General features: G+C 59.8%; 50 protein-coding genes and 1 tRNA gene (2 of these 51 running past the window's edge). 24 read left to right on the top strand and 27 right to left on the bottom strand.

The features are described from left to right. From ACZ0AI_RS04595 to gltA, 7 genes are all read right to left on the bottom strand, one after another. Positions 1 to 783, bottom strand: partial view of a glutathione S-transferase family protein gene (locus ACZ0AI_RS04595; protein WP_463564764.1) — the 5' portion only. The gene continues 219 nt to the left of window position 1, outside the view; only the first 783 of its 1002 coding nucleotides appear in the window; the start codon lies at positions 781 to 783; its stop codon lies beyond the left edge, outside the window. 85 nt (positions 784 to 868) lie between these two features. Then, a complete protein-coding gene (locus ACZ0AI_RS04600) occupies positions 869 to 1852 on the bottom strand; it encodes a glycosyl transferase family protein (protein ID WP_463564765.1) in 984 nt (327 codons plus the stop codon). Next, the gene (locus tag ACZ0AI_RS04605) at positions 1849 to 2184 is read right to left on the bottom strand and encodes a TusE/DsrC/DsvC family sulfur relay protein (RefSeq protein WP_463569956.1); all 336 of its coding nucleotides are present in this window, start codon (positions 2182 to 2184) and stop codon (positions 1849 to 1851) included. Before ACZ0AI_RS04605 ends, ACZ0AI_RS04600 begins: the two co-directional genes overlap by 4 nt. Further along, positions 2181 to 2480 (bottom strand): sulfurtransferase complex subunit TusB, encoded by a 300-nt coding sequence (gene tusB / locus ACZ0AI_RS04610; RefSeq protein ID WP_463564766.1) that lies wholly within the window; start codon positions 2478 to 2480, stop codon positions 2181 to 2183. Before tusB ends, ACZ0AI_RS04605 begins: the two co-directional genes overlap by 4 nt. Further along, positions 2480 to 2833: a sulfurtransferase complex subunit TusC gene (gene tusC, locus ACZ0AI_RS04615; protein ID WP_463564767.1), complete on the bottom strand. Its 354-nt coding sequence runs from the start codon at positions 2831 to 2833 to the stop codon at positions 2480 to 2482. Before tusC ends, tusB begins: the two co-directional genes overlap by 1 nt. 1 nt (position 2834) lies before the next feature. After that, entirely contained in the window at positions 2835 to 3227 is a 393-nt protein-coding gene (gene tusD / locus ACZ0AI_RS04620) for a sulfurtransferase complex subunit TusD (protein ID WP_463564768.1), read from the bottom strand. 120 nt (positions 3228 to 3347) lie between these two features. Further along, complete coding sequence (gltA, locus tag ACZ0AI_RS04625; protein WP_225832616.1) at positions 3348 to 4616, bottom strand: citrate synthase; 1269 nt, start codon at positions 4614 to 4616, stop codon at positions 3348 to 3350. 364 nt (positions 4617 to 4980) lie between these two features. On the opposite strand from gltA, the gene sdhC reads away from it, so the two are divergent. From sdhC to ACZ0AI_RS04685, 12 genes are all read left to right on the top strand, one after another. Beyond that, positions 4981 to 5355 carry a succinate dehydrogenase, cytochrome b556 subunit gene (sdhC, locus tag ACZ0AI_RS04630; RefSeq protein ID WP_225832614.1) on the top strand — a complete coding sequence of 125 codons (375 nt, stop codon included), beginning with the start codon at positions 4981 to 4983 and terminating at the stop codon, positions 5353 to 5355. Beyond that, on the top strand, positions 5349 to 5717 hold the full coding sequence (sdhD, locus tag ACZ0AI_RS04635; protein ID WP_225832612.1) for a succinate dehydrogenase, hydrophobic membrane anchor protein: 369 nt from the start codon (positions 5349 to 5351) through the stop codon (positions 5715 to 5717). Before sdhC ends, sdhD begins: the two co-directional genes overlap by 7 nt. Before the next feature lie 3 nt (positions 5718 to 5720). Continuing rightward, the gene (sdhA, locus tag ACZ0AI_RS04640) at positions 5721 to 7493 is read left to right on the top strand and encodes a succinate dehydrogenase flavoprotein subunit (protein ID WP_463566238.1); all 1773 of its coding nucleotides are present in this window, start codon (positions 5721 to 5723) and stop codon (positions 7491 to 7493) included. 11 nt (positions 7494 to 7504) lie between these two features. Beyond that, positions 7505 to 8224, top strand: coding sequence for a succinate dehydrogenase iron-sulfur subunit (locus ACZ0AI_RS04645; RefSeq protein ID WP_225832609.1), 720 nt, complete (start codon positions 7505 to 7507; stop codon positions 8222 to 8224). Between the two features lie 249 nt (positions 8225 to 8473). Further along, positions 8474 to 11305 (top strand): 2-oxoglutarate dehydrogenase E1 component, encoded by a 2832-nt coding sequence (locus ACZ0AI_RS04650; protein WP_225832607.1) that lies wholly within the window; start codon positions 8474 to 8476, stop codon positions 11303 to 11305. 72 nt (positions 11306 to 11377) lie between these two features. Continuing rightward, positions 11378 to 12604 carry a 2-oxoglutarate dehydrogenase complex dihydrolipoyllysine-residue succinyltransferase gene (odhB, locus tag ACZ0AI_RS04655; protein WP_463564769.1) on the top strand — a complete coding sequence of 409 codons (1227 nt, stop codon included), beginning with the start codon at positions 11378 to 11380 and terminating at the stop codon, positions 12602 to 12604. 87 nt (positions 12605 to 12691) lie between these two features. Continuing rightward, entirely contained in the window at positions 12692 to 14128 is a 1437-nt protein-coding gene (lpdA, locus tag ACZ0AI_RS04660; protein ID WP_463564770.1) for a dihydrolipoyl dehydrogenase, read from the top strand. A gap of 200 nt (positions 14129 to 14328) precedes the next feature. Then, the gene (gene sucC, locus ACZ0AI_RS04665; protein WP_463564771.1) at positions 14329 to 15495 is read left to right on the top strand and encodes an ADP-forming succinate--CoA ligase subunit beta; all 1167 of its coding nucleotides are present in this window, start codon (positions 14329 to 14331) and stop codon (positions 15493 to 15495) included. Further along, the gene (sucD, locus tag ACZ0AI_RS04670; RefSeq protein ID WP_463564772.1) at positions 15495 to 16382 is read left to right on the top strand and encodes a succinate--CoA ligase subunit alpha; all 888 of its coding nucleotides are present in this window, start codon (positions 15495 to 15497) and stop codon (positions 16380 to 16382) included. The genes sucC and sucD overlap by 1 nt, the downstream gene beginning before the upstream one ends. A gap of 263 nt (positions 16383 to 16645) precedes the next feature. Next, positions 16646 to 17959: a branched-chain amino acid transport system II carrier protein gene (brnQ, locus tag ACZ0AI_RS04675; RefSeq protein ID WP_463564773.1), complete on the top strand. Its 1314-nt coding sequence runs from the start codon at positions 16646 to 16648 to the stop codon at positions 17957 to 17959. A gap of 91 nt (positions 17960 to 18050) precedes the next feature. Then, positions 18051 to 18785: a DUF599 domain-containing protein gene (locus ACZ0AI_RS04680; RefSeq protein ID WP_463564774.1), complete on the top strand. Its 735-nt coding sequence runs from the start codon at positions 18051 to 18053 to the stop codon at positions 18783 to 18785. After that, positions 18782 to 19174 (top strand): MAPEG family protein, encoded by a 393-nt coding sequence (locus tag ACZ0AI_RS04685; RefSeq protein ID WP_463564775.1) that lies wholly within the window; start codon positions 18782 to 18784, stop codon positions 19172 to 19174. The genes ACZ0AI_RS04680 and ACZ0AI_RS04685 overlap by 4 nt, the downstream gene beginning before the upstream one ends. A gap of 58 nt (positions 19175 to 19232) precedes the next feature. Here ACZ0AI_RS04685 and ACZ0AI_RS04690 read toward each other — a convergent pair whose 3' ends face one another. Then, positions 19233 to 19535 (bottom strand): hypothetical protein, encoded by a 303-nt coding sequence (locus ACZ0AI_RS04690; RefSeq protein WP_225832597.1) that lies wholly within the window; start codon positions 19533 to 19535, stop codon positions 19233 to 19235. Positions 19536 to 19805: 270 nt separating this feature from the next. On the opposite strand from ACZ0AI_RS04690, the gene ACZ0AI_RS04695 reads away from it, so the two are divergent. Then, positions 19806 to 21047 (top strand): MFS transporter, encoded by a 1242-nt coding sequence (locus ACZ0AI_RS04695; protein ID WP_463564776.1) that lies wholly within the window; start codon positions 19806 to 19808, stop codon positions 21045 to 21047. A gap of 92 nt (positions 21048 to 21139) precedes the next feature. After that, entirely contained in the window at positions 21140 to 23044 is a 1905-nt protein-coding gene (gene htpG / locus ACZ0AI_RS04700; protein ID WP_463564777.1) for a molecular chaperone HtpG, read from the top strand. A 293-nt stretch (positions 23045 to 23337) separates the two neighbouring features. Here the strand turns inward: htpG and ACZ0AI_RS04705 are convergent, their stop codons facing one another. The 5 genes from ACZ0AI_RS04705 to ACZ0AI_RS04725 form a co-directional block, all read right to left on the bottom strand. Next, positions 23338 to 24924, bottom strand: a complete 1587-nt coding sequence (locus tag ACZ0AI_RS04705) for an ABC-F family ATPase (protein ID WP_225832592.1) — start codon at positions 24922 to 24924, stop codon at positions 23338 to 23340. A 512-nt stretch (positions 24925 to 25436) separates the two neighbouring features. After that, positions 25437 to 25919 (bottom strand): hypothetical protein, encoded by a 483-nt coding sequence (locus tag ACZ0AI_RS04710; RefSeq protein ID WP_463564778.1) that lies wholly within the window; start codon positions 25917 to 25919, stop codon positions 25437 to 25439. Between the two features lie 251 nt (positions 25920 to 26170). Further along, complete coding sequence (locus tag ACZ0AI_RS04715; RefSeq protein WP_463564779.1) at positions 26171 to 26611, bottom strand: hypothetical protein; 441 nt, start codon at positions 26609 to 26611, stop codon at positions 26171 to 26173. Positions 26612 to 27414: 803 nt separating this feature from the next. Beyond that, positions 27415 to 28266, bottom strand: a complete 852-nt coding sequence (sseA, locus tag ACZ0AI_RS04720; protein WP_463564780.1) for a 3-mercaptopyruvate sulfurtransferase — start codon at positions 28264 to 28266, stop codon at positions 27415 to 27417. 120 nt (positions 28267 to 28386) lie between these two features. Next, positions 28387 to 28665 carry a peptidylprolyl isomerase gene (locus ACZ0AI_RS04725; RefSeq protein ID WP_463564781.1) on the bottom strand — a complete coding sequence of 93 codons (279 nt, stop codon included), beginning with the start codon at positions 28663 to 28665 and terminating at the stop codon, positions 28387 to 28389. Between the two features lie 164 nt (positions 28666 to 28829). Between ACZ0AI_RS04725 and ACZ0AI_RS04730 the strand changes: the two genes are divergently transcribed. Continuing rightward, positions 28830 to 30029 (top strand): PilT/PilU family type 4a pilus ATPase, encoded by a 1200-nt coding sequence (locus tag ACZ0AI_RS04730; protein ID WP_463564782.1) that lies wholly within the window; start codon positions 28830 to 28832, stop codon positions 30027 to 30029. A 55-nt stretch (positions 30030 to 30084) separates the two neighbouring features. On the opposite strand, the gene ACZ0AI_RS04735 is transcribed toward ACZ0AI_RS04730, so the two are convergent. From ACZ0AI_RS04735 to alaC, 8 genes are all read right to left on the bottom strand, one after another. Then, a complete protein-coding gene (locus ACZ0AI_RS04735) occupies positions 30085 to 30603 on the bottom strand; it encodes a thioredoxin family protein (protein WP_463564783.1) in 519 nt (172 codons plus the stop codon). A 69-nt stretch (positions 30604 to 30672) separates the two neighbouring features. Then, a complete protein-coding gene (locus tag ACZ0AI_RS04740; RefSeq protein WP_463564784.1) occupies positions 30673 to 31392 on the bottom strand; it encodes a substrate-binding periplasmic protein in 720 nt (239 codons plus the stop codon). 172 nt (positions 31393 to 31564) lie between these two features. Then, a complete protein-coding gene (locus tag ACZ0AI_RS04745) occupies positions 31565 to 33520 on the bottom strand; it encodes an acetoacetate--CoA ligase (protein ID WP_463564785.1) in 1956 nt (651 codons plus the stop codon). 12 nt (positions 33521 to 33532) lie between these two features. Beyond that, positions 33533 to 34879 carry a short-chain fatty acid transporter gene (locus ACZ0AI_RS04750; RefSeq protein WP_463564786.1) on the bottom strand — a complete coding sequence of 449 codons (1347 nt, stop codon included), beginning with the start codon at positions 34877 to 34879 and terminating at the stop codon, positions 33533 to 33535. A 39-nt stretch (positions 34880 to 34918) separates the two neighbouring features. Beyond that, a complete protein-coding gene (locus tag ACZ0AI_RS04755) occupies positions 34919 to 35686 on the bottom strand; it encodes a 3-hydroxybutyrate dehydrogenase (protein WP_463564787.1) in 768 nt (255 codons plus the stop codon). A 52-nt stretch (positions 35687 to 35738) separates the two neighbouring features. Continuing rightward, complete coding sequence (locus ACZ0AI_RS04760; RefSeq protein ID WP_463564788.1) at positions 35739 to 37130, bottom strand: GntP family permease; 1392 nt, start codon at positions 37128 to 37130, stop codon at positions 35739 to 35741. 289 nt (positions 37131 to 37419) lie between these two features. Next, positions 37420 to 38820 carry a sigma-54 interaction domain-containing protein gene (locus tag ACZ0AI_RS04765; RefSeq protein WP_463564789.1) on the bottom strand — a complete coding sequence of 467 codons (1401 nt, stop codon included), beginning with the start codon at positions 38818 to 38820 and terminating at the stop codon, positions 37420 to 37422. Between the two features lie 94 nt (positions 38821 to 38914). Then, positions 38915 to 40159 carry an alanine transaminase gene (gene alaC, locus ACZ0AI_RS04770; protein WP_463564790.1) on the bottom strand — a complete coding sequence of 415 codons (1245 nt, stop codon included), beginning with the start codon at positions 40157 to 40159 and terminating at the stop codon, positions 38915 to 38917. A 247-nt stretch (positions 40160 to 40406) separates the two neighbouring features. On the opposite strand from alaC, the gene ampC reads away from it, so the two are divergent. After that, positions 40407 to 41570 (top strand): class C beta-lactamase, encoded by a 1164-nt coding sequence (gene ampC / locus ACZ0AI_RS04775; RefSeq protein WP_463564791.1) that lies wholly within the window; start codon positions 40407 to 40409, stop codon positions 41568 to 41570. 17 nt (positions 41571 to 41587) lie between these two features. Here ampC and ACZ0AI_RS04780 read toward each other — a convergent pair whose 3' ends face one another. Both ACZ0AI_RS04780 and acnB read right to left on the bottom strand, forming a co-directional pair. Next, positions 41588 to 42937, bottom strand: a complete 1350-nt coding sequence (locus ACZ0AI_RS04780) for a pyridoxal phosphate-dependent decarboxylase family protein (protein WP_463564792.1) — start codon at positions 42935 to 42937, stop codon at positions 41588 to 41590. A 219-nt stretch (positions 42938 to 43156) separates the two neighbouring features. After that, positions 43157 to 45766: a bifunctional aconitate hydratase 2/2-methylisocitrate dehydratase gene (gene acnB / locus ACZ0AI_RS04785; RefSeq protein WP_463566052.1), complete on the bottom strand. Its 2610-nt coding sequence runs from the start codon at positions 45764 to 45766 to the stop codon at positions 43157 to 43159. Positions 45767 to 46161: 395 nt separating this feature from the next. On the opposite strand from acnB, the gene ACZ0AI_RS04790 reads away from it, so the two are divergent. Continuing rightward, positions 46162 to 46638 carry a DUF1289 domain-containing protein gene (locus ACZ0AI_RS04790; RefSeq protein WP_225832476.1) on the top strand — a complete coding sequence of 159 codons (477 nt, stop codon included), beginning with the start codon at positions 46162 to 46164 and terminating at the stop codon, positions 46636 to 46638. A 187-nt stretch (positions 46639 to 46825) separates the two neighbouring features. On the opposite strand, the gene ppnP is transcribed toward ACZ0AI_RS04790, so the two are convergent. Together ppnP and ACZ0AI_RS04800 are read right to left on the bottom strand one after the other, a co-directional pair. Beyond that, positions 46826 to 47107, bottom strand: coding sequence for a pyrimidine/purine nucleoside phosphorylase (gene ppnP / locus ACZ0AI_RS04795; RefSeq protein WP_463564793.1), 282 nt, complete (start codon positions 47105 to 47107; stop codon positions 46826 to 46828). 83 nt (positions 47108 to 47190) lie between these two features. Further along, positions 47191 to 47733 carry a 3'-5' exonuclease gene (locus ACZ0AI_RS04800; protein ID WP_463564794.1) on the bottom strand — a complete coding sequence of 181 codons (543 nt, stop codon included), beginning with the start codon at positions 47731 to 47733 and terminating at the stop codon, positions 47191 to 47193. A 192-nt stretch (positions 47734 to 47925) separates the two neighbouring features. On the opposite strand from ACZ0AI_RS04800, the gene ACZ0AI_RS04805 reads away from it, so the two are divergent. The 4 genes from ACZ0AI_RS04805 to ACZ0AI_RS04820 all read left to right on the top strand — a co-directional run bounded on the left by ACZ0AI_RS04805 (position 47926) and on the right by ACZ0AI_RS04820 (position 53025). After that, the gene (locus ACZ0AI_RS04805) at positions 47926 to 50139 is read left to right on the top strand and encodes a putative bifunctional diguanylate cyclase/phosphodiesterase (RefSeq protein WP_463564795.1); all 2214 of its coding nucleotides are present in this window, start codon (positions 47926 to 47928) and stop codon (positions 50137 to 50139) included. Continuing rightward, positions 50136 to 52046 (top strand): sensor histidine kinase, encoded by a 1911-nt coding sequence (locus ACZ0AI_RS04810; protein ID WP_463564796.1) that lies wholly within the window; start codon positions 50136 to 50138, stop codon positions 52044 to 52046. The genes ACZ0AI_RS04805 and ACZ0AI_RS04810 overlap by 4 nt, the downstream gene beginning before the upstream one ends. 82 nt (positions 52047 to 52128) lie before the next feature. Continuing rightward, positions 52129 to 52389, top strand: coding sequence for a YkgJ family cysteine cluster protein (locus ACZ0AI_RS04815; protein WP_463564797.1), 261 nt, complete (start codon positions 52129 to 52131; stop codon positions 52387 to 52389). A 36-nt stretch (positions 52390 to 52425) separates the two neighbouring features. Then, a complete protein-coding gene (locus ACZ0AI_RS04820) occupies positions 52426 to 53025 on the top strand; it encodes an START domain-containing protein (RefSeq protein ID WP_463564798.1) in 600 nt (199 codons plus the stop codon). Positions 53026 to 53086: 61 nt separating this feature from the next. Here ACZ0AI_RS04820 and ACZ0AI_RS04825 read toward each other — a convergent pair whose 3' ends face one another. After that, a complete protein-coding gene (locus tag ACZ0AI_RS04825; RefSeq protein ID WP_463564799.1) occupies positions 53087 to 53755 on the bottom strand; it encodes a Bax inhibitor-1/YccA family protein in 669 nt (222 codons plus the stop codon). Between the two features lie 179 nt (positions 53756 to 53934). On the opposite strand from ACZ0AI_RS04825, the gene ACZ0AI_RS04830 reads away from it, so the two are divergent. Next, a tRNA-Ser gene (locus ACZ0AI_RS04830) sits at positions 53935 to 54025 on the top strand. 132 nt (positions 54026 to 54157) lie between these two features. Here the strand turns inward: ACZ0AI_RS04830 and ACZ0AI_RS04835 are convergent. Beyond that, entirely contained in the window at positions 54158 to 54364 is a 207-nt protein-coding gene (locus tag ACZ0AI_RS04835) for a hypothetical protein (protein ID WP_463564800.1), read from the bottom strand. A gap of 322 nt (positions 54365 to 54686) precedes the next feature. On the opposite strand from ACZ0AI_RS04835, the gene gacA reads away from it, so the two are divergent. Next, positions 54687 to 55331, top strand: a complete 645-nt coding sequence (gacA, locus tag ACZ0AI_RS04840; RefSeq protein WP_463564801.1) for a response regulator transcription factor GacA — start codon at positions 54687 to 54689, stop codon at positions 55329 to 55331. Next, positions 55318 to 57016: the 5' portion of an excinuclease ABC subunit UvrC gene (gene uvrC, locus ACZ0AI_RS04845; protein ID WP_463564802.1), read on the top strand. It continues 140 nt past the right edge of the window; the window shows 1699 of its 1839 coding nt (coding positions 1–1699); its start codon is at positions 55318 to 55320; its stop codon lies off the right edge, out of view. Before gacA ends, uvrC begins: the two co-directional genes overlap by 14 nt.

The raw sequence follows: 57016 nt of genomic DNA on the forward strand, positions 1-57016 counted from the left end.
ACGCCGCAGGTTGCACTTGAAGTGGCCGTGATACACGGCATCGAAGCGCACCAGAGTGGTGAACAGCCGCCAGTCAGCTTCGGTCAGGTACTCGCCAGCCAGATAGCGCGATTGCCCGAGGCGTGTCTCCAGCACTGACAGCTCGCTGAACAGCTCGTCGAAGGCCTCTTCGTACGCCGCCTGAGTGGTGGCGAAACCGGCGCGGTAGACACCATTGTTGACGCTTGGATAGATGCGTGCATTGAGCGCGTCGATATCGGCGCGCAAGGCCTGCGGGTAGAAGTCCAGGTGATTGTCGGTCAGCCTGTCGAAGGCCGAGTTGAACATGCGGATGATCTCCGCCGACTCGTTGCTGACGATGCGCTGCTGTTGTTTGTCCCACAGCAGTGGCACGGTAACCCGGCCGGTGTAATCGGGATCGTCGCTGGTATAGCGCTGGTACAGGAAAGCGAAATCATCCAGGGCGTCACCACTGGAGCCGTGTTCGTAATCGAACGTCCAGCCGTTTTCGCGCATCAACCAGCTCACCACCGACACGTCGATCAGCGCGTCGAGCCCTTTGAGGGTACGCAGGATCAGCGTGCGGTGAGCCCACGGACAAGCCAGGGATACATAGAGGTGATAGCGGCCAGCTTCGGCAGCGAAGCCACCTTCGCCTGTCGGGCCGGGCGCTCCATCGGCGGTGATCCAGTTGCGCCGTTGGGCATTTTCTCGCTTGAAGCGGCCACCGGCGCCGGTGTCATACCATTGGTCGTGCCATTGGCCTTCGATCAGCAAGCCCATATCTTTTACTCCCGGTCATCTAGTGGCTGGAGTCTACCCAGTCAGCTATCGACAGAAGATATAAAAACCGGGTTCAACGAATCGGCTAGCTCGATAGGTGGCGTGCCTGCCAGCGCCTGCGCGCATCCTCGAAGGCGTCTTCGCGGCTCATGCCCAGGCCGCGTAATGCCAGGGCCATGGTGGCGATGATCGCCAGCTGACCGTAGGCATCGTCGGCCTCACCCTGCCATACAGCGCGCAGGTGGGCCGAATCCAGGCGCTCGGGTTTGACATGCCGGCGCTCGGAGAGCATCGGCCAGTCCTCGTCCCAGTTCACGCCGCCCTCGGTGCCGTACAGGTGGCAGATGGCGTCCGGATTGAGCTCGATCTCGCCGCCATCGCCCTTGACCACGATGGCGTGATCGCCCAGCAACTGGCTGGCCTCGCGGTGCACGGTCTGGTAGCCAGGATGGAAGATGCTCTGCAGGGCGCATCGCGCACCCAGCGGGTTGAGAATGCGTGCCAGGGAGTGGATCGGCGAGCGCAGACCGAGCACGTTGCGCAGGTCGATCATGCGCTGCAGGGCCGGCGCCCAGTCGCCCAGGGGCATGAAGGCCAGGTTCTGTTGATTCAGGCTCAGCGCGACCTCATCCCAGTTATGGCACAGCGGTATCGCCAGTTCGCCAAGTAACTGCTCGCTGTACAGGCGCCCGGCCGTGTGCGCGCCGCCGCCGTGCATGAAGATGCGCAGGCCGCTGTTGGCCAGGGCCTTGGCGGCCAGCAGGAACCAGGGCAGGTGGCGTTTCTTTCCCGCGTAGGTGGGCCAGTCGAAGTCGAGGGCGATGGCCGGCGCAGGCAGGCGGGCACGTACCGCTTCGGTGAAGCCAGCCATCTCCTCGGCGCTTTCCTCCTTGTGGCGCAAGAGCATCAGAAAGGCGCCAAGCTGGGTGTCTTCGACCTTGTCGTCGAGAATCATGCCCATGGCCTCGCGTGCTTCCTCGCGGGTCAGGTTGCGCGCACCGCGCTTGCCCTTGCCGAGAATGCGCACGATAGGGGCGAAAGGGTGTTCGGCCGGGGTAATCAGGTTCATAGGCAATTCGTGGGCTTGGGCAGGCCCGCCAGCTTGGCGGCGAGTTTGGCAGGAGTGCCATTGAACAGGCGATTGAGGTGCAGGCTGTTGCCTTTGTCCGAGCCCAGTTTGAGGGCGACGTACTTGATCAGCGGGCGATTGGCCGGCGACAGCTGGAACTCGTTATAGAACGTGCGCAGCAGGGTGAGGATTTCCCAGTGCTCGTCGCTCAGTTGCAGGGCTTCGCGCTCGGCCAGGGCCGCGGCGACCTCAGCGAGCCAATCCTGCAGGTCGAGCAGGTAGCCGTCCTTGTCCAGTTCGATGCTACGTTCGTTGACGATCAGCGTGCTCATAACCAGGTGTTGACCTTGTCGAAGCGTGTGACGAGGGCGACGAAGCCTGGGTAGTCGATCTGCTGCAAACCGTCTGCAGGCTGCAGGCCACGGGCCTGGATGTCTTCTTCCAGGGCGAACAGGGCAATGCCGTCGCCCAGGGCGCTCAGTGATTCGGCGTGCAACGTGCCGGGCTGGCTTGCATAGGTGGCATCGCCACAAAGCAGCAGGCCGTCGCCGCTGCCCAGCAGGCGCAGGCAGCTGCTCAGGCGGTCATCGCTGAACGGGGAGCTGGATACAACGTGCAGGGTCGTCATCAGAGGGTGATCACTTGGTCGTAACGGTCGATGAGGTCACGTAGCCGGGCGTTGTCCAGGCGTTCGACCTCCAACGAGGTTTCGCTCAGGCCACGTTTTTGCAGGCTGTAACTGCAGGCGTACAGTGCTTCTACACCGAACATCGGCAGCGCCTGCAGGTTGGCGGTCAGGTCTTTCTGTTGCAGCGCCTGGGACTTTTGCCCCGGAGCCAGCTGCAGCACGCCATCATCGAGAAACAGCAAACCGATGGGCAGATCGAAGGCGCCGCCAGCCAGGGCGATATCCAGCGCTTCGCGGGCACTCGAACCCTGCCAGGGAGCTTGGCGGCTGATGATCAGCAATGAGCGGCTCATGTCAGTCGCCTCCGAAACAGATCAGGCGGTCGGCCAGTTGCGCCGCCTCGTGCAATTGGCCCAGGCCAGAAAGCACCCAGGGCGCTGGCAGATTGGCCGCCTGGCGTTCGTAGCGGCGCGCTTCCTGCTCATCGAGCACGCCACGGCGCAGAGCAGCGGCAATGCACACCACGCCATCGAGTTGCTGGGCGTCGATAAATTCGCGCCACTGGCGAGCGATATCGGTTTCATCCTGAGGGCTGACGACGTTACCCGAGGCGCTATGCACGCCATCGGCGTATAAGAACAGGCGCACGATCTCATGGCCGCCTTGCAGCGCCGCTTCGGCAAAACGCAGGGCGCGACGGGAGGAGGGTGCCGAGGGTGGAGAAAACAGGGCAATGGCGAATTTCATGAGCGGCCCGGTTGTGGAAACAGGGCACCATGATAAGGCCTGAGCGGCCGGGGTAGAAACGAAAAAGCCCATATCCGTGGATATGGGCTTTCATGTCACAGGCTGTTCAACTCAAGCGGATTACTTGATATCGCGCTTGGTCGGGCCAGTGTACAGCTGGCGCGGGCGGCCAATCTTGTACGGGCTGGAGAGCATTTCTTTCCAGTGCGAGATCCAGCCGACGGTACGCGCCAGGGCGAAGATCACGGTGAACATGCTGGTCGGAATGCCGATGGCCTTGAGGATGATGCCCGAGTAGAAGTCGACGTTCGGGTACAGGTTACGTTCCTTGAAGTAAGGATCGTTACGGGCGATTTCGTCGAGCTTCATCGCCAGTTCCAGCTGCGGGTCATTGATGCCCAGCTCGGCCAGTACTTCGTCGCAGGTCTGTTTCATGACCTGAGCGCGTGGATCGAAGTTCTTGTAGACGCGGTGCCCGAAGCCCATGAGCTTGAACGGGTCGTCCTTATCCTTGGCTTTGGCGATGAACTTGTCGATGTTCGATACGTCACCGATCTCGTCCAGCATGGCCAGAACTGCTTCGTTGGCGCCGCCGTGGGCCGGGCCCCAGAGCGCAGCGATACCTGCAGCGATACAGGCGAACGGGTTGGCACCCGAGGAGCCCGCCAGGCGCACGGTGGAGGTGGAGGCGTTCTGCTCGTGATCGGCGTGCAGGATGAAAATCTTGTCCATCGCCTTGGCCAGCACCGGGCTGATCGGCTTGGTCTCGCACGGTGTGTTGAACATCATGTGCAGGAAGTTTTCCGCGTAGCTCAGGTCGTTACGCGGGTACATCATCGGCTCGCCTTTGGAGTACTTGTACACCATGGCAGCGATGGTCGGCATCTTGGCAACCAGGCGCATCGCGGAAATGTCGCGGTGCTGCGGGTTCTTGATGTCCAGGGAGTCATGGTAGAAGGCGGAGAGGGCGCCAACTACGCCACACATGACGGCCATCGGGTGGGCGTCACGGCGAAAACCGTTGAAGAAAGTCTTCAGTTGCTCGTGAACCATGGTGTGGTTCTTGATGGTGCTGACGAAAGCAGCTTTCTGCTCTTCATTGGGCAGCTCGCCATTGAGCAGCAGGTAGCAGGTATCCAGGTAATCGGCTTTCTCGGCAAGTTGCTCGATTGGGTAGCCGCGGTGCAACAGGATGCCTTTGTCACCATCAATATAGGTGATCTTCGACTCGCACGAGGCGGTCGACATAAAGCCGGGGTCGAAGGTGAAGTTGCCCGTGGCGGTCAGGCCCCGCACGTCGATCACATCTGGGCCAACGGTGCCGGATAAAACGGGCAGGTCGACGGGGGCTGCGCCCTCGATGATCAACTGCGCTTTTTTGTCAGCCATGTTTGGCCTCCTAGTTATGCTTGGAATCATCAGTCGGCCCCCCACGCAGGGCCCGCACCACTATAGTGTTATGAATCTGAAAGTCAATTTGCGAAAACCCAGGCAATAGAAGGGTTTGAGTGCACTACCTGCGACAAAAGGGCGCGGCCTTTTACGCCAATTTTGAGGTTGGCGCAATCGGTAGAAGGTCGAGGTGTCCGCGTTGTCATTAGTGACCTAACTGTCTATACTCTGCGCCCGACTGCCAAGGGCCTTACAGCCCGGATTCTGGTAGTTGTCACTTCTTGGGTGATGGGTACCTGACCAGTGCGCTTCCCGACAACTCAGCCCTGATAGCTGGGGCTCTCAGTGTGATAATAAAGCCGTGAATAGCCAACGACCTGTAAACTTAGACCTTCGGACGATAAAGCTCCCAGTCACCGCTTACACGTCCATTCTTCACCGTATATCCGGCGTGATCCTTTTCTTCGGCATTGCCGTGCTGCTGTTCGGGCTCGACAAATCGCTGTCTTCAGAAGAGGGCTTCGCCCAGGTGAAAGAATGCTTGACCAGCCCGCTGGCCAAGTTCGTGATCTGGGGACTGCTGTCCGCTTTGCTGTACCACCTGGTGGCCGGTGTGCGCCACTTGATCATGGATGCTGGAGTCGGTGAGACGCTGGAAGGCGGCAAGCTGGGTTCCAAAATCGTACTCGTCGTATCGACGATCGTGATCGTGCTGCTGGGGGTGTGGATATGGTAACTAATGTCACTAATTTCTCACGTTCGGGCCTCTATGATTGGATGGCGCAACGTGTTTCTGCGGTCGTTCTCGCGGCTTATGTCCTGTTTCTGTTGGGCTACATCCTCCTGAATCCAGGTATGGGCTACGCCGAATGGCATGGTCTTTTCTCCAATAGTGCAATGCGCATTTTCAGCATGCTGACGCTTGTCGCGCTGGGTATTCACGCCTGGGTTGGCATGTGGACGATATCCACTGACTACCTGACGCAAACCGCGCTGGGTAAGTGGGCAACCGTTGTGCGTTTTCTGTTCCAGGCCACGTGTGGCATCGCCATGTTCGTGTTTTTCGTCTGGGGCGTGCAGATTCTTTGGGGTTTCTGATTCATGACTAGCATCCGTACTCTTTCCTATGACGCCATCATCGTTGGTGGTGGTGGTGCCGGTATGCGCGCTGCATTGCAGCTGGCGCAGGGCGGCCACAAGACCGCTGTGGTCACCAAGGTCTTCCCGACCCGTTCCCACACTGTATCCGCCCAGGGCGGCATCACCTGTGCCATCGCGTCCAACGATCCGAATGACGACTGGCGCTGGCACATGTACGACACCGTCAAAGGCTCCGACTATATCGGTGACCAGGACGCGATCGAGTACATGTGTTCCGTAGGCCCTGAAGCTGTATTCGAACTCGAGCACATGGGGCTGCCGTTCTCCCGTACCGAGCAGGGCCGCATCTATCAGCGTCCGTTCGGTGGCCAGTCCAAAGGCCCGGATAACCCGACTCAGGCTGCCCGTACCTGCGCTGCTGCCGACCGCACCGGTCACGCACTGCTGCACACTCTGTACCAGGCCAACCTGAAAGCCGGCACTTCGTTCCTCAACGAGTGGTACGCGGTCGATCTGGTCAAAAACCAGGACGGCGCCGTGGTTGGCGTCATCGCCATCTGCATCGAAACCGGCGAAACCGTTTACATCCGCTCCAAGGCCGTGGTTCTGGCCACTGGCGGTGCTGGCCGTATCTACGCTTCCACCACCAACGCTCTGATCAACACCGGTGACGGTGTAGGCATGGCGCTGCGTGCTGGCGTGCCGGTGCAGGACATCGAAATGTGGCAGTTCCACCCGACCGGTATCGCCGGCGCCGGTGTACTGGTTACCGAAGGCTGCCGTGGTGAAGGTGGTTACCTGATCAACGCCCATGGCGAGCGTTTCATGGAGCGTTATGCGCCCAACGCCAAGGACCTCGCAGGTCGTGACGTAGTGGCCCGTTCCATGGTCAAGGAAGTCATCGCCGGTAACGGCTGTGGCCCTGACAAGGATCACGTACTGCTGAAGCTCGATCACCTCGGTGAGGAAGTGCTGCACAGCCGTCTGCCAGGCATCTGCGAACTGTCCAAGACTTTCGCACATGTTGACCCGGTCGTTGCGCCTGTTCCGGTCATTCCGACCTGCCACTACATGATGGGCGGCGTTGCCACCAACATTCATGGTCAGGCGATCACCCAGGACGCTAATGGCGTCGACCGCATCATCGACGGTCTGTTCGCCGTGGGCGAAGTGGCTTGCGTATCGGTACACGGGGCCAACCGTCTGGGTGGCAACTCGCTGCTCGACCTGGTGGTATTCGGCCGTGCTGCTGGCCTGCACCTGGAAAAAGCGCTGAAAGAAGGCGTGGACGTCCGTGGCGCCAGCGAGAGCGATATCGAGCAGTCGCTGGGCCGTCTGGCTGGTGTCAACGAGCGCAGCACAGGTGAAGAAGTCGCGCCGCTGCGCAAAGAACTGCAACAGTGCATGCAGAACTACTTCGGTGTATTCCGTACCGGCGAATACATGAAGAAGGGCATCACTCAGTTGGCCGATCTGCGCGAGCGCATCGCCAACGTCAAGATCTCCGACAAGAGCCAGGCCTTCAACACTGCGCGTATCGAAGCGCTGGAGCTGCAGAACCTGCTGGAAGTCGCCGAAGCCACTGCTATCGCCGCCGATACCCGTACCGAGTCCCGCGGCGCACACGCCCGTGAAGACTACGAGGATCGTGACGACACCAACTGGTTGTGCCACAGCCTTTACTTCCCAGGTGAGAAGCGCGTGACCAAGCGTGACGTGAACTTCTCGCCGAAGACGGTCCCGGCGTTTGAACCCAAAGTTCGTACTTATTAAGGGTGGCTACCATGTCTCTTGGCAAAAGCTTGAAAGTCAGCGTTTATCGCTACAACCCAGAAGCGGACAAAGCGCCCTTCATGCAGGAGTTCGACGTCGAGATCGACGGCAAGGACCTGATGGTGCTCGACGTGCTGGCCTTGATCAAGGAACAGGACGAAGGCTTCTCTTACCGTCGCTCCTGCCGTGAAGGCGTCTGTGGCTCCGACGGCATGAACATCAGCGGCAAGAACGGTCTGGCCTGTGTCACGCCGATCTCCAGCGTGGTCAAGGGCAACAAGCTGGTGATCCGCCCGCTGCCTGGCCTGCCGGTCATTCGTGACCTAGTGGTCGATATGAGCATCTTCTACAAGCAGTACGAGAAGGTGCAGCCGTTCCTGCAGAACGACACGCCGGCGCCGGCTATCGAGCGCCTGCAGACGCCGCAAGAACGCGAGAAGCTGGATGGTCTGTACGAGTGCATCCTGTGCGCTTGCTGTTCGACCAGCTGCCCGTCGTTCTGGTGGAACCCGGATAAATTCCTGGGCCCAGCCGCGTTGTTGCAAGCTTATCGCTTTCTGGCTGACAGCCGTGATACCAAGACCGCGGAACGATTGGCGTCTTTGGATGATCCATTCAGTGTGTTCCGCTGCCGCGGCATCATGAACTGCGTGAACGTATGCCCCAAAGGGTTGAACCCAACCAAGGCAATCGGTCACGTTCGTAACATGCTGCTGCAGAGTGGTACCTGATTCACCGTTCTTTAGCTTGACCCGCAACGCCTGCCGCACCGACTTCATGTCGGTGTTGCAGTATCGCCAGGGCGCCGGTCTAGCCGCCGACGTACCTAAATGACAAATATGACGACCAGCAGGGGCATTCGGGCTGGTGCCCGGACTATCTGCGGGATTCTTGGTGGCTTTTTCGAGTCGCTGTTCCATGACTTCGAAAGCCAGTCGGTGTCCTCGCCGGTGGTGTCCCCTTACCGAGGGTGACCAAGCATGCAAGAAAGCGTGATGCAGCGCATGTGGGACAGTGCCCACCTATCCGGTGGTAACGCTGCCTACGTGGAAGAGCTCTATGAGCTCTACCTGCACGATCCCAACGCCGTGCCGGATGAGTGGCGCACTTATTTCGATAAGTTGCCGTCTGAAGGCAGTACCGCCAATGACGTATCGCACTCTACGATTCGTGATCATTTCGTGTTGCTGGCCAAAAACCAGCGTCGTGCTCAGCCAGCATCAGCTGGAACGGTGAGCAGCGAACACGAGAAGAAGCAGGTCGAAGTGTTGCGGTTGATTCAGGCATTCCGCATGCGTGGCCACCAGGCGGCTCAGCTCGATCCGCTTGGGCTGTGGCAGCGTTCTGTTCCTGCTGATCTGTCGATCAGCCATTACAGCCTTACCGACGCGGATCTGGACACCACCTTCCGCACGGGTGGTCTGGCAATCGGCAAAGAAGAAGCTACTTTGCGGGAAATCCGCGACGCTTTGCAGCAGACATATTGTCGCACCATCGGCTCCGAGTTCACCCACATCACCGATTCCGAGCAGCGCAGCTGGTTCCAGCAGCGTCTGGAAAGCGTGCGTGGTCGTCCTCAGATCTCCGCCGAGGCACAAAGTCATCTGCTCGAGCGCCTGACTGCCGCTGAAGGTCTGGAAAAATACCTGGGCACCAAATACCCAGGTACCAAGCGCTTTGGTCTGGAAGGTGGCGAGAGCCTGATCCCGCTGCTCGATGAAATCATCCAGCGCAGCGGTTCCTACGGCACCAAGGAAATCGTCATCGGCATGGCCCACCGTGGCCGTCTGAACGTCTTGGTCAACACCTTCGGCAAGAACCCGCGCGACCTGTTCGACGAGTTCGAAGGCAAGAAGGTCGAAGGCCTGAGCTCCGGTGACGTCAAGTATCACCAGGGTTTCTCCTCGAACGTGATGACTTCGGGTGGCGAAGTGCACCTGGCGTTGGCGTTCAACCCGTCTCACCTGGAGATCGTTTCTCCGGTGGTCGAAGGTTCGGTGCGTGCTCGTCAGGATCGTCGCAGCGACGTGGTGGGCGACAAGGTTCTGCCGATTTCCCTCCACGGTGACGCGGCATTCGCCGGTCAGGGCGTGGTCATGGAAACCTTCCAGATGTCGCAGACCCGTGCTTACAAGACGGGCGGCACCATCCACATCGTCATCAACAACCAGGTTGGCTTCACCACCAACCGTGCTGACGATGCGCGCTCTACTGAGTACTCCACCGACGTTGCCAAGATGATCCAGGCGCCGATCTTCCATGTGAATGGCGATGATCCGGAAGCCGTGTTGTTCGTCACCCAATTGGCTGTCGACTACCGTATGCAGTACAAGCGTGACGTGGTCATCGACCTGGTCTGCTACCGCCGCCGTGGTCACAACGAGGCCGACGAGCCAAGTGGTACTCAGCCGCTGATGTATCAGCAGATCGCCAAGCAGCGCACTACGCGTGAGCTGTATGCCGAAGCGCTGACCAATGCGGGTCGCCTGTCGGCAGAGGCCGTGCAAGCGCCGGTCGACGAGTACCGCACTGCACTGGACAACGGTCAGCACGTGGTTAAGAGCCTGGTCAAGGAGCCGAACAAGGAATTGTTCGTCGATTGGCGCCCATACCTGGGTCATGCCTGGACTGCGCGTCACGACACTCGCTTCGATCTGAAGACTCTGCAGGATCTGTCCAGCAAACTGCTGGAAACCCCGGACGGCTTTGTCGTTCAGCGGCAGGTCGGCAAGATCTACGAAGATCGCGCCAAGATGGGCGCAGGCGGCTTGCCGCTGAACTGGGGCTATGCGGAAACCATGGCCTACGCGACCCTGCTGGTCGAAGGCCACCCGATCCGCATCACCGGTCAGGACGTGGGCCGTGGCACCTTCTCGCACCGCCACGCGCAACTGCACAACCAGAAGGACGGCAGTGCCTACCTTCCGCTGCAGAACCTGTACGAAGGTCAGCCGCGTTTCGATCTTTACGACTCGTTCCTGTCGGAAGAGGCGGTACTGGCATTCGAATACGGCTACGCCACCACCACGCCGAACGCACTGGTGATCTGGGAAGCTCAGTTCGGCGATTTCGCCAACGGTGCTCAGGTGGTGTTCGACCAGTTCATTTCCAGTGGCGAAACCAAGTGGGGCCGTCTGTGCGGTCTGACCATGTTGCTGCCACACGGTTATGAAGGGCAGGGGCCGGAGCACTCCTCGGCACGTCTGGAGCGTTACCTGCAGCTGTGCGCCGAGCACAACATTCAGGTTGCCGTTCCGACCACGCCGGCGCAGATCTATCACCTGCTGCGTCGTCAGGTTATCCGCCCGCTGCGCAAGCCGCTGGTCGTGCTGACGCCGAAGTCGCTGCTGCGCCACAAGCTGGCCGTGTCGACGCTGGAAGATCTGGCTGAAGGCTCGTTCCAGACCGTGATCCCGGAAATCGATGCAGTCGATCCGAAAAAGGTCGAGCGCTTGGTGCTGTGCAGCGGCAAGGTCTACTACGACCTGCTGGAGAAGCGCCGTGCCGAAGGCCGCGAAGATATCGCCATCGTGCGTCTCGAGCAGCTCTATCCGTTCCCGGAAGACGACCTGGCCGAAGTTCTTGCTCCGTACAAGAATCTCAAGCACATCGTCTGGTGTCAGGAAGAGCCGATGAACCAGGGCGCCTGGTATTGCAGCCAGCACCACATGCGTCGTGCTGCCACGGCACACAAGAAGGCGCTGGTGCTCGAGTATGCTGGTCGTGATGCCTCGGCTGCTCCTGCTTGTGGTTACGCTTCGATGCACGCCGAACAGCAGGAAAAACTGCTGCAGGATGCCTTCACCGTTTAATGCCATCGCGAAGGAGGTAGCCCAATTGGGGGCTACCTCCTCGAACAAACCGAATTTAAGGAACAGAACACAATGGCTATCGAGATCAAAGCCCCTACATTTCCCGAATCGGTCGCCGACGGCACCGTGGCAACCTGGCACAAGAAGCCGGGTGAAGTGGTCAAGCGCGATGAGCTGATCGTCGACATCGAAACCGACAAGGTAGTGATCGAAGTACTGGCCGAGGCTGATGGTGTTATTGCTGAAATCGTCAAGAACGAAGGCGACACCGTACTGAGCAACGAAGTACTGGGCAAACTGACTGAAGGCGGCGCTGCCGCTCCGGCCGCCGCACCTGCACAAGCTGCTGCCGCTCCGGCTCAAGCCGCTGCACCTGCTGCTGCCGCTGGCGACGACCAAATCCTGTCGCCTGCCGCTCGCAAACTGGCTGAAGAAAACGGCATCGACCCGAACAGCATCAGCGGTTCCGGCAAAGGCGGTCGTGTAACCAAGGAAGACGTGGTTGCCGCTGTCGAAGCCAAGAAAAACGCTCCGGCTGCAGCTCCTGCTGCCAAACCGGCCGCTGCTGCAGCTCCGGTCGTCGCTGCTGCAGGCGACCGTACCGAGAAGCGCGTGCCGATGACCCGCGTACGTGCCACCGTTGCTCGCCGTCTGGTCGAAGCTCAGTCGAACATGGCCATGCTGACTACGTTCAACGAAGTCGACATGTCCGAGATCATGGCGCTGCGTTCGCGTTACAAGGATCAGTTCGAGAAAGCCCACAATGGCACTCGTCTGGGCTTCATGTCCTTCTTCGTCAAGGCTGCTACCGAGGCGCTGAAGCGTCTGCCGGCAGTCAATGCTTCGATCGATGGCAACGACATCGTTTACCATGGCTACCAGGATATCGGCGTAGCCGTTTCCAGCGACCGTGGTCTGGTTGTGCCAGTACTGCGTAACGCTGAACTGATGGGCCTGGCCGATATCGAAGCCGGTATTGCTGCTTACGGCAAGAAAGCCCGTGACGGCAAACTGTCCATCGATGAGATGACTGGCGGTACCTTCACCATCACTAACGGCGGCACCTTCGGTTCGATGATGTCGACGCCGATCGTCAACCCGCCGCAGGCTGCGATCCTTGGCATGCACAACATCATCCAGCGTCCGGTTGCCGTTAACGGCCAAGTGGTGATTCGCCCGATGATGTACCTGGCACTGTCCTACGATCACCGCCTGATCGACGGCAAAGAAGCCGTGACTTTCCTGGTGACCATCAAGAACCTGCTGGAAGACCCAGCTCGTCTGCTGCTGGACATCTAAACGTAGCTGCAGGTTGCAGATGGCGAGCCCTAACAGGGCACGCGTCTGCGCCTGAGCTCGAAGCTTGAAGCTGAAAAGGAATCTTTTATGAGCCAGAAATTCGACGTGGTAGTCATCGGTGCCGGCCCTGGCGGCTATGTTGCCGCCATCAAGGCTGCACAACTCGGCCTGAAAACCGCGTGCATCGAGAAGTACCAGGACAAGGACGGCAAGATCGCCCTCGGTGGTACCTGCCTGAACGTCGGTTGCATTCCTTCCAAGGCGCTGCTGGACAGTTCCTGGAAATACCACGAAGCCCATGACGGCTTCGCCGCTCACGGCATCAGCACCAAAGGCCTGAGCATCGACGTACCGGCCATGGTCGGTCGCAAGAACACCATCATCAAGAACCTGACTGGCGGCGTTGCTGGCCTGTTCAAGGCTAACGGTGTAACCCTGCTCGAAGGCCACGGCAAGCTGCTGGCTGGCAAGAAAGTCGAAGTCACCGACAAGGACGGCAAGACCTCCGTCGTCGAAGCCGAGAACGTGATCCTGGCATCCGGCTCGCGCCCGATCGACATCCCGCCGGCTCCGGTTGACCAGGACGTCATCGTCGATTCCACCGGCGCGCTGGAATTCCAATCGGTGCCGAAGAAGCTGGGCGTCATCGGCGCTGGCGTCATCGGTCTGGAGCTGGGTTCGGTATGGGCCCGTCTGGGCGCTGAAGTGACCGTTTTGGAAGCACTGGACAAGTTCTTGCCAGCGGCTGACGAAGCAGTTGCCAAGGAAGCCCTGAAGACCCTCACCAAGCAGGGCCTCGACATCAAACTGGGCGCTCGCGTGACCGGTTCCGAAGTCAAGAAGAAGCAAGTCACCGTCAACTACACCGACTCGGCTGGCGAACAGAAAATCGTGTTCGACAAGCTGATCGTTGCCGTTGGCCGTCGCCCGGTCACCACTGATCTGCTGGCTTCGGACAGCGGTGTGGATCTGGACGAGCGTGGCTACATCTTCGTCGACGACCAGTGCACCACCAGCGTCCCAGGCGTGTACGCCATCGGTGACGTGGTGCGCGGCGCGATGCTCGCCCACAAGGCCTCGGAAGAGGGCGTGATGGTTGCCGAGCGTATCGCCGGTCACAAGGCGCAAATGAACTACGACCTGATCCCATCGGTCATCTATACCCACCCGGAAATTGCATGGGTTGGTAAAACCGAGCAGCAACTGAAGAGTGAAGGCGTTGCAGTCAACGTCGGTACCTTCCCGTTCGCCGCCAGCGGCCGTGCCATGGCAGCCAACGACACCGGCGGTTTCGTCAAGGTGATCGCCGATGCCAATACCGACCGCGTACTGGGTGTACACGTGATTGGCCCGAGCGCCGCAGAGCTGGTGCAGCAAGGCGCTATCGGTATGGAGTTCGGTACCAGCGCTGAAGACCTGGGCATGATGGTCTTCTCGCACCCGACCCTGTCCGAAGCTCTGCACGAAGCAGCGCTTGCAGTAAACGGTGGCGCGATTCACATCGCCAACCGCAAGAAACGCTAAGAAATCGTTCGTCCGGGGGCGGCTCAAGGGCCGCCACCGCACAGACGGTTTTTCGCGAAGCAGAACCACGGTGCATTGCCCGCGCAGGGCTCAGGCCCATGCGCGGAATGTGTATCTGACTGCCTAGAGGCGGTCACAGGTGGTGCGGCACGTAAGTGCAGCACCGATGCGCAATACCTAAACGAAAACGGTAGACAAGCATGAATCTTCACGAGTATCAGGGTAAGCAGCTATTCGCTGAATACGGCCTGCCCGTATCCAAGGGCTACGCCGTAGACACCCCGGAAGCAGCAGCAGAAGCCTGCGAAAAAATCGGTGGTACCGAGTGGGTCGTCAAGGCTCAGGTACACGCTGGTGGCCGCGGTAAAGCGGGTGGTGTGAAACTGGTCAAGAGCAAGGAAGAAGCCAAGGCTTTCGCCGCCAACTGGCTGGGCAAGCGTCTGGTGACTTATCAGACTGACGCTAATGGTCAGCCTGTCACCAAGATCCTGGTCGAGTCCTGCACCGACATCGCCAAGGAGCTGTACCTGGGTGCTGTAGTCGACCGCTCCAGCCGTCGCATCGTGTTCATGGCTTCCACCGAAGGTGGCGTGGACATCGAGAAGATCGCTCACGAAACTCCTGAGAAAATCCTCAAGGCCACTATCGATCCGCTGGTCGGCGCTCAGCCGTTCCAGGGTCGCGAGCTGGCATTCCAGCTGGGTCTGGAAGGCAAGCAAGTCGCTCAGTTCGCCAAGATTTTCGTAGGTCTGGCCAAGCTGTTCAAGGATCACGACCTGGCTCTGCTGGAAGTGAACCCACTGGTCATCAAGGCCGACGGCGACCTGCACTGCCTTGACGCGAAGATCAACATCGACGCTAACGCCATGTACCGTCAGCCGAAGCTGAAGACCTTCCACGACCCGTCGCAAGACGACGCCCGTGAAGCTCATGCTGCCAAGTTCGAACTGAACTACGTTGCTCTCGAAGGCAACATCGGCTGCATGGTCAACGGTGCTGGCCTGGCCATGGGTACCATGGACATCGTCAACCTGCACGGCGGCAAGCCAGCCAACTTCCTCGACGTAGGCGGCGGTGCAACCAAAGAGCGCGTTACCGAAGCCTTCAAGATCATCCTGTCCGACAGCAACGTTGCTGCCGTTCTGGTGAACATCTTCGGCGGTATCGTTCGTTGCGACATGATTGCCGAAGGCATCATCGGTGCAGTGAAGGAAGTCGGCGTCAAGGTTCCGGTTGTCGTCCGTCTGGAAGGCAACAACGCTGAACTGGGTGCCAAAGTCCTGGCCGAAAGCGGCCTGAACATCATCGCGGCAACCAGCCTGACCGACGCTGCTCAGCAAGTCGTCAAAGCTGCGGAGGGCAAGTAATGAGCGTCCTGATCAATAAAGACACCAAGGTTATCTGCCAGGGTTTCACTGGTTCGCAAGGTACCTTCCACTCCGAGCAAGCCATCGCCTACGGCACCAAGATGGTTGGCGGCGTGACCCCAGGTAAAGGCGGCACTACCCACCTGAACCTGCCAGTGTTCAACACTGTGAAAGAAGCTGTAGAAGCTACCGGCGCTGACGCTTCGGTCATCTACGTTCCGGCTCCTTTCTGCAAAGATTCGATCCTGGAAGCTGCTTTCGGCGGCATCAAGCTGATCGTCTGCATCACCGAAGGCATTCCTACCCTGGACATGCTCGATGCCAAGGTTATCTGCGACGAGCTGGGCGTTACCCTGATCGGCCCTAACTGCCCTGGTGTGATCACTCCGGGCGAGTGCAAGATCGGCATCATGCCGGGTCACATCCACCTGCCAGGTAAAGTAGGCATCGTGTCGCGTTCCGGCACCCTGACCTATGAAGCCGTCAAGCAGACCACCGACGCCGGCTTCGGCCAGTCCACTTGCGTGGGCATCGGTGGTGACCCGATTCCGGGCTCTAACTTCATCGACATCCTGAAGCTGTTCCAGGAAGACCCGAAGACCGAAGCGATCGTCATGATCGGCGAAATCGGCGGTTCGGCTGAAGAAGAAGCGGCTGCCTACATCAAGGCCAACGTCACCAAGCCTGTAGTTTCCTACATCGCTGGTGTGACTGCTCCTCCTGGCAAGCGTATGGGCCATGCTGGCGCCATCATTTCCGGCGGCAAAGGCACTGCAGACGAGAAATTCGCTGCACTGCAGGACGCTGGTGTGAAAACCGTGCGTTCCCTGGCTGACATCGGTAAGGCCCTGGCCGAACTGACCGGTTGGGAAGTGAAGAAGGCGTAAGCCATTCTGAGCTGATCGAAAAGGCCACCCTCGGGTGGCCTTTTTCATTGAGGCGACGCGCACTTACAGGTGTTCGACAGTCTGTCCGGCAGTTTCGAGATGTCAGCCGATTTTCGTTACCATGCCGCCCCGGCATGAGCTCTGCCACAAGCAGACGAGCATTGCCTCCACTGGTTCGGCCCATGAGCCCTGACAACGTTTCCCTGATCCCGATGGAAACCCCCGGAACATTTTTTGATTTTCTGCCTGTGGTATTTCCCTCTATGACTCGCTTGAAAAACCTGGACATCCTGGCTCTCGGTTTCATGACGTTCGCGCTTTTTCTGGGTGCGGGCAACATCATCTTCCCGCCTAGTGCCGGCCTGTCCGCTGGTGAGAACATTGCCGCCGCGGCAATCGGCTTTCTGCTGACCGGTGTCGGTTTGCCGTTGCTCACGGTCGTGGCATTGGCTCGCGTGGGGGGTGGCTTGCCAACCTTGACCACGCCACTGGGGCGCTGGGCTGGTATTGCACTGGCCGTGGCTGTGTACCTGGCAATCGGCCCGCTATTTGCCACCCCGAGAACCGCGGTCGCGTCATTCGAGATCGGCATGCAGCCCTTTGTCGGCAACAGCGCAACGGCGCTGTTCGTGTATACCGTGGTGTATTTCGCGGCAGTGTTGTTCCTGTCGATCAACCCGGGCCGCCTGGTCGACCGGGTCGGCAAGTTCATCACCCCGGTTCTGATCGTTGCATTGATCGTGCTGGGTGGCGCAGCCCTGTTCGCCCCCGCAGGCGAAGTAGGCGAGGCCACGGGAGCTTACCGCAGCGAACCCCTTGTACAGGGCTTCCTGCAAGGCTACTTGACCATGGATGCCTTGGGTGCCCTGGTGTTCGGCATCGTGATAGCCAACGCGGTTCGTGCGCGGGGTATCAATGATCCTGGCCTGGTCACCCGTTATTGCGTGATTGCCGGCATCATAGCGGCGGTAGCGCTTTCGCTGGTTTACCTGTCGCTGTTTTACCTGGGCGCGACCAGCCATGAGCTGGCTGCTGGTGCGGAAAACGGCGGACAGATTCTCACCGCCTATGTGAATCAGACATTTGGAGCCTCGGGCTCGCTGCTTTTGGCTGTGGTGATCATCCTGGCTTGCATGACCACTGGTGTTGGGTTGCTGACCGCGTGCGGTGAGTTCTTCAGCGATTTGCTCAAGGTGCCGTATCGCGTTGTAGTGATTGCCTTGGCGGTGTTCAGTCTGGCGGTTTCCAATCAGGGGCTGACGCAACTGATCAGCGTCTCCGTTCCGGTGCTGGTCGGCCTTTATCCCCTGGCCATCGTGCTGGTGGCACTGAGTTTGGCAAGCCGCTTCTGGTTGTCGCAGAGCCTTGTATTCATACCCGTAATGGCGGTGACCCTGGTGTTCGGCATCGCCGACGGCATGAGCGCTGCTGGCTGGGCGGCCTACGTACCTGCGCTGTTTGCCCGTCTGCCGTTGGCCGCACAGAGCCTCGGTTGGCTTGTGCCGGTATTGGCTACTGTGATCATTGCGTGCGTGGTCGATCGGTTAATGGGGCGCAAACGCTCGATAATCGCCTGAGTCCTTTCGTCGTCCCCCAAGAGCCGCTCCGTTGAGCGGCTTTTTCATGACGTCCGTGGCTATAATCGCTCCAGCCTTACAAGGAGCTTGCATGCCTATCAGCGAAGAATATTTGCCGCACATACTGGCCGTTCTGTGGTTCGTCATCTGCTGGGGTGGCTATACCCGTTACGCCCAGGCGAAAGGTCGCACCACGCCCTGCCTGGCCAGCGTTCTGCACCTTTACCGAGAGGATTGGATGCGCCGCATGCTGCTGCGCGACAACCGCATCGCCGACGCCAATGTGATCGGCAACCTCGAGCGCAATGCCTCATTCTTCGCCTCCAGTACGCTGATCATTCTCGCCGGCATCCTCACCGTTCTCGGTGCTTCGGATCGCGCGGTGTCGCTGTTGGCTGATCTGCCGTTCGTGCAAGTCGCCAGCCGTGGCATGTCAGAAGCCAAGCTGCTCTGCCTGGGCGTGGTCTTCGTCTATGCCTTCTTCACCTTCAGCTGGTGCATGCGCCAGTACAATTTCGCTGCCGTACTGGTGGGTTCGGCGCCTATGATCGGTGAGCGACATGTTACCGAGCAGGAGCGCAAGGCGTTTGGCGAGCGAACTGCACGGGTCATATCGATGGCCGCCAACCAGTTCAACTATGGTCTGCGCGCATACTACTTTGGTATGGCGACCTTATCGTGGTTCATCAACCCCTGGTTCTTTATGTTGGTTTCTGCGGGGGTTGTGGTCGTGCTATACCGTCGCGAATTTCATTCCGATGTGCTGGAAGTGATGGTCTACACACAAACACCAACATTCGAGCCGGCCAAGGAGAAAACCGAATGAGTATTCCGTTCTGGTGCATATTCATCAGTGCCTTGCTGATCTTCGTGGCGAAGGCGCCGCTGGCCAAGGCGATGAAGGAGGAGGGTGGACGCTACGACAATCATCATCCGCGTGCGCAACAGGCACGCCTCACCGGCTTTGGCGCACGCGCGCTGGCTGCTCATCAGAACAGTTTCGAGGCGTTCCCGCTGTTTGCAGTAGGGGTATTGATGGCGCACGTCACCCAGAGCAGCGGCTGGCTGGTGGACTGGTTGGCGGTGATCTTCGTGGTCGCGCGCGTGCTGTATCTGCTCTTTTATTGGGCAGACCTGCATTGGCAACGCAGTGTGGTGTGGGCGGTCGGGATGGGTTGCACGCTGTTGCTGATGCTTACGCCAGCGTTACGGTAAAGCGGGGGGGTAAAGCGCGTTACCCGCAGCAGGCTGCGGGTAACGTGAAGATGACAGCTTATTGCTGTTGCTGATTCGGCGCAGCCGGTGCAGCTGGATCCGCAGGCGCTGCCGGCTCGGCAGGTGCGGGAGTGGTTGGCGGAGTCTGAGCGTCTTCCTGTTGCTCTTCAGCGCGTTCCTGAGCGGCTTCAGCTTCTTTCTGAGCAGCTTCGTTGCTCTCCTCAGCGGCGTCGTTCATCGACTCCTGAGCTTCGGTACGAGCTTCTTGAGCGTCTTCCGCTTTGTTTTCGGACGGCTTGTCACAGGCCGCAAGGCCCAGCGTGGCAGCCAGCATGAAGGCGTAAGCGACTGATTTTTGCATGGGGGTGTCTCTCCTTTGGGTAAATACCATTACGGTTTTTCGAGGCATCAAAGTGGGTATAAGTTCACTCCCTTTCCACTCGATGCCCGATAACGGATGGCCTGCCCCCCGGAAAGCACCAATTCAGGGCCTGTCACAAAATCGGAAAATTCTCGACTTCTCGATGGAATGAACGCGCTTCGATGATTATCGTGACGCTCACTCCCGCGATGCTCACTGGAAAGTGAGCGCAGCTGACGCCGAATCTGGCTATTTATCTAAGGAAACTGAATGGACGCGTTGCTGATACTGGGCGGCCTGCTGCTGATACTCGTCGGTCTGGTATTACTGGTGATGCGCGGTTTCGCCACCAGCCTGCTGTGGGGTTGGGCTTGTCTGCTGCCACCTCTGACGCTGCTGTTCATCGTGCGCCACTGGCGCCGGGCTAGGCATGCGCTGGCCTGTTGCGCATTGGGTATGATCCCGCTGGTCGTCGGTCTGGCGGTGATGGCCGGTCACGATCCGCAGCGCCTGGAGGCGATCATCGGCCTGCAGTGGCTGCAGCCAGAGAAGCAGGCACCAGGCGGACTGCACATCCAGCTCAATGGCCAACTCAACGGCGAGCCTTTTGCTCCCCAGGAGGCCGAACTGATCGATGGCGTACTCAGCTTGCGCGAAGGGCAGGATTTCTTTGCGCGTCGTGAGCTGATCATTCGTGGCTTGCCGCTCGCTGTGGACGGTCTACGCCTTGATGTGCTGCCGGATGATCAAGGCCAGTTGCCGGAAATCGAGCTCAACTGGTTGTTGCCTGATCAGGACTTGCCCGAGGCGCGGCAGTTGAAGGCGGGATACACCTTGCACATCGATCTTCAGCCAGTAGAGCCCAATCGCCTGGTAGGGGATTTCCATCTGGTACTGCCGCCGCAGTTCGAAACCACGTTGAGCGGCAAGGTCGAGATGTTTCGCAATGGTCTGCGCTATCACGACGGCAAAGTGGATCTTACCGTCGACTCTCGCGACACGCTGGCCTACCTTCTCACCGACTACCTGCAGCGCCGCTTCACCACCCGAGATGTGCAGCTTTCGCCGCTGCCCGCTTCTGGCGTGACTGGCAGCAACCTGATGCTCGATGTCAGTGTTCGGATCAATGGCCGCGAACAGCGTTTGCCGGTCAGCCTGAGCAAGCATCCTCAGTTGGGTTGGCGTGTGGACGATGACCGCTTCGCCGAATTGCCAGCTGCGGTCACTACGGCACCTGCCGTTGCACCTGTTCAGCCAGCGGTGCCGCGCCAGCCCGAGGCTATGCAGGACCCACGTCGGGACTTCTCCCTGGTGCGCCTGCTCGGCGAGCCGCAACGCTACGTCAACCAGCCGATGCGGGTGTTCAGCGAAAAGGGCAGCTCCATTCAGGGGCAGTTTGCCGGGATCGAACAGGGGCAGGTCATTCTCAGGCAGCGCCTCAACGGCTCGGGCGAAGCACGCTTTGCCATGCCGGAAGCGGACATCGTCCATGTCGAGCTGCTGGATGAGTGATGTGCAGGTGACTTGAAGTTTTTCCACGCCGCCCCCACTTGATGGACATCCGCCGTACTGCGGCTTAGCCATCAATGTGGAGTTAGATGACCATGAGTGTGGAAACTCAAAAAGAAACCCTGGGCTTCCAGACAGAAGTGAAGCAACTGCTGCACCTCATGATTCACTCGCTGTATTCCAACAAGGAAATTTTCCTTCGCGAGTTGATCTCCAATGCCTCCGACGCCGTCGACAAGTTGCGTTTCGAGGCATTGGCCAAGCCCGAATTGCTTGAGGGTGGCGCTGATCTGAAGATCCGCGTGACCTTCGACAAAGACGCCAAGACCGTCACCCTCGAAGACAACGGCATCGGCATGAGTCGCGAAGAAACCATCGCGCATCTGGGTACCATTGCCAAGTCCGGCACTGCCGACTTCCTCAAGAATCTCTCCGGTGACCAGAAGAAAGACTCGAGCCTGATCGGTCAGTTCGGTGTGGGTTTCTACTCGGCGTTCATCGTGGCTGACAAGGTTGAAGTGTTCACCCGTCGCGCCGGTTTGCCGGCAGGCGAAGGCGTGCACTGGGCTTCGAAAGGCGAGGGCGACTTTGAAATCGCTACCGTCGAGAAAGCAGAGCGCGGTACTCGCATCGTGCTGCACCTCAAAAGTGACGAAGTAGAATTCGCTGACGGCTGGCGCCTGCGTAACGTCATCAAGAAGTACTCCGACCATATCGGCCTACCGATTGAGCTGCCGAAAGAAAGCCATGGCGAAGAGCAGGACAAGCCGGCCGAGCCGGAGTGGGAAGTGGTCAACCGCGCCAGTGCGTTGTGGACACGGCCACGTACCGAGGTCACCGACGAGCAGTACCAGGAATTCTACAAACACGTTTCTCACGACTTCGACAACCCGCTGAGCTGGAGCCATAACAAGGTCGAAGGCAAGCTGGAATACACTTCTTTGCTGTACGTGCCCGGCCGTGCGCCGTTCGACCTGTACCAGCGTGAAGCGCCGCGCGGTCTGAAGCTCTATGTGCAGCGCGTGTTCATCATGGATCAGGCGGACGAGTTCCTGCCCCTGTATCTGCGCTTCATCAAGGGTGTGGTCGACTCGAACGACCTGTCGCTGAACGTCTCCCGCGAAATCCTCCAGAAGGATCCGGTGATCGACTCCATGAAGTCGGCACTGACTAAGCGCGTACTGGACATGCTGGAGAAGCTGGCGAAGAACGATCCCGAGCAGTACAAGTCGTTCTGGAAGAACTTCGGCCAGGTGCTCAAAGAAGGCCCGGCGGAAGACTTCGCCAACAAGGAGAAGATCGCCGGCCTGCTGCGCTTCGCCTCCACTGCCGAAGGCGAGGGCGAGCAGGTGGTTTCCCTGGGCGACTACATCGGTCGTCTCAAGGAAGGCCAGGACAAGGTCTACTTCCTCACCGGCGAATCCTACGCGCAGGTCAAGAACAGCCCGCACCTGGAAGTCTTCCGCAAGAAAGGCATCGAAGTGCTGCTGCTCACCGACCGCATCGACGAGTGGCTGATGAGCTACCTCACCGAGTTCGACGGTAAATCGTTCGTCGACGTTGCCCGTGGTGATCTGGATCTGGGCTCGCTGGACTCGGAAGAGGACAAGAAGGCCCAAGAAGAAGTCGCCAAGAGCAAGGAGAGCCTGGTCGAGCGTCTCAAGGCTGCACTGGGTGAGCATGTTGCCGAAGTGCGCGTGTCCCACCGCCTGACCGATTCGCCAGCCATTCTGGCTATCGGCGAGCAGGATCTGGGCCTGCAGATGCGCCAGATTCTCGAGGCCAGCGGCCAGAAGGTGCCGGATTCGAAGCCGATCTTCGAATTCAACCCGAACCACCCGCTGATCGAGAAGCTGGATGCCGAGCCGGACGAAGATCGTTTTGGCGATCTGTCGCACATCCTCTTCGACCAGGCAGCGCTGGCTGCAGGCGACAGCCTGAAAGACCCGGCCGCCTACGTGCAGCGCCTGAACAAGCTGTTGGTCGAGCTCTCTGCTTGATCCGCTAGCCGCAATGCAAAGCGCCGCTCATCCGAGCGGCGTTTTTGCATCTGTTGTTTGGTGTCATGTTGCCTGCTACTCCGTAGCCTGGGTCGAGCGCAGCGACACCCGGGGAGATTTCCTGGGTATCGCGCTGCTCAACCCAGGCTACGGGGCGTCAGCTCAGCTCGTAGGATGGGGCTGGCCGCGTAGGTCGAGGAGCGAAGCGGCGATACCCATCAAAAAACCATCTACACGAAAAAGCCCCGTCATCCAGTAGATGACGGGGCTTCTGGTCGTACCGATTCAGCCGATCAAACGATGATGCCCTGGCTGCGCAGGTAGTCGTCGTAGGTGCCGCTGAAGTCGGTGACGCCGTTGTCCGACAGCTCGATGATGCGTGTGGCCAGGGAGCCGACGAACTCGCGGTCATGGCTGACGAAGACCAGCGTGCCTGGGTAGTTCTCCAGCGCCAGGTTGAGCGCTTCGATGGATTCCATGTCCAGGTGGTTGGTCGGTTCGTCCATCACCAGCACGTTGGGCTTCTGCAGGATCAGCTTGCCGAACAGCATGCGGCCTTGCTCACCACCGGAGATTACCTTGACCGACTTGAGGATCTCGTCGTTGGAAAACAGCATGCGGCCCAAGGTGCCACGAATCACTTGCTCACCGGTTGTCCACTGACCCATCCAGTCGAACAAGGTCACGTCGTCTTCGAAATCGTGAGCGTGATCCTGAGCGTAATAGCCGATCTCGGCGCTTTCCGTCCACTTCACTGCACCCGCGTCCGGGCTCAGTTCACCGACCAGCGTGCGCAGCAGGGTGGTCTTGCCGATACCGTTGGGGCCGATGATCGCGACACGCTCGCCAGCTTCGACGGTGAAGCTGAAATTCTTGAACAGCGTCTTGCCGTCGAAGCCTTTGGACATCTGCTCGATGGTCACGGCCTGGCGGTGCAGTTTCTTGGTCTGCTCGAAACGGATGAACGGGCTGACCCGACTCGACGGCTTGACCTCGGCCAGCTGGATCTTGTCGATCTGCTTCGCGCGGGAGGAGGCCTGTTTGGACTTCGAGGCGTTGGCCGAGAAGCGGCTGACGAAGCTCTGCAGTTCGTTGATCTGCGCTTTTTTCTTGGCGTTGTCCGACAGCAACTGCTCGCGCGACTGGGTCGCAGCGGTCATGTACTCGTCGTAGTTGCCCGGGAACAGACGCAGCTCGCCGTAATCCAGATCCGCCATGTGGGTGCAGACCGAGTTCAGGAAGTGACGGTCGTGGGAAATGATGATCATGGTGCTGTTACGCGTCGTCAGGATCGTTTCCAGCCAGCGGATGGTATTGATATCCAGGTGGTTGGTCGGCTCATCCAGCAGTAGCACGTCCGGGTCGGAGAACAGCGCCTGAGCCAGCAGCACACGCAGTTTCCAGCCGGGAGCGACTTCGCTCATCGGGCCGAAATGCTGCTCCAACGGAATGCCCAGACCGAGCAGCAACTCGCCGGCACGGGATTCGGCGGTATAGCCATCCATTTCAGCGAACTCACCTTCGAGCTCGCCGACCTTCATGCCGTCTTCTTCACTCATTTCCGGCAGCGAGTAGATACGGTCACGCTCGGCCTTGACCTTCCACAGCTCCTCGTGGCCCATGATCACGGTGTCGATCACGTTGAATTGCTCGTAGGCGAACTGATCCTGGCGCAGCTTACCGAGACGCACGTTCGGCTCGAGCATGACCTGGCCACCGGAGGGCTCGAGGTCGTCACCGAGAATTTTCATGAACGTCGACTTGCCGCAGCCATTGGCGCCGATCAGGCCGTAGCGGTTGCCGTTGTTGAACTTAACGGACACGTTCTCGAACAGCGGCTTGGCACCGAACTGCATCGTGATATTAGCTGTGGAAATCAAAATGCTCTAACTCGCATGTTTCAGGGGTGTGGATTCAGTCTTGGGGCAGTTTTGGGGCAATTCGTAGCTTCTTCATCTCTGCCCAGTTGCTTTCGCCATCAATCCATCGGCATCGCGGGTCAGCAGAATCTGTATCGAATGGCCCAATTGCTGTGCAATAAAGGCCGGGGCCATGCCTGCCATCAGACACATAGTTGCGTAGGTGTGGCGCGCATTGTACGGAGGACGGTAACGAATACCCAGCGCTTTCAGGGATGGTCGTCACTGATGATGCCGGTCATTCGTCTGTTGGGCGTACAAGGCTTTGTTGTCGGGAGGAAAGCAAAAGGGTATGCGGGATTTTTTCCGGTGCCGGCTGTGCGGCGCTCGGCGAACGGCAGGGCTTCTTTTACAGTGCCTTGCAGCCAGCGAGCTGCAGGTCGTGAATGAGGTGTGTCGATAAAAAGTCAGGCCCGTTGCCGCGGGATTCCCTTCGGTATCGGGCCTTTTGCGTTACTGAGCGTTCACAAACGCTACTTTTTATCTTCGCAATTGACTACCGAGGCATCGGTGATGATGTCCTTGTTGTCAGTGAAGAGGGTGATGCTGCAGAAGTAGTCGATGATGGTGACGTTGTCGTAGTAGCCAACATCACGGTAAATCGGTTGGCTGTAAGCCGGCATGATGCCTGTCATGCCTCTGCCACCAATGGTGACCCAGGTTTGTTGCTCACCAACATACTCTTCGCCCGTTTTGATGAATTCTTTCTCGGGGCTCAGGTGTGTCTGCAAGCGATTCCAGGTGTAGAGGCCGCCGCCCGAACCGTATGACGATGGCCCCATGCCCTGGTCGGGTTTGCCGAATACGGCGAAGGCGTTGCTGGCAGGTTGGCCTATCAGCAGCTTGGCTGCCTCCTGCACGTCGTTGCTGCTCTTGCTGCTCTTGCTGCTTGGCGTCGAGCAAGCGCTCGCTGCAATTACCGCCATTGCCAGGCAGATTGTTCTGATTGGACTCACGCGATCACTCCTTGTGCATTGGTATCCATGCTGAGTCAGCATTGGGCATACCCTGAAAAATCACAGTAAAAAACAAGCCACTCGTTCGTCAAGGCGAGCAGCATCAGGCTGATCAGGCCAGTAACATCCAGCCGAGGCCGCTCAAGTAATGACCATGTCTGATGAGATAAATGCGATGTGTGTGGCTGAGACTGGGCTCTACGACACGCCAGGAAATCGCACGCCGGTAAATTCCAAGGCGAGTCGCTGACCTACGAGCGATTCACCAGATCGACGAGGTGGTTCAAGAGAAAGTCATTGCTGAACTGTGACAGGAAGGTCTCGGCTGACGAAAAGACGATCCACTGCCCGTGCTCTTTGCGGATGATCAGCGATGGATGCTCGGGAGACAGGTTGCTGACGATGACCCGCAGAGACGAGTCGACGATGTCGGGTTTGATATCAACGGTGTTCCCTGCGAGGACGATCTTGAGTGACTCGAGCTCGACTATCGCGCCGTCGAATGCATGCGCCTCTTCGGTTCGGATCAGGTCGAGGCCGCCAACGCCGGAAATATCGACATTGATCATCCTGAGCAGCTCGGCAAGCTGTTCCCTGGCCACGTCGATCTGCCTGTTCCGCTCGGCGATGGCGTCATCGGTTCTTTCTCGGTAAATCTTCAGGGCGATGACCAAATCACTCTTGCTTGCCATTCCGTTGGTTCCTCGGTGATGTCGTCTGACTTTAGTCCAGCATTTTGACAACTGCCAAATTGGACTACCCCCATTGACCACGGATTACGCGGTCTCTAGGCGCCTGATCAAGGGGGAGGTGCTGCTCCGCCGAACATAGTGTTGTGCAGCTGTTGCTGAGCAAACAGTTGTTGGGTGTGCAGCGCGGATGCAGAGAGGGCGTTGATGATGCGGGACATGGCGTGCTCGTTTCGCGTCCTGCTGATCAGGGTTATAGAGCAATTGCTTATTCTTAAAAAGAATTTTAAAAAATATGATTATAGCTTTTATTGATTTCTAACGAGTGGAGCCGTTTCTAAGAACTATTAATAAAACTCTTATAAATCAATTATTTGAATAATTAATATGATTCTTTTTCGAGGTCTATTTCGCTTCGCTTAACTGGGTAAATGGCTCGTTCATTGCTAGCCCTCGGTGATACGCCTTGTTATCTGTTTTGCCAGAAGGCTTTTCACGGATTTTTCCTCAGCTTGGCTACCTTTTCGACGATTTTTATGACGATCTGTCCGTCCTGCGATAGTGCTACATGTTGTCCTATATAGCAGCTCCTGCTGTACCTGCCTGCGCTTGGGCGTGATGTGTTCACGCTGGTAGGTGCCAGACTTAAATAATAAAATCCTTTTAATATCATAATGATATGGATGATTTATAAACAATTTATTAGCTTTTAGGCGCTGATCGATGGCAGACATCCTCCTTGGGAAACCAGCTATCAATGGATGGTCACTAGCGTGCACCGCCATCAGGAATGCACGCCAGACCTATCAGACCACTCCAGTCGCTTTGGGCGTGTCCTGGCGGCTGCCCCATTCTGTCCATGAGCCGTCATACAGTGCAGCTTCTGGAAGACCGGCCACTTCCAGGCCTAGCAGCAGTACGGCAGCCGTTACGCCGCTACCGCAGCTGGTGATCACTGATTTGCTGCCATCGACGCCGGCCTCGGCGAACAGTGCACGCAGCGAGTCTGCGGGCTGCAGGGTGTGATCAGCGTGCAGTAGTCGGCTGTAGGGCAGGTTGTGGCTGCCTGGAATATGCCCCGAGGCAACGCCCGAGCGTGCTTCTGCGGTACTGCCATCGAAGCGGTTGGCGGCGCGGGCATCGAGGATCAGGGTGTCGTGTTGATCGATGGCTTCGAGTACGTCGCCCAAGCCCTTGAGCCTGCGTGTATGCACGTTGGTTTCGAAGGTTCGCTGGGGAACGGCGGCAGGTTCGCCTGTTTCGCTGGGACGGCCTTCGGCCAGCCATTTGGGCAGCCCGCCATCGAGCACGGCGACGTGCTCGTGACCGAAATAGCGAAACAGCCACCAGGCGCGGGCGGCGGAGAACAGTCCCTTCTGATCGTAAACCACCACGCGGCTGCTGTTGTCGACGCCCTGTGCGCCGATCAGACGGGCGAAACGGCCCTGGGATGGCACGGTATGGGGCAGCGGTGTATCAGGGTCGGAAAAGGCGTCGATATCGAAGAAGCGTGCGCCGGGGATATGCCCCTTGAGGTATTCCTCGTGGCCGTTCTTCGCTTCATTGGGCAGGTAGGTGCTGGCATCGAACAGCACCACGTCCGCGGCATTGCCCTCGCGGGCGAGCCATTCACTGGTGACCAGGGGAGCAAAACTCATCCTTCCATCTCCTTTCGTCTGGGGCGGCTTGGCTTTCATCCTGCCAGCTTGGCTGGCAGGTGGCATCCCATGGCGATGGTTTCCACTAGACCGTTTTCACCTATGCATAGGATGCGCAGGTCAGTCGCGGAAGAACACTTGTACCAAGTGATAGCCGAACTGGCTCTTGATCGGGCCGTGGACCTCTCGCAGCGGTTTTTTAAAAATCACCTGGTCGATGGCGCGCACCATCTGCCCAGGTTTCACTTCGCCCAGGTCACCACCGCGTTTGCCGGAGGGGCAGGTTGAATGTTTGCGGGCCAGCACGTCGAAGGCTTCGCCCGCCGCGATGCGTTTTTTAAGAGCCGCCGCTTCCGCCTCGGTCTTGACCAGAATGTGGCGGGCCATTGCCTTTGCCATGACGGGTTCCTCATTTTTTCGGGCGCATATTGTGCCAGTATTTGATGCGCCATCAGAATGGCGTCGTTTTTCCGGCTTAATCTGGCCGGTCTCTCAACAAACCTTGGCCTAAGGTCAACAGACTCTAACTCCAGTCGGAATGCTGCTAATCGGACCTTCAAGCAATGCTGAAAATTCTCTCCAGCCAGGACGGCTCCGACCTGTATCTGTCGACCGGCGCGCCGCCGTGCGCCAAGTTCAATGGCGTGCTCAAGGCGTTGAGTGGGGAGCCACTGAAGGCTGGGGCCGTGGCCGATATCGCCGATGCCATCATGGATAGCGCGCAGAAGGAGGAGTTCGAGCGCGAGCTGGAAATGAACCTGGCGATCTCCATCAACGGCGTCGGGCGTTTTCGCATCAACATCTTCAAACAGCGCAATGAAGTGTCCATTGTCGCCCGTAACATCAAGCTCGACATCCCGCGTTTCGAGGATTTGAAGCTGCCTGAGGTACTGCTCAAGACCGTGATGGAAAAACGCGGGCTGGTGCTGTTCGTCGGCGGTACCGGCTCGGGTAAGTCGACTTCGCTGGCGGCCCTGATCGACTACCGCAATCGCAACAGCGGCGGACACATCATCACCATCGAGGATCCGGTGGAGTACGTGCACCGGCACAAGAAGTCGATCATCAACCAGCGGGAGGTTGGTGTGGATACGCGCAGTTTCCACGCGGCGCTGAAAAATACCCTGCGTCAGGCGCCGGACGTGATCCTGATCGGCGAGATCCGTGACCGCGAAACCATGGAGCACGCCCTGGCCTTTGCTGATACCGGGCACTTGGCGATTTCTACCCTGCATGCCAACAACGCCAACCAGGCGCTGGATCGGATCATCAATTTCTTCCCCGAGGATCGCCGGCCGCAGCTGCTCAACGATCTGGGCAACAACCTCAAGGCCTTTGTCTCTCAGCGCCTGGTCAAAACTACTGACGGCAAGCGCCGGGCAGCCGTCGAAGTGCTGCTCGGTACGCCGACCATCCGCGATCTGATCAAGCGCAACGAGTTTGCCGAGATAAAGGAAATCATGGAGAAATCCAAGAACCTCGGCATGCAGACCTTCGACCAAGCGCTGATCGATCTGGTGAACGAAGGGGCCATCGACGAGGAGGAGGCGGTCAAGAACGCCGATTCGGCGAACAACGTGCGCCTCAAACTCAAGCTCTATCGCGAGAATCCAGCTGTTCCAACGCCCGTGGCGCAGGCCGCACCGACAGCGGAGGTAAGCCCACCGAAGGTTGCCGAAGCCACAGACTGGGGGCTGGAACTGAAACTCGAAGACATCGAAGTGGAAACGCCACCCGAGGATCCGGGCCGCCGCGGCATCTGAACTCGCCAGGCCGGCGCTGACTGCAATCCGCCTCTGGCTGCCGACTAGTGGCCAATCAGGGCCGTTTACGCTTCTCGTGGGTTTCGATGATCGTCAGCAGGTCTTCCACTGTGCTGTCGAGGTAGCGGCCGGCACGGTAGTCCGCTTTGCTCGCTTCGCCGCCGTCGATAACCGCCTGGGGCTGTTCGACGAAGCGGCCGATCGGCTCGAAACGTTCGTCGAGCACCACCACCAGCGGAATCGGTATGCGCTCCAGGCCCAGGCGCTCTTTCAGCCCATGCTCGGCACGGCCCTTGGAGACGATCGCCAGTGCCACGTGAGGCTGTAAACGCTGCAGGTGATCCATGGCCGTGAGGTTGAGCTGGCAGTCCGGGCACCACATCTCGCCGGCTGCTAGCAGGTGATAGCGACTTTCCACAGTCTGCAGTCGTTGGTGTGTTTCGGCGCTCAAGGCGCCTTCGCTACTCAGCAGTTCTTGTGCCCTTTGCACGGCGGCGATTTCGGCGGGTAGGCCGTGGCTGACGAAGGCATCGAAACCTTCGCCGATGGCGAACAGCGCCTGGTAGGAAGTCATGCTGAGTTCTCGTGCAGGGTGGCAGGGCAGTCCAGCAGAAAATCCGCGGTGCGGCAATCGCTGATCGTTTTAGCGCGTGGGTGCGTAGCGCTCGGTGATGCGCTGCAGGCTGCCATCGCGACGCATGCTCTCGAGGGCGTCGTGGACGGAACTGACCAGTTTCTGGTCGCATTGCAGCGAGCAGGCGATGTACATGTCCAGCGGTGCCAGCGGTGCGCTCATCGCCAGCTCGGGGCCACTGTCCCACTGGTGGCGGCCTTCCAGTACGGTGGTGAACCAGGCGTCGACACGTCCTCGCCTGACCAACTGGATCGGCCTGTCACCGAGCTTGAGTACATAGAGCTGGTTGTCGGTGAAACCGTTGCGTCTGAGCAGCTCTTCCTGCGCGGAGCCCAGGCCGACGGCAACCAGCCGATAACGTTGGCGCGCTTCCTCCAGGCTAGCGACCGGGTTGTCGAGGGTAAAGAAGGCGCGGTAGAGGGGCTGGATATTGGCCACCCAGGTGAAGTGTTCCTCCCGTGCTGGAGTGCGCGAGAGTGGCACGATCATCACGTCGCGCGATTCCTGCGTGCGTTTCTGTGCCCTCGGCCACGGGACATTCTCGACCACGGGGTTATAGCCGGCCCGCTGCAGCGCCATGATGGCGATGTCACCGGTAATCCCATTGCCGTCGTCGCCATGCAGAGCCAAAGGCGCCGCGTCCGGCATATAAAGCTGGATATCGCGCAGCTCGGCAGCTAGCGAGCAGGGCAGCAGCAATGACAGCAGGCAGGCGATCAGGCGCAACACGAGCATTCCTTGGCGGTATGTCGCGAGTATAGAAGTTGTTTGGATGGATATCCGTGAACATTTCCGGGGGCTTGATGGAGCGTTCGAGCAGGCTGCGTCGCTGCCTTGGTCGACTCATCTGTTACCTGGTTCCGGAGATCTCCCGGCCCTCAGGGCCGGGAGACAGCTGCGTTCAGCTTTGCAGTTCCGGCAGGTCGCGATAGAACTCCAACGCCTGTGGGTTGGCCAGCGCGTCGGTATTCTTAACCGGTTGGCCGTGCACCACGTTGCGCACCGCCAGTTCGACGATCTTGCCGCTGATGGTGCGCGGAATGTCCGCCACCGCGACGATCCGCGCCGGTACATGGCGCGGCGTGGTATTGGCGCGGATCACCTGGCAGATCTGTTTCTGCAGCGTATCGTCGAGCTGCACGCCGTCGCGCAGGCGCACGAACAGCACCACACGCACATCGCCGTCCCATTGCTGGCCGATGGCGATGGACTCCAGCACCTGCTCGACCTTTTCCACCTGGCGGTAGATCTCGGCGGTGCCGATGCGTACGCCGCCGGGGTTGAGCACGGCATCCGAGCGACCATGAATGATCAGCCCGCCATGGGGCGTCTGCTCGGCATAGTCGCCGTGGGCCCAGATGCCTGGGAAGGTATCGAAATAGGCGCTGCGGAATTTCTCGCCATCGGCATCGTTCCAGAAGCCCACCGGCATGGAAGGGAAGTGCCGGGCGCAGACCAGCTCGCCCTTGTCACCGGTCACTGCCTTGCCTTCGTCGTCCCAGACCTGTACGTCCATGCCCAGCCCCTTGCACTGGATCTCGCCGCGGTACACCGGGGAAACCGGATTGCCCAGGGCGAAGCAGGAGACGATATCGGTGCCGCCGGAGATGGAGGACAGGCAGACATCAGCCTTGATGTCGCGGTACACGTAATCGAAGCTCTCGTGGGCCAGTGGTGAGCCCGTAGAGAGAATTGCCTTCAGGCGCTGCAGGCGATGGCTCTCACGGGGTTTGGCGCCGGCTTTTTCCAGCGCTGCGATGAACTTGGCGCTGGTACCGAAAATACTGATGTCCTCGGCGTCGATCAGGTCGATCAGGCGATTGGCATTCGGGTGGAACGGCGAGCCGTCATACAGCACCAGCGTGGCACCCAGCGCCAGGCCGGAGACCAGCCAGTTCCACATCATCCAGCCGCAGGTGGTGTAGTAGAACAGCGTGTCGTCGGCCGTCAGGTCGCTGTGCAGACCCAGCTCCTTGACGTGCTGCAGCAGGGTGCCACCGGCGCCATGGACGATGCACTTGGGTACTCCGGTGGTGCCGCTGGAATAGAGGATGTACAGCGGCTGTTCGAAGGGCACGGGAGTGAACTGCGGCTCGCCCTCGGCATGGTAGAAATCCTCCCAGCGCCCGACGTTGGCCTGGGTCTGGAAATCACTAGCTTGAGTATTCGGATTGGCGTAGGGCACCACCACCAACTGCTGCAGGGTGGGCAGATGCGAGAGGATTTCGTTGAGCTTGCCGGTCAGATCCAGCGTCTTGCCGGCGTAGCGATAACCGGCACAGGCGATCAGCACCTTGGGTTCGATCTGGCCGAAGCGGTCGATCACCCCTTGGGTGCCGAAGTCCGGTGAGCAGCTCGACCATGTTGCGCCCAGGCTGGCAGTGGCGAGCATGCCGACCAGGGTCTGCCAGGTATTGGGCATGAACGCCGCGACCCGGTCGCCAATCCCCACACCAGCATCCTGCAGACTGCGTTGCAGGCCGGCGACATGCGCGGCCAGTTGCGCGTAACTCAGTTGCTCGCGGCCGCCGTCTTCGGCTACTGCGATGATGGCCGGGTGCTCGTCGCGGCGGCGCAGCAGATTCTCGGCGAAGTTCAGGGTGGCGCCCGGGAACCAGTGGCCGCTGGGCATGGCCGGGCCTTCTTCGAGTACTGCGCGCGGTTGCTGGCTGAAGCGAATATCGAAGACATCGACGATGGCCTGCCAGAACGCTTCGCGCTCGCTCACGCTCCAGGCGTGCAGCGCCGGGTAGTCGGCCAGGTTCAGGCCGTGGCGGCTGTTCACGAAGCGGCGAAATGCATCCATGCGTGTGTCGGCGATGCGTTCGGAGGAGGGCGTCCAGAGGGGTGCGTTCATCAATACGTCCAATCAGGCAAGAAAGTAGAAGCAGCCGGCAATCACCAGGCCGGAGTAAATCAGGGCGATCAGGCAGTAACCCATGATGTCTCGTGCGCCGAGGCCGACGATACCAAGCAAGGGCAGGGCCCAGAACGGTTGGATCATGTTCGTCCAGGCGTCGCCCCAGGCAATCGCCATGGCCGTGACCGCGGGTGAGACACCCAGTGCCTGGCCGGCGGGCAGCATGATCGGACCTTGCACGGCCCACTGGCCGCCACCGGACGGTACGAATACGTTCACCACGCCAGCGCTCAGGAAGGCCAGCAGCGGGAAGCTATCTGCCGAGGAGCCCTCGATGAACAGTTGGCTGATTTGCCCAGCCAGCGACACGCCGTCGGCATTGGCGCCCGTCATCATGCCCATGATCCCCGCGTAGAAGGGGAACAACAGAACGATGCCGCCGATGCCGCGCACGCTGATGTCCACGGCGCGCATGTAGCGTTCGGGGGAGCCATGCAGCAATAAACCGAGGAACAGGAAGATGCCGATGACGGTATTGAGGTCGAGCACGAAGCCCTTACCAATGAAGTGCCCGGCGTAATACACGGCAGCCATGGCCACCAGCGCGAGGCCGAGCAGACGGCTGTCATCGAGGCGTTGGGCGGGTGTATCACGCGCGGGCAGCTCGCCTTCCTGTTCGGTCAGCAAGGCCGGATCCGCTACTTTGCTGTGCTCTGGGCTGGGGTGCATCGCGCGGTTGAGCAGCGGTAGACCGATCAGCAGCAAGGCGATGATGGTCATGTTCAGTGGGGTGAACAGGGTCATCTCGATGCCAATGGGGCTGGTGATTACCCCACCACTGACTTTGACGACGTCGGCACCGCCGCCGGCCAGCGCCAGCGGAATCGAACCCGACAGGCCGCCATGCCAGACCAGAAAGCCGGTGTAGGCCGAGGCTACCAGCAGCGGGTAATCGACGCCCTTGACCTGGCGTGCGAGCGCACGGGCCATCACTGCACCGATCACCAGGCCAAACCCCCAGTTGATCCAGCAACCGAGCAGGGCGATCAGGGTAATCATCACGATGGCCTGAGTGGGGCTGCGCGGAATGGCCGCGAGTCGGTCAAGCAGGCGGCGTAAGGGCGGCGCGCTGGCCAATGCATGGCCGGTGACAAATACCAATGCCATCTGCATGGCGAACGCCAACAGCGTCCAGAACCCGGCGTTCCAGTGTTTGACCATGGTCGGCAGACCCTGCTGGGTGCTGAACATCGCCAAGGCCAGCACGAACAGGCTGAGCAACGCGGAGAACACAAACGGCGAGGGCAGGTAGCGCTGGACGAGCTGTACGCTCCAGTGAGTCATTTGGGCGAACATGGGCGTTTCCTTTTTATTGTTGTGGGGTGTTGTAAGTGTTTAGCGGGCTAGCCATCCCCCGTCCATATTCCAGGCTGCACCACGCACCTGAATGGCGGCATCGCTGCAGAGGAACACGGCCAGTTCGCCGAGTTGCTCGGGGGTGACGAAATCCAGTGATGGTTGTTTCTCGCTCAGCAGTTCCGTGCGGGCACGGGCGTTGTCACCGTCGACGGTGCGGTCGTCGATCTGTTTCTGTACCAGCGGGGTCAGCACCCAGCCGGGGCAGATGGCGTTACAGGTGATACCTGTGGTGGCGGTTTCCAGCGCCACACTTTTGGTCAGGCCAATCAGGCCATGTTTGGCAGCTACATATGCACTTTTACCGGCCGAAGCGGCCAAGCCGTGGGCTGAGGCGATATTGATGATCCGCCCCCAATTGCGTTCGCGCATGCTTGGTAAGACCAGGCGTGTGGTGTGGAAGGCCGCGGTGAGGTTGATCGCGATGATCGCGTCCCAGCGTTCTACCGGAAAGTCTTCAACCTGTGCGACATGCTGGATGCCGGCGTTGTTGACCAGAATGTCGACGCCGGCAAAGGCACTATTGGCGTATTCGATCAGCGCCTCGATTTCCTCGGGCTTGCTCATGTCCGCCGGGTGATGTTCGGTGCGAACCCCGCGGGCGCGCACGGCAGCGAGGGCCGCTGCGCTGTCACCGAAACCGTTGAGCACTAAGTCGGCGCCTGCCTCGGCCAGCTTCAACGCGATACCCAATCCAATGCCGCTGGTGGAACCGGTGACCAGAGCGGTCTTGCCTTGCAGATTCATACGAACTCCTCATGCGCTCGGCCCCTTGTCAGCACCGCGCGCCTCATGAAAATTAGACGATGCCAGTGCTGTAGAAGACGCCAATGACGAAAAACACTGCCAGGGTCTTGATGATCGTTATGCCGAAAATATCCTTGTAGGCTTCGCGGTGGGTCAGCCCGGTGACCGCCAGCAGGGTGATCACCGCGCCGTTGTGGGGCAGGGTGTCCATGCCGCCGCTGGCCATGGAGGCGACGCGGTGCATGACTTCCAGCGGAATGTTGGCGGCGTTGGCGGCGGCGATGAAGCTGTCGGACATGGCCGCCAGGGCGATGCTCATGCCTCCCGACGCCGAGCCGGTGATGCCGGCCAGCAGGGTGACCGTCACTGCTTCGTTGACCAGTGGATCGGGGATGCCCTTGAGCGCGTCGGCGAGGATCAGGAAGCCCGGCAGCGATGCGATCACCGCGCCGAAGCCATACTCCGACGCAGTGTTCATCGCGGCCAGCAGCGAGCCACCCACTGCGCTCTTGGTGCCTTCGGCGAGCTTCTCGCGAATCACCCCGAAGGCGCTGATCAGCACCATCAGGATGCCCAGCAGCAGCGCCGCCTGCACCGCCCAGATGGCGGTCAGTTTGCTGACATCGGTCTGCAGCGGAGCCGCCATGCCGGCCAGTTGCAGGCTGTGGGTCTTGCCGTAGAACTCGGGAATCCAGTGGGTGAACAGCAGGTTGGCCACGCCCACCAGGATCAGCGGCGCGATGGCCAGCCATGGGCTGGGCAGCTTGATGTCGTCCGGGGTTTCCGGCTCGTTGCGCAGGTCGGTGCCGTAGCCCTCGCCAGCCCGCAAGGCCTTGCCCAGCTGCCGGCGCAGATAGAGCATGCCGACGCCCAGTACGAACAGGCTGCCGATCAGTCCCAGCCAGGGCGCGGCCCAGGCAGTGGTGTTGAAGAAGGTGGTGGGGATGATGTTCTGGATCTGCGGTGTGCCGGGCAGGGCGTCCATGGTGAAGCTGAACGCGCCGAGGGCGATGGTCGCAGGAATCAGTCGCTTGGGAATGTTGCTCTGGCGGAACATCTCGGCAGCGAACGGGTAGACCGCGAATACCACCACGAACAGCGACACGCCACCGTAGGTCAGCAGGGCGCAGACCAGTACGATCACCAGCATCGCCTGGCCGGTGCCGAACAGACGGATGGCGGCCGCCACGATGGAGCGCGAGAACCCGGACAGCTCGATCAGTTTGCCGAACACGGCACCGAGCAGGAACACCGGAAAATAGAGCTTGATGAAGCCAACCATCTTCTCCATGAACACCCCGGTGAAGGCGGGCGCCACGGCGCTGGGGTCGGTGAGCAGCACGGCACCGAGCGCGGCGATGGGAGCGAAGAGGATGACGCTGTAGCCACGGTAGGCGGCCAGCATCAGTAGAGCCAGTGCAGCGAGGGCGATGATGACACTCATCGTCTATCTCCTGACCCTGCAGCACGGCGAATCGAGAGGCTGCCGTAGCCTTCGAGTAACTCGCACAGGCGCTGTGGGCGCTTTTGTTTTTGTTGTCGGCGGCGGGTGGGCCCGCGACTGGCCTGTAGCGAGTTCTATGCCAGTTTTATAAGTAGTTGAATTTGAATGACTTTATTTTTAGCTAAGCGGCGCCGCCTGCTATCAATCCCGTTTCTGGGACGAAAATCAGGCGTTATGCCGTATTGACTTGATGTGCGCGCTTGTCCCGAAGGTGGGATCAGTCCCACATTCAGGACGACAGGCCGAGCTCCAGCATCTTGCGATACAGGGTGGAGCGGCCCAGGCCCAGCCGCTGCGCAGCTTGCGGCACATCTCCAGCAGTGGCGGCCAGGGCCTTGCGAATCAGTTCGCGCTCGAAGCCGGCACGGGCCTGGTGGAAGTCTTCGATCTGAGCGTCATCCGCAATCAGGTCGTTTGCTTCGGGCACCGCATGCAGCGTACCGATTGCTGCTGCCACCGCCGCGCGGTCGAGCAGCGTTTCATCGCTGAGCAGGCAGGCGCGTTCCAGCACGTTGTGCAGTTCACGGACGTTGCCGGGCCAGGCATGCCGAGCCAGCAGAGCCATGGCTTCGGGGTGCAGTTCGTGGCGTCCCTGCAGCGCGTCGAAGATCGCTTCGCAGAGTGCAGGCAGGTCTTCCAGGCGTTCGCGCAACGGCGGCACGGCGATGGTCAGCACGTTGAGGCGGTAGTACAGGTCGGCTCGGAAGGTGCCTTTGCGTACCGCTGCCTCCAGGTCGATGGACGTGGCGGCGATCAGCCTTACATCGCTGCGCAGCACCTCGTTGGAGCCCACTGGCTCGAACTCCTTCTCCTGCAGCACGCGCAGCAGCTTGCTCTGCAGTGGCAGCGGCATGTCGCCGATCTCGTCGAGAAACAGCGTGCCGCCGTGAGCGATCTGCAGTTTGCCAGCTCGGCCTTTGCGATCGGCGCCGGTGAAGGCGCCAGGCGCGGTACCGAAGAATTCCGCTTCGAGCAGGGTTTCCGGAATCGCCGCGGTGTTCAGGCTGACGAAGGGTTTGCTGGCCCGCGGCGACGCATTGTGGATGGCATGGGCGAGCAGCTCCTTGCCGGTGCCGGTTTCGCCCAGCAGCAATACCGCCGAATCGCTGGTCGCGCTGCGTCTGGCCAGGCGCTTGACCTCCAGGCTGCGGGCGCTGGTACCGATGAAATGGGCGAAGCTGTACTTGGCCTGGCGGGACTTGAGTTGCGAGCGCGTGGAGGCCAGCTCCTGCTGCATCGCCTGGTAGCGGGCCAGTAGCGGCGACAGCGATTGCAGCTCGTCGAACAGCGCGAAGCCGATGGCGCCGATCACCTCGCCGGCATCATCATGGATGGGCAGGCGCATCACCACCAGCGGTTCCCGTGGCGTGTCCATCATGTCCAGCAGGATCGGCCGGCCGCTCTTCACCACATCGCGCAGCAGGCTGCCGGGAATCACGCTTTCGCAGGGTCTGCCGATGGCTTCGCTGGCGTGGCCGAGACCGAAGCGCTGGGCGTAACGCTCGTTGATCCACACGATGCGCGCATCACGGTCGACGATGATGGTGCCTTCGCTGGACTGCTCGAAGATCTCGAACAGCGAGTGAATGGCCAGTTGGCGGACGTAGGGGTAATTGCCGAGGTCGTTCATGGCGCTCATCGTGGCGGACGCAGAGCGCGGATCATAAACCAGATAGTTGCAGGGACGGGCAGGCGTGGCACGCAGGGCGCGCCACGCTTTTCACTTAGGAGGCGTCTGCGGCCTTGCGCGGGGCTTTGGTGGCAGTGGTTTCGATCAAGCCATCGGCGCGGAACATAGCCTTGATGCCACGTACTGCCTGGCGGATACGATCCTGGTTCTCGATCAGGGCGAAGCGCACGTGGTCGTCGCCGTAATCACCGAAACCGATGCCCGGCGACACGCAAACCTTGGCTTCGGCCAGCAGCTTCTTGGCGAACTCCAGGGAGCCAAGATGCGCGTAGGCCTCGGGAATCTTCGCCCAAACGTACATCGAGGCCTTGGGGTTCTCGACCATCCAGCCCAGCTCGTGCAGGCCCTTGACCAGCACGTTACGACGCTGGCGATACTGCTCGGCGATGTCGCGCACGCATTGCTGGTCGCCTTCGAGGGCGGCAATGGCGGCCACCTGTAGCGGTGTGAAGGTGCCGTAGTCGTGGTAGCTCTTGATCCGCCCGAGGGCGTTGACCAGCTCCGGGTTGCCGACCATGAAGCCGATCCGCCAGCCGGCCATGTTGTAGCTCTTGGACAGGGTGAAGAATTCCACGGCGATGTCCTTGGCGCCTGGCACCTGCATGATCGACGGGGCTTTCCAGCCGTCGTAGACGATGTCGGCATACGCCAGGTCGTGGATCACCAGCACGTTGTACTGCTTGGCCAGGGCCACCACGCGCTCGAAGAAGTCCAGCTCCACACACTGCGCGGTGGGGTTGGAGGGAAAGCCCAGGATCATCATCTTCGGCTTGGGGATACTCTCGCGGATCGCCCGTTCCAGCTCGATGAAGAAGTCCACACCGGGCACCAGTGGCACCGAACGCACCTGGGCGCCGGCGATCACGGCACCGTAGATATGAATCGGGTAGCTGGGGTTGGGCACCAGCACGGTATCGCCATGATCCAGGGTGGCCAGCATCAGGTGCGCCAGGCCTTCCTTGGAGCCGATGGTGACGATGGCTTCGCTTTCCGGGTCGATATCGACCTGATAGCGATCCTGGTACCAGCGCGAGATCGCCCGGCGCAGGCGCGGGATACCACGGGAGGTGGAGTAGCCATGGGTGTCTTCACGCTGAGCGACCTGCACCAGCTTTTCCACGATATGCGGCGGCGTCGCGCCATCGGGGTTGCCCATGCTCAGGTCGATGATGTCCTCGCCACGGCGGCGAGCAGCCATCTTCAGTTCAGCGGTGATGTTGAAAACGTAAGGGGGGAGACGATCGATGCGCGCAAAGCGGCGCGGAGCTTGGTCAGCCATGCTTTCCTCGGAGAACGTAAGCGCCCGGAACCGTCCGAGCGACGTAGGCCACTGCGGTGGCCTGGGCGGACAATAATCTCAGCCGCAGGCTTTGTCGAGAGGCTCTGCACAAACAATCGCGCGCGTTGCACCAGTCGCCGGTGGCCGGCATGAAACGATATCCTTGGCCACGACTCGAACACCGATGCTCACCGCCGGGCAGAGCGAATCGGCGTCGCATCACAACAAACAGAGAGCCGTCATCGAGATGAATCACGGATATATCGCCATGGGCCTGTTCACCGCCAGCCTGGCTCTGTCGCTTCCTGCCGTTGCCATGTCCGAGCAGGCGTTTCAGGGGCGCGCCGCTGAAGTGTTCAAGCCACTGATGGCAAAGTACGACGTTCCCGGTCTGGCTGTCGGCGTGACCTGGAAGGGCAGGCATTATGTGTACACCCAGGGTATGGCAGATCGGGCAGCAGCCATTCCGGTCGACTCCGCCACACTGTTCGAGCTGGGGTCGCTGAGCAAGACCTTCAACGTTACCCTGGCGGCACTTGCGCAGCAGCGTTCGCTGTTGTCGCTCGATGACCCGGCGGCGAAGCACATCCCCGAGATGGACAAGCGCCCGTTCGGCGCCCTGAGCCTGATGGATCTGGCCACCCACCAGAGCAGCGGCCTGCCATTGCAGCCGCCGGATGTGGCCAAAGACGACGCCAGCTTGATGGCCTGGTTGAAACAATGGCAGCCGGTGGCCGGCAGTGGCCATGAGCGCTCTTACTCCAACGTCAGTATCGGCATGCTTGGGCGGATCTCGGCTCAGGCATTCGGGCAGCCCTATGCCCAGGCGCTCCACGACAACGTACTGCAGCCTCTGGCGCTTCAGCATACTTACGTCGAAGTGCCTGCTGCGCAGGTGAAGCACTATGCCTATGGGTACGCGCGTGACAACAACGCAGCGATCCGGGTCAATCCAGGCATGCTCGATGCCGAAGCCTACGGCTTGAAGTCGGATATCGACGACATGCTGCGCTTCGTCGATATCAACCTGGGTGCCATCGCCGTGCCCGAACAGCTTTCCACCGCCATACAGACAACGCATCAAGGCGTTACTCGAACATCCGCATTCACCCAGGCGATGATCTGGGAGCGCTATCCCTGGCCGGTTTCCCGTGCGGAGCTGTTAGCCGGCAACGCCCCGGCCCTGGCCCTGGAAAGCCAGCCGGCCAGCCGCTTGAGCGCCAGAGACACCTCCGAGCATGGCGTACTGTTCAGCAAGACCGGCTCGACCAATGGTTTTGGCGGTTATGTCGCTTTCATCCCCGATGAAGAGATCGGCCTGGTCCTGCTGGCCAACCGCAACGTGCCGTTGGAACCTCGTGTAGATGCGGCCTTCACGCTGCTTCAGCAGGTGTTGAAAGACGATCGCTAACGTCATGCTCGTATGGCTCAGGCATTTTTCAGGCGTAGCAGCAGGGTGATGAGGGTTTCGATATCCGCATCCGTGGTACGCCAGGAGCTCACACTCAGGCGGAAGGCCGGTCGGCCCTGCCAGACGGTGGCGCCGAACCAGACTTCGCCTGAGTCCTGCGCTGCCTTGAGAATCGCAGCGGTTTGCTCGTCCGAGTCGGCGCGCACCAGCACCTGATTGAGCCGCACCCGGTTGAGTACCTGATAGCCACCGTCACGCAGCGCTTCTGCAACGCGCCCGGCCTGACGGATATGGCGGTCGATCATTTCGCGCAAGCCGTCGCGGCCGAGACTGGCCAGCGCCGCCCAGATCGCCACGCCGCGCGCGCGCCGGGAAAACTCCAGGGTCAGATTCTTCTGCGAATCCTTCGAGGCCATGGCATAGGCTGCATCGCTGTTCATCGCCGCAGCCAGGGCATCGCCATCGCGACAGATGGCCATGGCGCTGTCGTACGGGGTGTTTAGCCATTTGTGGCCGTCGGTGGTCCAGCTGTCGGCTTGTTCGATGCCTTCGGCCAGCCCAGCCGACGAAGAGGCTCGTGCCCACAGGCCGAATGCGCCGTCGACATGCACCCAGGCACCAGCAGCCCGGGCGCGGGGAATCAGTTCGGCGAAGCGGTCGAACTCGCCGGTGTTGACCTCACCGGCCTGAAGGATCAGCAGGGTGCGGTCATCCAGTTCCGGGAGCCGGGCGGGGTCGATACGGCCATGTTCGTCTACTGGCGCCAGTTGCAGGCGACCCATGCCGAAGCCGAGCACGCGCAAGGCTTTTTTTACCGTGATGTGGGCGGTTTCGGAAATCACCACGCGAATCTCCGGCGCCCCGATCAAGCCGTCCTGATCGAAATCCCAACCCAGTTTTGCCAGCAACCGGCGGCGTGCTGCAGACAGGCAGGCGAGGGTGCATGCTGTGGCGCTGGTACCGAAGCCGACTGCGCTTTCGGTCGGCAGGCCAAGCGCCTCGCAGACCCAGCGGGCTGCGACTTTCTCCAGCTTGTCGGCAACTGGGGAGCCGTCGAATGACGACGCGCACTGATCCCACGCCAGCACCATGCGCTCGGCGGCCGCAGCGGCAGGCAGGGTGGCGCCGATCACGAAGCCGAAGTAGCGCGGGCCATTGCTGGTGACGGTCGCGGGCGTACCCAGTTCGTCGAGCTTGTGCAGCACCTGCTTGGCAAGGCTTCCAGCGGTTGGCAGGGGCTGGTCGAAGCTGTCCAGCGCCGCGATGGCGCTCTCCAGCGGGTAGACCCGGCGTTGCTCAATGCTGTCGTAATAGGCGAGGGCGCGACGATCGGCGTCGGCCAGTAAAGCGCGTTCATCGGTGTGCATGGGGCGGTTCTCGGCAGGGAAATTCGATGCGACACCCTAACCGAGCGTGGTATGGCGCGGGCAGATACAGCCTTCTGGTGCTTTTCCCCTACAGTCGGCCAGCCAGTACAGCTGTATCCGGTACAGTTGTCTGGCGGGTGTTTCTGCGGCGACCCCGGGTTTTCCAGCGCGCATAAAAAAGCCCCGCACCAGGCGGGGCTTTCTAACGCAGGTGAAGCCTTAAGCTTGAACGACCGGGATGTTCGCGTTGGCCGCAGCCTCGCGGAACTCGGCGATCTGGTCGAAGCTCAGGTAGCGGTAAACGTCGGCAGCCATGCTGTCGATGTTCTTCGCGTACTCCATGTACTCTTCGACGGTCGGCAGCTTGCCCAGGATGGACGCGACAGCGGCCAGCTCGGCAGAAGCCAGGTACACGTTGGCACCATCGCCCAGGCGGTTCGGGAAGTTACGGGTCGACGTCGACACCACGGTCGAGTTCGGCTCGACGCGTGCCTGGTTACCCATGCACAGCGAGCAGCCCGGCATTTCCATGCGCGCGCCAGCCTTGCCGTAGATGCCGTAGTAGCCTTCTTCGGTCAGTTGGTGAGCGTCCATCTTGGTCGGCGGCGACAGCCACAGACGGGTAGGCAGCTGACCCTTGACCTGTTCCAGCAGTTTACCGGCAGCGCGGAAGTGACCGATGTTGGTCATGCACGAGCCGATGAACACTTCGTCGATCTTCTCGCCCTGAACGGTCGACAGCAGGCGCGCGTCGTCCGGGTCGTTAGGTGCGCAGAGAACGGGCTCCTTGATATCGGCCAGGTCGATTTCGACGATTTCGGCGTACTCGGCGTCCTTGTCTGCGCTGAGCAGCACAGGGTTGGCCAACCAGGCTTCCATCGCTTGAGCACGACGTTCCATGGTGCGCGCATCGCCGTAGCCTTCGCTGATCATCCAGCGCAGCAGGGTGATGTTCGACTTCAGGTACTCGGCAATGGCTTTTTCCGGCAGCTTGATGGTGCAACCTGCAGCGGAACGCTCGGCAGAGGCGTCGGACAGCTCGAACGCCTGCTCGACGGTCAGGTCGTCCAGGCCTTCGATTTCCAGGATGCGGCCGGAGAAGGCGTTGATCTTGCCTTTCTTCTCGACGGTCAGCAGGCCTTGCTGGATGCCGTAGTAAGGGATGGCATGTACCAGGTCACGCAGAGTGATGCCCGGTTGCAGCTTGCCCTTGAAGCGCACCAGAACCGACTCCGGCATATCCAGCGGCATAACGCCGGTGGCTGCGGCGAAGGCAACCAGGCCCGAACCGGCCGGGAAGGAGATGCCGATCGGGAAGCGGGTGTGCGAGTCACCACCGGTGCCGACGGTATCCGGCAGCAGCATGCGGTTCAGCCAGCTGTGGATGATGCCGTCGCCAGGACGCAGTGACACGCCGCCACGGGTGCGGATGAAATCCGGCAGGGTGTGGTGGGTGGTGACGTCGATCGGCTTCGGATAGGCCGCGGTGTGGCAGAAGGACTGCATCACCAGGTCAGCGGAGAAGCCCAGGCAAGCCAGGTCTTTCAGCTCGTCGCGGGTCATCGGGCCAGTGGTGTCCTGGGAACCGACGGTGGTCATCTTCGGCTCGCAGTAGGTGCCCGGACGAACACCTTTGTCTTCCGGCAGTCCGCAGGCCTTGCCGACCATCTTCTGTGCCAGGGTGTAGCCCTTGCCAGTGTCGACCGGCGCTTCTGGCAGTTTGAACAGGTCGGTTGGGCCCAGACCCAGCTCGGCACGTGCTTTTTCGGTCAGGCCACGGCCGACGATCAGCGGGATACGGCCGCCAGCGCGAACTTCGTCGAGCAGAACCGGGGTCTTCATTTCGAAGGTGGTGATGACGTCGTCAGTACCGTGCTTGCAGACTTTGCCTGCGTGCGGGTACAGGTCGATCACGTCGCCCATGTTGATGTTCGACACATCGAATTCGATCGGCAGGGCGCCGGCGTCTTCCATGGTGTTGTAGAAGATCGGCGCGATTTTCGAGCCGAAGCAGAAACCGCCAGCACGCTTGTTAGGCACGTAGGGGATGTCGTCGCCGAAGAACCACAGCACCGAGTTGGTGGCGGATTTACGCGAGGACCCGGTACCGACCACGTCACCGACGTAGGCAACCGGGAAGCCGTCGCCGTACATCTGGGCGATTTGCTTCATCGGGCCGATGGAGCCTTGTACGTCAGGCACGATGCCGTCGCGGGCCATTTTCAGCATGGCCAGGGCGTGCAGCGGGATGTCCGGGCGCGACCAGGCATCCGGAGCGGGCGACAGGTCGTCGGTGTTGGTTTCGCCGGTTACCTTGAAAACCCGCAGGCTGATCTTGTCGGCCAGGGTTGGACGCTTCTTGAACCATTCGCCATCGGCCCAGGACTGCAGCACGCCTTGAGCGTGGACATTGCCTGCTTTGGCTTTTTCGGCAACGTCGTGGAACGCGTCGAACATCAGCAGCGTGTGTTTGAGCTGTTCAGCTGCGATGGCGGCCAGTTCGGCGTCATCCAGCAACTCGACCAGGGTCGCGATGTTGTAGCCGCCCTGCATGGTGCCGAGCAGTTCGGTTGCGCGCTTCTTGTCGAGCAGGGGGGAAGTGGCTTCGCCCTTGGCGATAGCGGAGAGGAAACCGGCTTTTACATAGGCCGCTTCGTCGACGCCTGGCGGCACGCGATTGGTGATCAGGTCGAGGAGGAATTCTTCTTCGCCGGCCGGCGGGTTCTTCAGCAGGTCAACGAGACCAGCGGTTTGTTCGGCGTTTAGCGGCTGGGGCACGATACCCTGGGCGGCACGCTCTGCTACGTGTTTGCGGTAGGCTTCAAGCACAGTTATTACCCTCATCAGTGATCCCAAATAGGGTGTCCGGGACGCATGCAGGAACGCATTAAACACATCCGCAGCTCAGCCTCATGGGCTGTGCGCGATGGTTTCAATGCTTCCATCCGGAAGCTGCTTTCAAAGTTTTACGCCGGCAGGACGGGTCTGATGAGGGGCTGGCATGGCCGGGGGATGACCATGCCAACATCGACCTGCAGGATCGACTGTGCTCGTGACGCTTTGAAAACAGCTTCCAACGGACATTGGCGCCTTTCGCAAGGCGCGCTGATTCTAGCGGAATACTGGAGCAAAGTTAAGCGAAAGACCCATCATCCTCTGGGGTGTTCCGTATTAGACAAAGGGCTAAGATGTTCCCTCAACAGTCCTGTGTATCGATGTAACGCATGTCCAATCAACCTATCAAGACGCCTTGTGTCGGCCTGTGCTCTACGGTCTTCGGTGATTCCGTGTGCCGCGGCTGCAAGCGCTTCCACCATGAAGTGATCAACTGGAACGGCTACAGCGACGAGGAGAAGCAGTCGGTCTGGCTGCGCCTGGAGATGCTTCTGGTGCAGGTCATGACGGCCAAGCTGGAAGTGTTCGACGAGGGGCTTCTGCTCAAACAGCTGCAGCAGCGGCAGATTCGCTATGTTCCTCACCAGTCCGCGTATTGCTGGGCCTACCAGCTTCTGGCGCGTGGTGCCCGGGTGATCACTCAGGTGGACGCCTACGGTATTTCCCTGTTGCCGGAGTTTCGCGATTGGGAGCTGCCAGATCTGCGTGACGCCATCGACCGGGAGTTCTTCCTGCTCTCCGAGGCACATTTCGAGCGCTACATCGCCCCGCGTTTTCTCAAGGAAGGCATGGAGCTTCGCGTTTAGGCCTGCCAGCTCTGTAGGCCGACGCTGAGCGCATCAATAGCTGGGATCAGTTGTCCTGGGTATCGCTGCGCTCAACCACAGGCTACGGTCGTGTCAAACCCGCAGTCAGGGCTGCTCGACAATTATGGTGTCCCTTCCACGTAAAAGCCCGGCACTTGGCCGGGCTTTTACGTGGAAGGGCGATCTGTCAGCGGTATTCGCACAGGTAAGCGGTGTCTTGTTCGACCTTCAACTGGAACTTGCTGTCGGCCGGCACGGTGAAACGGCTGCCAGCGGTGAAGGTTTCCCATTTCTCGCTACCCGGCAGCTTCACGGTCAGCGCGCCGGCGATCACATGCATGACTTCCAGCTGATTGGTGCCGAACTCGTACTCACCTGCAGCCATTACGCCGATAGTGGCCGGGCCTTCTGCCATGCCGAATGCGATGGATTTGACGGTGCCGTCGAAATACTCATTGACCTTGAACATGTGCATCCTCGTTAGCGGGCAGAAATAAATGGCTGGCAAGTATGCCCAACACGTTTCGCTGCGTCACCTGCATACGTGCGCCATCATCTGATCATTACCAGCGGTAGCAGGCGGGCAGTATTACGGGCATCGGTCAGTGCGCGGTGTTGCTGGCCGCTGAAAGCGATTCCCGCCAAGTGCAATGCCGCATTCAAACCGACCGGGCGCGCCAATTGGCGCTCTTCGGCGAAGCGTCGCTTGAGGTTCAGGTGTGGCAGAGTCTGCAGGTGGCTGACCAGCTCGTTGTTTTGCCAGTCCTGTTGCAACTGCTTACGGTCGTAATCGCCCCAGCTGCACCAGCCTTGCAGGCGCATTCGATGGGGTTCCAGCCAGCGTTCGAATTGCGGCCAGAGCAGCGGCAGAGTCAGTGCCGAGGCGACATCCGCCTGGCTGATATGGGTTAGCTCACGGCAAAAGCGAGTGAGGTTTGGGCGGCGTAGCGGCCTGACGAAGCGCTGGAAGTGGTCGATCTCGTGACCATTGGCGTTAACCAGGCTGGCGCCAATCTCGATGATTTCCATCTGCTCGATGGGCCAGCCACCTTCTTCCGTGGTGGCTTCCAGATCGATGACCAGCCAATACCCCATAGCTTCTCCTTGTCCGTTAAACCCGGTGCATCTCAGGTGGTGATGAGTGCTGCAGACTCAGACCGATGAATGGCCGCATTCGTGCCATTTGCGAAATGCCATCATGCCTCTTGTCTCTTTCCAAGGCTGGCTATACTTGGCGGCACGGAAGGTATTGTTCCTCTTCGTATGGGTGATAGGTGAGCGTGTTTCATGGATGACTCCGTAGTGTTTTTCGACGATGAGCCTGTTGGCAGCACGCAGCAGCCGGTTTGGCACATTCTCACCGTAGACGATGATCCAGGCTTTCAACGCGCCACGGCTTTCGCCATGAGCGAGATGGAAATTTTTGGCCGGCGTATCGAGATACAGCAGGCCTTCAGCAATCGCCAGGCGGCGATGATTCTCGCCGAACAACGCGATATCGCCCTGGTTCTGCTCGACGTGGTGATGGAGACCGAGGATGCCGGCCTGCGCTTGGTCAAGACCCTGCGCGAGGTGATCGGCAATGCCGAGATCCGCGTCGTGCTACTCACTGGCGAGCCTGGCATGGCACCTGTGCAGGAGGTCATGCGTGATTACGACATCAACGATTACTGGTCCAAAAGCGAGCTGAGTGCCGAGCGCCTGCGTACGGTGCTGACCGCCGGGCTGCGCAGTTACTCGCAGCTCAAGGCCACCGCCCGCGCCCGCCGTGGCCTGCAGATGATCGTCGAGTCCAGCAATGCGCTGTTTTGTTCGAAGAACACCCGCGAGTTGTCAGCCAAGATCCTCTCCGAGATTGCCTCGTTGCTGGACTTGCAAGCCGAAGGCATCGTCTGCGTCAAGGCGCAGGAGCCTAGCCCCGGCAGCCTTCCCAATGCTCATGTGATCAGCGCCAGCGGGCGCTTTTACGCATCCATCGATGGCGACCTGGATGGGCTGCGCGACGATGCCGTGGCCAGCGCCTTGCGCTGTAGCCTGCAAAAGCAATGCACGCTGCGCTTCGACGATTGCACCGTACTATTTTTTCCGCGCTTTCAGGCCGGCGCTGACTACGCCTGTTACGTAGCGACCGAGCGCACCTTGGATGATACCGAGCTTGAACTGCTCGAGGTCTTCAGTGCCAGTATCAGCCGTGGCCTCTATAACGTCGCGTTGTTCAGCCGCCTGGAGGAGATGGCCTACCAGGACGACTTGCTGAAGATCCCTAACCGCAATGCGCTGATTCGCATGCTCGACATGACGCTTAGCAGTTCGAATAAGGACGAGCGGGTGTTGGTGCTGATCGATATCGACAACTTTTCCGGCGCCAACACCGCTTTCGGGACTGGTTATGGAGATTTCATCCTGGGCCTGGTGGCCAACCGACTGCGCGAGACCTTTGATGGCAGCGTGCTGATCGCCCGGGTACGCGATGATCTGTTTGCCATTCTCGGCCCGGAAGATCAGGTACGCGCCGAGGATATCGTGGCGTTGTTCCGCCGCCCCAATCGCCCTTATGAACTCGGCCAGGTGCATAGCCTGAGCAGCGTGACCCTGTACCTGCGCGATTTTGACGACACCGCCAGCGTCGCGCTTCAGGACGCGCGGCTTACGCTCAAGCAGGCCAAGCAATTGGGCCATGATCAGCATGTGGTGCACGACCGTCAGTTGCAGGGGGCTCACGCCGAATCCTTCCGCTTGTTGCTGGCATTGCGTGATGCGGTGGCCAGCGATCTGATCAGTATCGAGCTGCAGCCCCAGCTGGACATGCGCAGTGGCGTTGTCACTGGTGTCGAAGCCCTGGCTCGCTGGTATCAAGCCGACGGCAAGGCGATACCGCCACTGCAATTCATTCCGCTCGCTGAAGCCACCGGCTACATTCTGCCTCTGGGCGATCTGCTCATGCGCTTGTCGCTGCAAGCGGCCAGGCGCTTGGACGAGGCCGGCTATGGCGACATTCGGGTCGCCATCAATGTCTCGGCAACGCAGTTGCTGCAGCGCGATTTCATCGAGCGCTTCACCCAGCATCTGGAGTCGGCAGGGGTGCGGGCCAGCCAGGTCGAGCTGGAAATCACCGAATCGGTGGCCATGCGTTCGTTCGAGCAGGTCTGTGAGCAGTTGCTGGCCCTGCGCGAGATGGGCGTGAAGGTCGCCATCGACGATTTTGGCACCGGCTTCTCGTCGCTTAGCTACTTGCGGCAACTGCCCGCCGATCGCCTGAAGATAGACCGCAGCTTCGTGGAGGAGCTGCGCGCCGAAGACGATGGTCAGTCGATCGCCGAGGCCATCATCCAGATTGCCCGGCGTGTAGGCATGTCGGTCATTGCTGAAGGCGTGGAAAACCAGGATCAGGTCGAGTGGTTGACGCAACATGAGTGCGTGGAAGCGCAAGGCTACCTGTTTGCCAAACCCATGCCGCTGGAGCGTTTGCTGAGCTGGCTGGGTGAGCGTGCGTACCGGTGATAATCAGCCGAGCGGCAAGGTGGCGCAAAGCGCTGTCAAAACCCCTGCCACGCAACCTGCTGGTTCTGTTTCTACCTTGGTCGCTGCTGATCATTGTGCTCAGCGTACTGCTCTATGACCGTATGCTCAATGATCGCCTCGAACCGCTTCTGGATGCGCAAAGCGACAGCCTGGGGGAGGGCGTCGCCGTTCTGGAACGCCACCTGGCCAGCCTGCGCGGTGATCTGCAGTTCCTCAGCCAGCAACCTTTGCTGACGCGAGCCATCAAGTACGCTTCCAATGACAGCTACGCCGCGTTGAGCGAGCTGTTCGTCGAGTTTTCCAGCAGTCGTGGGGTTTACCAGCGCATCCGTTGGCTCGATGAAACCGGCATGGAGCGCGTTCGTGTCGATGCAGTTTCCGGTGCGGTGCGGGCAGTAGACACAACGGATTTGCAAAATGACTCCGCTGCCTACTATTTCGTGGAAACCATGCACTTGTATCGGGGCGAGTCCTACCTGTCGCGCTTCGACCTCGATCGGCAATATCGGCCTGATGGCTCGATCCGCGCGCTGGTGCCCATATTGCGGGCTGCGGTGCCCGTGTTCAGTGATCGGGGCGAGCGGCGAGGCATCCTGATCCTCGACTACCGAGCCGAACGCCTGCTTGGCCGCTTGCAGGAAACCTCCGCCGCTTATGGTGGCTCGCTGCAACTGCTCGACCATGAAGGCTACTGGATGCTGGGCGAGCGCCCCGAATATGCCTGGGGCTTCATGCTCGGCAAGCCCGAAATGACGCTCGCCAGCCTTCAACCATCGAGCTGGCGACGATTGCAGCAAGAGCAGCGCGGCTCGTTCATCGACTCCGCCGGTTTCTGGGCGTACAACCATTTCCGTCCGGGCGACGGTAACTCGGCGACCATAAACGTGGCGGATCACTGGTTGCTGCTGTCACACCTGCCCGCTGAGAATCTTGATGCCTTGCGTTGGGAAGTGTTGTGGCGGGTACTGCTGTTCTTCGGTGTACTGCAGGGGCTTGGGCTGCTGGTCAGCGTGCGGCGCGCCATCGACGAAGCGGAGCGTTTGCGGGCTGAGCACGAGTTGCATGTCAGCAGCCGAGCCCTGGCCTTCAGCAATGAGCAATTGCAGCGCACCGTCGACCAACTGCAGCGAACCCGGCGCGCCCTGTTGCAGGCGGAAAAGCTGTCGTCTTTGGGCACCATGGTTGCCGGTGTCGCCCACGAACTGAACACTCCAATCGGCGCGGCAAGTGTGGCGGCTTCGACGCTGGAGAAAGCCAGCCAGGAGTTCCAGGCCGGAATGCGTGAGGGCTTGAAGCGCACCACACTGGATCGTTTCGTACAGCGTACCGATGATGGTCTGGGCATCATTCTTACCAGCCTGGAGCGTATGTCGCAGCTTACTCGGGCGTTCAAGCAACTGGCCACCGACCGTGCCAGTACCGAGCGACGTCGCTTCGATCTGCGCGAGCTGGTCGATGAAGTCGTTCTGCTGCTACAGCCGAAGCTGCGGCAGAGCCCGCACCGTATCCAACTCGACGTCGCGCAAAATCTCATGCTTGACAGCTATCCAGGCCCTCTCGGGCAGATCTTGCAGAACCTCATCGACAACGCTCTGATTCATGCCTTCGATCCGGGCGTTAAAGGGGTGGTGACGGTGCGCTGTGAGGTCGACGAATCCCAGGGGCATTGCGTGATCGAAGTCAGCGATGATGGACGTGGAATGGACGACGACCTGCAGGGCAAGATCTTCGACCCATTCTTCACAACTCGCCGCGGACAGGGCGGCACGGGCCTCGGCCTGCATATCACCCACCAGCTGGCGGTGGATATTCTCGGCGCTCAATTGGATGTGGACAGTGCCCCTGGTCAGGGTTCACGCTTTAGCATTCGCTTGAGCCTGGGCTGACGGCAGGGGCTGCCAGCCTCCCGCCGGGCACGCTAGAATTGCCGCCGCTTAGCGCCGTGTCGTTCGTTCGAGGTTCCTCCCCATGCAATGCCGTCCCGGTTGTGGCGCCTGCTGCATTTCTCCCTCCATCAGCTCCTTCATTCCTGGCATGCCCAACGGCAAACCGGCGGGCCAGCGTTGCGTAAACCTCGATCAGGGCAACCGCTGCACAATCTTCGGTCATCCGGATCGCCCCGCAGTTTGCTCGGCATTTTCGGCAGATCTCGATGTCTGCGGTAATAGCAGCGAGGACGCTATCCACCTGCTCGCCTGGCTGGAGGGTGCTACGGCAACAGCTGTTTAGGCGCTACAAGAAAACAAGTCAGCCCCGGAGAATGAAATGTCGTTGACCCGATTGTTGGTAGCAAGCACTGCCCTGTGTATCGCGTCTGCCACTCACGCCGAAGGGTGGAGCCTGGTCAAGGACGAAGAGGGCATCAAGGTGTACTTGAGCGACGTGGCCGGTTCACCCTACAAGGCCTATCGCGGCGTGACCCTGATCAAGGCTGATATAAGCAGGCTCAGGGCGCTTCAGGAAGACGTCAAGGCGTCGTGCGCCTGGATTCACGAGTGCCAGGAGCAGCGGCTGCTCAAGAACGAAGGGGACAAGAGCTGGACATACACGCGTTTCAATACTCCATGGCCCGTCACGCCCCGTGATTCGATCATAGAAGTGACGACCGAGCAGGGCGCCGATGGCAGTGTGACCCGCAAGTTGCATGGCGTGCCCGACTACAAGCCGGAAGAGAAAGGCTATGTGCGGGTGGCTGAAGTAGAGGGGCACTGGACGATGACCCCCAAGGCTGACGGCATGGTCGAGGTCATCTACGAAGCACATTCCGACCCAGGAGGCAGCGTTCCTTCATGGCTCTCCAATAAATTCGTCGTAGAGGCGCCGTTCAATACCCTCAAGGGCATGCGGGAAAAGGCCACTCAGTAGAATGCGCCAGAAATGAAAAGGCCCGCCAATTGGCGGGCCTTTTCACGTACGGGGGAGTCGATCAGTCGTCGCTGCCCATGATGCCGAAGATTTGTAGCAGGCTGACAAACAGGTTGTAGATCGATACATACAGGCTGATGGTCGCCATGATGTAGTTACGCTCACCACCGTGAATGATCGCGCTGGTCTGATACAGGATGCAGGCCGACGAGAACAGCACGAAGCCAGCGCTGATTGCCAGTTGCAGGCCGCTGATCTGGAAGAAGAAGCTAGCCAGCACAGCACCCAGCAGGACGAAGAAGCCGGCGGTGATGAAACCGCTCAGGAAGCTCATGTCCTTACGGGTAGTCAGCACATAGGCAGACAGACCACAGAACACCAGAGCCGTCATCATGAATGCCGAGCTGACGACTTCAGCGCCATTAGCCATGCCCATGTAACGGTTGAGGATCGGGCCCAGGGTGTAACCCATGAAGCCAGTCAGTGCGAAGGCGGACAGCAGGCCCCAGCCGGAGTCACGCAGCTTTGCTGTCAGGAAGAACAGGCCATAGAAGCCGATCAGCACGACGAAAATGTTTGGGTACGGCACGTTGGCACGTTGAGCCATGAACGCCACGATGCCACTGAATGCCAAAGTGAGAGCCAGCAAACCGTAAGTGTTGCGCAGAACGCTGCTGACTGCGGTTTGTTCAACCCGTGTAGGGTTGTGTGCGTAATCTTGTTCGCGCATGGCGACACTCCTGTAAAGGCTAATGGTTCCGTGACCAAGGTCGGGAGGCATCATAGCAGAGCCTTGGGTACTGCCCAATCAGAGTGTTTGACAGTGTGTTACGTTCCGGTAAGATGCCGCCCGCAACCAACAAGGTTGCAAAGGGATGTTTCGGCAAGATGAAGCATCCAAGTCGACCTGGAGGGTTGGCAGAGTGGTTGAATGCACCGGTCTTGAAAACCGGCGAACGTTAATAGCGTTTCTAGGGTTCGAATCCCTAGCCCTCCACCAAATACAAAAAAAGGCTTAGGTGAAAACCTAAGCCTTTTTTTGTATTTGGCACTCTTGCTCGGAGCAAAAAATGATTACAAGGAGCTTTTCTCTGACATCGTAATTTGCGCTATGCAGCGGTATGGCTATCTATCAGTACCCCAGTGTTCCTTTGAGCTCCGCATACACAGCGGTCATCAGAATCTTGTTTTGCAATTGCGCGGCTGAAAGCCTGCGGGTCGCTACAAGGTTGCATTGCAGATCGAGGCAATCGACCTGCAAGCCGTCAGATGAGGTTTCCGTGACGATGTGATAACGGTCGGCGCTTACGGTCTTGAGCTGCTTGATGAGCATATCCATATGTGTACCCTCGGTATTTACCACTGTCTGGTGATTCAGAGTGGTGCCGTGGGTCTAGCGTTCCGCTTAAATTACAAGGGGTGTCAGCCTGCCAATACCTATGCAGATTGCCTGCCATTGGTTTATTGCAGGTCTCGTGCGAAAGGGTATTTTGAACCCTTTAGAATCTTACTTGGTGCACGGTCAGCGTGTTTGGCCGCGCACCTGTAATTGACGCTTGTAAATTGACGTTTTGAGCTAACTCAGGCGTCAGGTTTTTTGATATGGTGACAATCTCCCACGCAGTTGCTGTGCGGCGCTCGCACAGATACGAGGTGTTCGTTTGATTAAGGTATTGGTTGTCGATGATCATGACCTGGTTCGCACGGGCATTTCGCGCATGTTGGCTGACATTGAGGGGCTACAAGTCATCGGCCAGGCCAGCTCAGGCGAGGAATCGCTCAAGAAGGTTCGTGAGTTGAAGCCGGATGTCGTCCTGATGGACGTCAAGATGCCGGGTATCGGCGGTCTTGAGGCCACCCGTAAGCTGACCCGCAGCCATCCCGATCTCAAGGTCGTAGCGGTTACCGTGTGTGAAGAAGATCCGTTTCCGACTCGCCTTCTGCAAGCAGGCGCTGCCGGCTATTTGACCAAAGGCGCAGCGCTGGAAGAAATGGTGCAAGCCATTCGTATGGTCTTCTCGGGGCAGCGTTTTATCAGCGCGCAGATTGCTCAGCAGTTGGCCCTCAAATCCTTCCAGCCACAGAGCAGCAATTCGCCGTTCGACCTGCTCTCCGAGCGGGAGATCCAGATCGCCCTCATGATTGCCGGCTGTCAGAAGGTACAGAACATTTCCGACAAGCTTTGCCTGTCGCCCAAGACGGTGAATACCTACCGTTATCGGATTTTCGAGAAATTATCGATCACCAGTGATGTGGAGTTGGCGTTGCTTGCTGTCCGCCACGGCATGGTCGATGCCACCAACTGAAGTCACTCCCGTGTTCGATGCCAGTGCCTTTCTCGCCACCTGCAGTGGTCGCCCTGGGGTGTATCGCATGTTCGATACAAGCTCGAACCTGCTGTACGTCGGTAAAGCCAAGAACCTGAAGAAGCGTCTTGCCAGCTACTTTCGCAAGACCGGGCTGGCGACCAAGACGTCCGCGCTGGTCGGCAAGATCGCCCAGGTGGAAACCACCATCACCGCCAACGAGACCGAGGCGCTGCTGCTCGAGCAGACGCTGATCAAGGAATGGCGGCCGCCGTACAACATCCTGCTGCGTGACGACAAATCCTATCCGTACGTATTCCTGTCGGACGGTGACTACCCGCGCCTGGACATCCATCGCGGCGCCAAGAACAGTAAGGGCCGCTATTTCGGGCCTTACCCGAGCGCGGGTGCGATCCGGGAAAGTCTGGCGCTATTGCAGAAGACTTTTCTGGTGCGCCAATGTGAAGACAGTTACTTCAAGAACCGCACGCGGCCCTGCCTGCAATACCAGATCAAACGGTGCAAGGCGCCTTGTGTCGCCCTCGTCGAACCGGCCGAGTACGCCGAGGATGTGCGTCACTCGGTGATGTTTCTAGAAGGGCGCAGCAATGCCTTGAATGCCGAGCTGTCCACGAACATGCAGCAGGCCTCCATGGCACTGGATTTCGAGAAAGCCGCCGAACTGCGTGACCAGATGGCGCTGCTGCGCCGCGTGCAGGACCAGCAAAGCATGGAGGGTGGTACCGGCGACGTCGATGTCATCGCGGCCATGGTCAACCCAGGTGGCGCCTGCGTACATCTAATCAGCGTGCGTGGCGGGCGCGTGCTTGGCAGCAAGAATTTCTTCCCCCAGGTGGCGATCGAAGAAGAGGCCCAGGATGTGCTCGTGGCGTTTCTCGGTCAGTACTACCTGGGCAGTCAGGAGCGCGATCTGCCGACCGAACTGATCGTCAATGCGCCCCATGAGGACTATCCCGTGCTGATCGCCGCCATTCAGGAGCTGCGTGGGCGTGAGCTGGGCATCAGCTACCGTGTCCGTGGCACCAGAGCACGCTGGCAAGCCCTGGCCGTGACTAACGCCGAGCAGGCGCTGGGCGCTAGACTAGCTAACCGTGCGCACATGGCAGGGCGTTTCGATGCGCTGGCTGAAGCTCTGGACATGGACGAAGTGCCGCAACGTCTAGAGTGCTTTGACATCAGTCACTCCAGCGGCGAGGCGACCGTGGCCTCTTGCGTGGTGTTCGGCCCCGAAGGCCCGATCAAATCCGACTACCGGCGCTACAACATCGAAGGCGTGACCGGCGGTGACGACTACGCCGCCATGCACCAGGCGCTGACCCGCCGCTTCAGCAAAGTTAAGCAGAACGAGGGTAAGTTGCCGGACATCCTGTTGGTCGATGGCGGCAAGGGCCAGTTGGCCATGGCGCGCGAAGTGCTGACCCAGCTGGAGGTGCCAGAGTTGATTCTGCTGGGTGTAGCCAAAGGCACTACGCGTAAGCCCGGCCTGGAAACCCTGTACCTGAACGACGCCGCACACGAATTTACCTTGCCGGGCAATTCACCGGCCCTGCACCTGATACAGCAGATTCGCGACGAATCGCATCGTTTTGCCATCACAGGGCACCGTGCCCGTCGTGGCAAGACGCGACGTACCTCAACTCTGGAAGAAGTGGCCGGAGTAGGGC

It is taken from the genome of Pseudomonas sp. AC355, from assembly GCF_979258205.1.

What these genes read in the sequence shown, in the direction of transcription:
- gltA (WP_225832616.1), bottom strand. Translation starts at nt 4,616, where the DNA reads ATGGCTGACAAAAAAGCGCAGTTGATCATCGAGGGCGCAGCCCCCGTC.
- odhB (WP_463564769.1), top strand. Translation starts at nt 11,378, where the DNA reads ATGGCTATCGAGATCAAAGCCCCTACATTTCCCGAATCGGTCGCCGAC.
- ppnP (WP_463564793.1), bottom strand. Translation starts at nt 47,107, where the DNA reads ATGTTCAAGGTCAATGAGTATTTCGACGGCACCGTCAAATCCATCGCA.
- ampC (WP_463564791.1), top strand. Translation starts at nt 40,407, where the DNA reads ATGAATCACGGATATATCGCCATGGGCCTGTTCACCGCCAGCCTGGCT.
- ACZ0AI_RS04800 (WP_463564794.1), bottom strand. Translation starts at nt 47,733, where the DNA reads ATGGGGTATTGGCTGGTCATCGATCTGGAAGCCACCACGGAAGAAGGT.
- ACZ0AI_RS04645 (WP_225832609.1), top strand. Translation starts at nt 7,505, where the DNA reads ATGTCTCTTGGCAAAAGCTTGAAAGTCAGCGTTTATCGCTACAACCCA.
- ACZ0AI_RS04600 (WP_463564765.1), bottom strand. Translation starts at nt 1,852, where the DNA reads ATGAACCTGATTACCCCGGCCGAACACCCTTTCGCCCCTATCGTGCGC.
- ACZ0AI_RS04725 (WP_463564781.1), bottom strand. Translation starts at nt 28,665, where the DNA reads ATGGCAAAGGCAATGGCCCGCCACATTCTGGTCAAGACCGAGGCGGAA.
- ACZ0AI_RS04760 (WP_463564788.1), bottom strand. Translation starts at nt 37,130, where the DNA reads ATGAGTGTCATCATCGCCCTCGCTGCACTGGCTCTACTGATGCTGGCC.
- ACZ0AI_RS04815 (WP_463564797.1), top strand. Translation starts at nt 52,129, where the DNA reads ATGCAATGCCGTCCCGGTTGTGGCGCCTGCTGCATTTCTCCCTCCATC.
- ACZ0AI_RS04805 (WP_463564795.1), top strand. Translation starts at nt 47,926, where the DNA reads ATGGATGACTCCGTAGTGTTTTTCGACGATGAGCCTGTTGGCAGCACG.
- ACZ0AI_RS04835 (WP_463564800.1), bottom strand. Translation starts at nt 54,364, where the DNA reads ATGGATATGCTCATCAAGCAGCTCAAGACCGTAAGCGCCGACCGTTAT.
- ACZ0AI_RS04750 (WP_463564786.1), bottom strand. Translation starts at nt 34,879, where the DNA reads ATGTTCGCCCAAATGACTCACTGGAGCGTACAGCTCGTCCAGCGCTAC.
- brnQ (WP_463564773.1), top strand. Translation starts at nt 16,646, where the DNA reads ATGACTCGCTTGAAAAACCTGGACATCCTGGCTCTCGGTTTCATGACG.
- sdhD (WP_225832612.1), top strand. Translation starts at nt 5,349, where the DNA reads ATGGTAACTAATGTCACTAATTTCTCACGTTCGGGCCTCTATGATTGG.
- ACZ0AI_RS04650 (WP_225832607.1), top strand. Translation starts at nt 8,474, where the DNA reads ATGCAAGAAAGCGTGATGCAGCGCATGTGGGACAGTGCCCACCTATCC.
- sdhA (WP_463566238.1), top strand. Translation starts at nt 5,721, where the DNA reads ATGACTAGCATCCGTACTCTTTCCTATGACGCCATCATCGTTGGTGGT.
- tusD (WP_463564768.1), bottom strand. Translation starts at nt 3,227, where the DNA reads ATGAAATTCGCCATTGCCCTGTTTTCTCCACCCTCGGCACCCTCCTCC.
- ACZ0AI_RS04695 (WP_463564776.1), top strand. Translation starts at nt 19,806, where the DNA reads ATGGACGCGTTGCTGATACTGGGCGGCCTGCTGCTGATACTCGTCGGT.
- tusB (WP_463564766.1), bottom strand. Translation starts at nt 2,480, where the DNA reads ATGACGACCCTGCACGTTGTATCCAGCTCCCCGTTCAGCGATGACCGC.
- ACZ0AI_RS04755 (WP_463564787.1), bottom strand. Translation starts at nt 35,686, where the DNA reads ATGAATCTGCAAGGCAAGACCGCTCTGGTCACCGGTTCCACCAGCGGC.
- ACZ0AI_RS04765 (WP_463564789.1), bottom strand. Translation starts at nt 38,820, where the DNA reads ATGAACGACCTCGGCAATTACCCCTACGTCCGCCAACTGGCCATTCAC.
- ACZ0AI_RS04745 (WP_463564785.1), bottom strand. Translation starts at nt 33,520, where the DNA reads ATGAACGCACCCCTCTGGACGCCCTCCTCCGAACGCATCGCCGACACA.
- ACZ0AI_RS04680 (WP_463564774.1), top strand. Translation starts at nt 18,051, where the DNA reads ATGCCTATCAGCGAAGAATATTTGCCGCACATACTGGCCGTTCTGTGG.
- ACZ0AI_RS04780 (WP_463564792.1), bottom strand. Translation starts at nt 42,937, where the DNA reads ATGCACACCGATGAACGCGCTTTACTGGCCGACGCCGATCGTCGCGCC.
- ACZ0AI_RS04820 (WP_463564798.1), top strand. Translation starts at nt 52,426, where the DNA reads ATGTCGTTGACCCGATTGTTGGTAGCAAGCACTGCCCTGTGTATCGCG.
- ACZ0AI_RS04605 (WP_463569956.1), bottom strand. Translation starts at nt 2,184, where the DNA reads ATGAGCACGCTGATCGTCAACGAACGTAGCATCGAACTGGACAAGGAC.
- ACZ0AI_RS04715 (WP_463564779.1), bottom strand. Translation starts at nt 26,611, where the DNA reads ATGGCAAGCAAGAGTGATTTGGTCATCGCCCTGAAGATTTACCGAGAA.
- lpdA (WP_463564770.1), top strand. Translation starts at nt 12,692, where the DNA reads ATGAGCCAGAAATTCGACGTGGTAGTCATCGGTGCCGGCCCTGGCGGC.
- sseA (WP_463564780.1), bottom strand. Translation starts at nt 28,266, where the DNA reads ATGAGTTTTGCTCCCCTGGTCACCAGTGAATGGCTCGCCCGCGAGGGC.
- sucD (WP_463564772.1), top strand. Translation starts at nt 15,495, where the DNA reads ATGAGCGTCCTGATCAATAAAGACACCAAGGTTATCTGCCAGGGTTTC.
- ACZ0AI_RS04730 (WP_463564782.1), top strand. Translation starts at nt 28,830, where the DNA reads ATGCTGAAAATTCTCTCCAGCCAGGACGGCTCCGACCTGTATCTGTCG.
- alaC (WP_463564790.1), bottom strand. Translation starts at nt 40,159, where the DNA reads ATGGCTGACCAAGCTCCGCGCCGCTTTGCGCGCATCGATCGTCTCCCC.
- ACZ0AI_RS04685 (WP_463564775.1), top strand. Translation starts at nt 18,782, where the DNA reads ATGAGTATTCCGTTCTGGTGCATATTCATCAGTGCCTTGCTGATCTTC.
- ACZ0AI_RS04825 (WP_463564799.1), bottom strand. Translation starts at nt 53,755, where the DNA reads ATGCGCGAACAAGATTACGCACACAACCCTACACGGGTTGAACAAACC.
- htpG (WP_463564777.1), top strand. Translation starts at nt 21,140, where the DNA reads ATGAGTGTGGAAACTCAAAAAGAAACCCTGGGCTTCCAGACAGAAGTG.
- sucC (WP_463564771.1), top strand. Translation starts at nt 14,329, where the DNA reads ATGAATCTTCACGAGTATCAGGGTAAGCAGCTATTCGCTGAATACGGC.
- tusC (WP_463564767.1), bottom strand. Translation starts at nt 2,833, where the DNA reads ATGAGCCGCTCATTGCTGATCATCAGCCGCCAAGCTCCCTGGCAGGGT.
- ACZ0AI_RS04735 (WP_463564783.1), bottom strand. Translation starts at nt 30,603, where the DNA reads ATGACTTCCTACCAGGCGCTGTTCGCCATCGGCGAAGGTTTCGATGCC.
- ACZ0AI_RS04690 (WP_225832597.1), bottom strand. Translation starts at nt 19,535, where the DNA reads ATGCAAAAATCAGTCGCTTACGCCTTCATGCTGGCTGCCACGCTGGGC.
- ACZ0AI_RS04790 (WP_225832476.1), top strand. Translation starts at nt 46,162, where the DNA reads ATGTCCAATCAACCTATCAAGACGCCTTGTGTCGGCCTGTGCTCTACG.